50 protein-coding genes and 1 pseudogene are annotated in these 57,671 nt (G+C 43.2%); 31 read left to right on the top strand and 20 right to left on the bottom strand.

The annotated features are described in order from the left end of the window. Positions 1-836 precede the first annotated feature (836 nt). Positions 837-2,597, top strand: a complete 1,761-nt coding sequence (locus tag LYNGBM3L_RS12140; RefSeq protein WP_044492869.1) for a choice-of-anchor I family protein — start codon at positions 837-839, stop codon at positions 2,595-2,597. A gap of 466 nt (positions 2,598-3,063) precedes the next feature. Here the strand turns inward: LYNGBM3L_RS12140 and LYNGBM3L_RS12135 are convergent, their stop codons facing one another. Both LYNGBM3L_RS12135 and LYNGBM3L_RS12130 read right to left on the bottom strand, forming a co-directional pair. Next, positions 3,064-4,512: a hypothetical protein gene (locus LYNGBM3L_RS12135; protein ID WP_008183121.1), complete on the bottom strand. Its 1,449-nt coding sequence runs from the start codon at positions 4,510-4,512 to the stop codon at positions 3,064-3,066. A gap of 246 nt (positions 4,513-4,758) precedes the next feature. Further along, the gene (locus LYNGBM3L_RS12130; protein WP_008183118.1) at positions 4,759-5,199 is read right to left on the bottom strand and encodes a secondary thiamine-phosphate synthase enzyme YjbQ; all 441 of its coding nucleotides are present in this window, start codon (positions 5,197-5,199) and stop codon (positions 4,759-4,761) included. A 61-nt stretch (positions 5,200-5,260) separates the two neighbouring features. On the opposite strand from LYNGBM3L_RS12130, the gene LYNGBM3L_RS12125 reads away from it, so the two are divergent. Both LYNGBM3L_RS12125 and LYNGBM3L_RS12120 read left to right on the top strand, forming a co-directional pair. After that, positions 5,261-5,503: a DUF8620 family protein gene (locus LYNGBM3L_RS12125; RefSeq protein WP_008183116.1), complete on the top strand. Its 243-nt coding sequence runs from the start codon at positions 5,261-5,263 to the stop codon at positions 5,501-5,503. Between the two features lie 291 nt (positions 5,504-5,794). Beyond that, on the top strand, positions 5,795-6,628 hold the full coding sequence (locus LYNGBM3L_RS12120) for a cyclase family protein (RefSeq protein WP_008183115.1): 834 nt from the start codon (positions 5,795-5,797) through the stop codon (positions 6,626-6,628). A gap of 496 nt (positions 6,629-7,124) precedes the next feature. Here the strand turns inward: LYNGBM3L_RS12120 and LYNGBM3L_RS12115 are convergent, their stop codons facing one another. Further along, positions 7,125-8,306, bottom strand: a complete 1,182-nt coding sequence (locus tag LYNGBM3L_RS12115) for an ATP-grasp domain-containing protein (RefSeq protein WP_044492868.1) — start codon at positions 8,304-8,306, stop codon at positions 7,125-7,127. A 234-nt stretch (positions 8,307-8,540) separates the two neighbouring features. Here LYNGBM3L_RS12115 and LYNGBM3L_RS50355 point away from each other — a divergent pair. Then, positions 8,541-8,675, top strand: a pseudogene (locus tag LYNGBM3L_RS50355) (cyclase family protein); the annotation flags it as partial. 302 nt (positions 8,676-8,977) lie between these two features. Further along, entirely contained in the window at positions 8,978-9,370 is a 393-nt protein-coding gene (locus tag LYNGBM3L_RS12110; RefSeq protein ID WP_008183110.1) for a hypothetical protein, read from the top strand. 195 nt (positions 9,371-9,565) lie between these two features. Here LYNGBM3L_RS12110 and LYNGBM3L_RS12105 read toward each other — a convergent pair whose 3' ends face one another. Beyond that, positions 9,566-13,336 carry a hydantoinase B/oxoprolinase family protein gene (locus tag LYNGBM3L_RS12105; protein ID WP_008183108.1) on the bottom strand — a complete coding sequence of 1,257 codons (3,771 nt, stop codon included), beginning with the start codon at positions 13,334-13,336 and terminating at the stop codon, positions 9,566-9,568. A 41-nt stretch (positions 13,337-13,377) separates the two neighbouring features. Between LYNGBM3L_RS12105 and LYNGBM3L_RS43360 the strand changes: the two genes are divergently transcribed. Next, a complete protein-coding gene (locus LYNGBM3L_RS43360; RefSeq protein ID WP_154659763.1) occupies positions 13,378-13,554 on the top strand; it encodes a hypothetical protein in 177 nt (58 codons plus the stop codon). Positions 13,555-13,724: 170 nt separating this feature from the next. Here the strand turns inward: LYNGBM3L_RS43360 and LYNGBM3L_RS12100 are convergent, their stop codons facing one another. Then, the gene (locus tag LYNGBM3L_RS12100) at positions 13,725-14,315 is read right to left on the bottom strand and encodes a hypothetical protein (protein WP_044492853.1); all 591 of its coding nucleotides are present in this window, start codon (positions 14,313-14,315) and stop codon (positions 13,725-13,727) included. Positions 14,316-15,187: 872 nt separating this feature from the next. On the opposite strand from LYNGBM3L_RS12100, the gene LYNGBM3L_RS43355 reads away from it, so the two are divergent. The 3 genes from LYNGBM3L_RS43355 (at position 15,188) to LYNGBM3L_RS12080 (ending at position 17,658) form a co-directional block, all read left to right on the top strand. Next, entirely contained in the window at positions 15,188-15,583 is a 396-nt protein-coding gene (locus tag LYNGBM3L_RS43355) for a hypothetical protein (RefSeq protein ID WP_008183100.1), read from the top strand. A 408-nt stretch (positions 15,584-15,991) separates the two neighbouring features. Continuing rightward, positions 15,992-16,660: a Vps62-related protein gene (locus tag LYNGBM3L_RS12085; protein WP_008183097.1), complete on the top strand. Its 669-nt coding sequence runs from the start codon at positions 15,992-15,994 to the stop codon at positions 16,658-16,660. A gap of 665 nt (positions 16,661-17,325) precedes the next feature. After that, positions 17,326-17,658, top strand: coding sequence for a DUF433 domain-containing protein (locus LYNGBM3L_RS12080; protein ID WP_008183096.1), 333 nt, complete (start codon positions 17,326-17,328; stop codon positions 17,656-17,658). A 436-nt stretch (positions 17,659-18,094) separates the two neighbouring features. On the opposite strand, the gene LYNGBM3L_RS47290 is transcribed toward LYNGBM3L_RS12080, so the two are convergent. Further along, positions 18,095-18,355 (bottom strand): hypothetical protein, encoded by a 261-nt coding sequence (locus LYNGBM3L_RS47290; RefSeq protein WP_229414449.1) that lies wholly within the window; start codon positions 18,353-18,355, stop codon positions 18,095-18,097. Between the two features lie 25 nt (positions 18,356-18,380). Between LYNGBM3L_RS47290 and LYNGBM3L_RS12075 the strand changes: the two genes are divergently transcribed. Beyond that, positions 18,381-20,738, top strand: a complete 2,358-nt coding sequence (locus tag LYNGBM3L_RS12075) for an alpha/beta fold hydrolase (RefSeq protein ID WP_229414448.1) — start codon at positions 18,381-18,383, stop codon at positions 20,736-20,738. A gap of 28 nt (positions 20,739-20,766) precedes the next feature. On the opposite strand, the gene LYNGBM3L_RS12070 is transcribed toward LYNGBM3L_RS12075, so the two are convergent. Then, entirely contained in the window at positions 20,767-21,630 is an 864-nt protein-coding gene (locus LYNGBM3L_RS12070) for an SAM-dependent methyltransferase (RefSeq protein WP_008183089.1), read from the bottom strand. A gap of 29 nt (positions 21,631-21,659) precedes the next feature. Next, a complete protein-coding gene (locus LYNGBM3L_RS33900; protein ID WP_161603154.1) occupies positions 21,660-22,391 on the bottom strand; it encodes a pentapeptide repeat-containing protein in 732 nt (243 codons plus the stop codon). 346 nt (positions 22,392-22,737) lie between these two features. Between LYNGBM3L_RS33900 and LYNGBM3L_RS12060 the strand changes: the two genes are divergently transcribed. The 4 genes from LYNGBM3L_RS12060 to LYNGBM3L_RS45665 all read left to right on the top strand — a co-directional run bounded on the left by LYNGBM3L_RS12060 (position 22,738) and on the right by LYNGBM3L_RS45665 (position 25,812). Next, positions 22,738-23,334 carry a thermonuclease family protein gene (locus LYNGBM3L_RS12060; protein WP_008183086.1) on the top strand — a complete coding sequence of 199 codons (597 nt, stop codon included), beginning with the start codon at positions 22,738-22,740 and terminating at the stop codon, positions 23,332-23,334. A gap of 456 nt (positions 23,335-23,790) precedes the next feature. Continuing rightward, the gene (gene msrA / locus LYNGBM3L_RS12055; RefSeq protein ID WP_008183085.1) at positions 23,791-24,438 is read left to right on the top strand and encodes a peptide-methionine (S)-S-oxide reductase MsrA; all 648 of its coding nucleotides are present in this window, start codon (positions 23,791-23,793) and stop codon (positions 24,436-24,438) included. Between the two features lie 463 nt (positions 24,439-24,901). Further along, on the top strand, positions 24,902-25,564 hold the full coding sequence (locus LYNGBM3L_RS12050) for a potassium channel family protein (protein WP_008183083.1): 663 nt from the start codon (positions 24,902-24,904) through the stop codon (positions 25,562-25,564). Positions 25,565-25,647: 83 nt separating this feature from the next. Continuing rightward, entirely contained in the window at positions 25,648-25,812 is a 165-nt protein-coding gene (locus tag LYNGBM3L_RS45665; protein WP_154659762.1) for a hypothetical protein, read from the top strand. A 32-nt stretch (positions 25,813-25,844) separates the two neighbouring features. Here LYNGBM3L_RS45665 and LYNGBM3L_RS12040 read toward each other — a convergent pair whose 3' ends face one another. Further along, entirely contained in the window at positions 25,845-26,336 is a 492-nt protein-coding gene (locus LYNGBM3L_RS12040) for an acyl-CoA thioesterase (RefSeq protein WP_008183079.1), read from the bottom strand. A 14-nt stretch (positions 26,337-26,350) separates the two neighbouring features. On the opposite strand from LYNGBM3L_RS12040, the gene LYNGBM3L_RS43345 reads away from it, so the two are divergent. The 5 genes from LYNGBM3L_RS43345 to LYNGBM3L_RS12025 all read left to right on the top strand — a co-directional run bounded on the left by LYNGBM3L_RS43345 (position 26,351) and on the right by LYNGBM3L_RS12025 (position 28,554). Beyond that, positions 26,351-26,524 carry a hypothetical protein gene (locus LYNGBM3L_RS43345; RefSeq protein WP_154659761.1) on the top strand — a complete coding sequence of 58 codons (174 nt, stop codon included), beginning with the start codon at positions 26,351-26,353 and terminating at the stop codon, positions 26,522-26,524. Next, entirely contained in the window at positions 26,463-26,717 is a 255-nt protein-coding gene (locus LYNGBM3L_RS50830; RefSeq protein ID WP_499881084.1) for a ferredoxin-thioredoxin reductase variable chain, read from the top strand. Before LYNGBM3L_RS43345 ends, LYNGBM3L_RS50830 begins: the two co-directional genes overlap by 62 nt. After that, positions 26,702-26,872 carry a hypothetical protein gene (locus LYNGBM3L_RS43340; protein ID WP_154659760.1) on the top strand — a complete coding sequence of 57 codons (171 nt, stop codon included), beginning with the start codon at positions 26,702-26,704 and terminating at the stop codon, positions 26,870-26,872. The genes LYNGBM3L_RS50830 and LYNGBM3L_RS43340 overlap by 16 nt, the downstream gene beginning before the upstream one ends. 199 nt (positions 26,873-27,071) lie before the next feature. Beyond that, on the top strand, positions 27,072-27,524 hold the full coding sequence (locus tag LYNGBM3L_RS33895) for a hypothetical protein (RefSeq protein ID WP_008183077.1): 453 nt from the start codon (positions 27,072-27,074) through the stop codon (positions 27,522-27,524). Positions 27,525-28,086: 562 nt separating this feature from the next. Further along, positions 28,087-28,554 carry an FxLYD domain-containing protein gene (locus LYNGBM3L_RS12025; protein WP_008183073.1) on the top strand — a complete coding sequence of 156 codons (468 nt, stop codon included), beginning with the start codon at positions 28,087-28,089 and terminating at the stop codon, positions 28,552-28,554. A 599-nt stretch (positions 28,555-29,153) separates the two neighbouring features. On the opposite strand, the gene LYNGBM3L_RS12020 is transcribed toward LYNGBM3L_RS12025, so the two are convergent. After that, positions 29,154-30,473: a hypothetical protein gene (locus LYNGBM3L_RS12020; RefSeq protein ID WP_008183071.1), complete on the bottom strand. Its 1,320-nt coding sequence runs from the start codon at positions 30,471-30,473 to the stop codon at positions 29,154-29,156. Between the two features lie 1,454 nt (positions 30,474-31,927). Beyond that, a complete protein-coding gene (locus tag LYNGBM3L_RS12010) occupies positions 31,928-33,253 on the bottom strand; it encodes a hypothetical protein (RefSeq protein WP_008183068.1) in 1,326 nt (441 codons plus the stop codon). 1,321 nt (positions 33,254-34,574) lie between these two features. Here LYNGBM3L_RS12010 and LYNGBM3L_RS40465 point away from each other — a divergent pair. Continuing rightward, positions 34,575-34,880, top strand: coding sequence for a hypothetical protein (locus LYNGBM3L_RS40465; protein WP_131826939.1), 306 nt, complete (start codon positions 34,575-34,577; stop codon positions 34,878-34,880). Here LYNGBM3L_RS40465 and LYNGBM3L_RS12005 read toward each other — a convergent pair. Continuing rightward, positions 34,877-36,511 carry an alpha-D-glucose phosphate-specific phosphoglucomutase gene (locus LYNGBM3L_RS12005; protein WP_008183066.1) on the bottom strand — a complete coding sequence of 545 codons (1,635 nt, stop codon included), beginning with the start codon at positions 36,509-36,511 and terminating at the stop codon, positions 34,877-34,879. The two genes, LYNGBM3L_RS40465 and LYNGBM3L_RS12005, sit on opposite strands and share 4 nt — an antisense overlap. A gap of 304 nt (positions 36,512-36,815) precedes the next feature. Beyond that, a complete protein-coding gene (locus LYNGBM3L_RS12000) occupies positions 36,816-37,997 on the bottom strand; it encodes an RNA-guided endonuclease InsQ/TnpB family protein (protein ID WP_008183065.1) in 1,182 nt (393 codons plus the stop codon). A 77-nt stretch (positions 37,998-38,074) separates the two neighbouring features. On the opposite strand from LYNGBM3L_RS12000, the gene LYNGBM3L_RS50350 reads away from it, so the two are divergent. Continuing rightward, the gene (locus LYNGBM3L_RS50350; RefSeq protein ID WP_008183062.1) at positions 38,075-38,218 is read left to right on the top strand and encodes a plasmid mobilization protein; all 144 of its coding nucleotides are present in this window, start codon (positions 38,075-38,077) and stop codon (positions 38,216-38,218) included. Positions 38,219-38,464: 246 nt separating this feature from the next. On the opposite strand, the gene lysS is transcribed toward LYNGBM3L_RS50350, so the two are convergent. Next, the gene (gene lysS / locus LYNGBM3L_RS11990) at positions 38,465-40,183 is read right to left on the bottom strand and encodes a lysine--tRNA ligase (protein WP_008183060.1); all 1,719 of its coding nucleotides are present in this window, start codon (positions 40,181-40,183) and stop codon (positions 38,465-38,467) included. 509 nt (positions 40,184-40,692) lie between these two features. Between lysS and LYNGBM3L_RS11985 the strand changes: the two genes are divergently transcribed. The 6 genes from LYNGBM3L_RS11985 (at position 40,693) to atpC (ending at position 46,508) form a co-directional block, all read left to right on the top strand. Next, positions 40,693-42,015 (top strand): four-carbon acid sugar kinase family protein, encoded by a 1,323-nt coding sequence (locus LYNGBM3L_RS11985; protein ID WP_008183058.1) that lies wholly within the window; start codon positions 40,693-40,695, stop codon positions 42,013-42,015. Positions 42,016-42,204: 189 nt separating this feature from the next. After that, a complete protein-coding gene (gene minC / locus LYNGBM3L_RS11980; RefSeq protein ID WP_044492862.1) occupies positions 42,205-42,999 on the top strand; it encodes a septum site-determining protein MinC in 795 nt (264 codons plus the stop codon). Beyond that, positions 42,996-43,790, top strand: coding sequence for a septum site-determining protein MinD (gene minD, locus LYNGBM3L_RS11975; RefSeq protein WP_008183054.1), 795 nt, complete (start codon positions 42,996-42,998; stop codon positions 43,788-43,790). Before minC ends, minD begins: the two co-directional genes overlap by 4 nt. A gap of 91 nt (positions 43,791-43,881) precedes the next feature. Next, positions 43,882-44,199 (top strand): cell division topological specificity factor MinE, encoded by a 318-nt coding sequence (gene minE, locus LYNGBM3L_RS11970; protein ID WP_008183051.1) that lies wholly within the window; start codon positions 43,882-43,884, stop codon positions 44,197-44,199. A gap of 319 nt (positions 44,200-44,518) precedes the next feature. After that, positions 44,519-45,967, top strand: coding sequence for a F0F1 ATP synthase subunit beta (gene atpD, locus LYNGBM3L_RS11965; RefSeq protein WP_008183049.1), 1,449 nt, complete (start codon positions 44,519-44,521; stop codon positions 45,965-45,967). Between the two features lie 130 nt (positions 45,968-46,097). Continuing rightward, positions 46,098-46,508, top strand: coding sequence for an ATP synthase F1 subunit epsilon (gene atpC / locus LYNGBM3L_RS11960; RefSeq protein ID WP_008183048.1), 411 nt, complete (start codon positions 46,098-46,100; stop codon positions 46,506-46,508). A 280-nt stretch (positions 46,509-46,788) separates the two neighbouring features. Here the strand turns inward: atpC and LYNGBM3L_RS11955 are convergent, their stop codons facing one another. Next, positions 46,789-47,088 carry a 30S ribosomal protein PSRP-3 gene (locus LYNGBM3L_RS11955; RefSeq protein ID WP_008183046.1) on the bottom strand — a complete coding sequence of 100 codons (300 nt, stop codon included), beginning with the start codon at positions 47,086-47,088 and terminating at the stop codon, positions 46,789-46,791. A gap of 174 nt (positions 47,089-47,262) precedes the next feature. Here LYNGBM3L_RS11955 and LYNGBM3L_RS11950 point away from each other — a divergent pair, with 174 nt between their 5' ends. Beyond that, complete coding sequence (locus LYNGBM3L_RS11950) at positions 47,263-48,105, top strand: TIGR01548 family HAD-type hydrolase (protein ID WP_008183045.1); 843 nt, start codon at positions 47,263-47,265, stop codon at positions 48,103-48,105. Between the two features lie 184 nt (positions 48,106-48,289). Here the strand turns inward: LYNGBM3L_RS11950 and LYNGBM3L_RS11945 are convergent, their stop codons facing one another. From LYNGBM3L_RS11945 to LYNGBM3L_RS11935, 3 genes are all read right to left on the bottom strand, one after another. Continuing rightward, positions 48,290-49,117 carry a carbohydrate ABC transporter permease gene (locus tag LYNGBM3L_RS11945; RefSeq protein ID WP_008183042.1) on the bottom strand — a complete coding sequence of 276 codons (828 nt, stop codon included), beginning with the start codon at positions 49,115-49,117 and terminating at the stop codon, positions 48,290-48,292. A gap of 14 nt (positions 49,118-49,131) precedes the next feature. Continuing rightward, a complete protein-coding gene (locus tag LYNGBM3L_RS11940) occupies positions 49,132-49,971 on the bottom strand; it encodes a carbohydrate ABC transporter permease (RefSeq protein WP_438941759.1) in 840 nt (279 codons plus the stop codon). A 120-nt stretch (positions 49,972-50,091) separates the two neighbouring features. Beyond that, positions 50,092-51,348, bottom strand: coding sequence for an ABC transporter substrate-binding protein (locus LYNGBM3L_RS11935; RefSeq protein WP_008183038.1), 1,257 nt, complete (start codon positions 51,346-51,348; stop codon positions 50,092-50,094). A gap of 1,580 nt (positions 51,349-52,928) precedes the next feature. On the opposite strand from LYNGBM3L_RS11935, the gene LYNGBM3L_RS11930 reads away from it, so the two are divergent. Beyond that, complete coding sequence (locus LYNGBM3L_RS11930) at positions 52,929-54,383, top strand: MFS transporter (protein WP_044492840.1); 1,455 nt, start codon at positions 52,929-52,931, stop codon at positions 54,381-54,383. Between the two features lie 138 nt (positions 54,384-54,521). On the opposite strand, the gene LYNGBM3L_RS11925 is transcribed toward LYNGBM3L_RS11930, so the two are convergent. Continuing rightward, on the bottom strand, positions 54,522-55,343 hold the full coding sequence (locus LYNGBM3L_RS11925) for a tetratricopeptide repeat protein (RefSeq protein ID WP_008183034.1): 822 nt from the start codon (positions 55,341-55,343) through the stop codon (positions 54,522-54,524). 77 nt (positions 55,344-55,420) lie between these two features. After that, the gene (gene ruvB / locus LYNGBM3L_RS11920) at positions 55,421-56,512 is read right to left on the bottom strand and encodes a Holliday junction branch migration DNA helicase RuvB (protein WP_008183032.1); all 1,092 of its coding nucleotides are present in this window, start codon (positions 56,510-56,512) and stop codon (positions 55,421-55,423) included. A 41-nt stretch (positions 56,513-56,553) separates the two neighbouring features. Between ruvB and hisF the strand changes: the two genes are divergently transcribed. Further along, positions 56,554-57,324 (top strand): imidazole glycerol phosphate synthase subunit HisF, encoded by a 771-nt coding sequence (gene hisF / locus LYNGBM3L_RS11915; protein ID WP_008183030.1) that lies wholly within the window; start codon positions 56,554-56,556, stop codon positions 57,322-57,324. A 126-nt stretch (positions 57,325-57,450) separates the two neighbouring features. Then, complete coding sequence (locus LYNGBM3L_RS11910) at positions 57,451-57,663, top strand: hypothetical protein (protein WP_008183028.1); 213 nt, start codon at positions 57,451-57,453, stop codon at positions 57,661-57,663. The last annotated feature ends 8 nt before the right edge of the window (positions 57,664-57,671 follow it).

Genomic DNA, 57,671 nt, shown 5'->3' with positions numbered 1-57,671 from the left:
ATAGTTATGGGATCTTAATGTACACCTTATACTAGACTATATCGAATTGCATTATTGTAGTTTTTTATAGTTTATAATTGTATTTTTTTGTATATTTAGTGTTTTTTTTAAATATATGGAATATATTCCCATTAACAATAGTAAGCTAAATATCAAATAATAACGACATAATTAAATTAATGTTAAACAATTTTATATTAATTTAATTATTTTTCGTTCCAGGATTAAGTTATAATTGAAAATTATACTTGGTCGTATAACTAGCTCGACGCTCTAAATTTGGCGTAAAAAGGTTAACTACCCTAAATAATATTGATACGGCATTTTACACTCTGCTATACATAAATAATATTTAATATATTTGTTAAAAACAAATAACAATAGCTAGTTTTATATATAAAAAACTATAACAAAACAAATAGTAATTATGATTAATATTCAGAGTTATAATTAAGTTTTTAGATAAAAACTTAATCAGATATCCAAAACTATGCTAATATTTCTTAATCATATTCTGTAAATTACCGCCAAAGTGGCGTGAAACAAAGTTGGATTAGCTTTTAAATTAAAGTTATCCCATCAGGCTGTGGTGATTCCTTATTTAAAGATTGAGTAAAGAATTTGTGAAGTTTCAGTAAAGATTTGGTGAAGTCTCAGTGAATATTACTAGAACTACACGAAATTGATCACTGATATAAAAAATTGCTCATATAAATTGCATCATAAATTGGATCAGAGGCATTTCATTTACAGTATTAGCTAAGTATTACCTATACCTAGACACAGCCAGGAACACCATGGTAAAACATCAGAGTCCATCCATTTTTCCTAGAAAAATGCCTAAAATCATACAATCAACCTTATACTCAACATTGCTGTTGGGTATACTAACATCACCTGCCGCCGCCTTCTCCCTAAACATCAAACCGATTTCTACCTTTTCCACGGGAATCTTCGATGATGGAGCGGCGGAGATATCGACTTTCGATCCACTCAGCCAAAGGTTATTCGTTACCAATGCTAGTAGCAATCAAGTCGATGTCCTGGATTTTGTCGGAGGCAACCTCTCGTTATCCACCACCATCCCCCTGGCATCGTTTGGGGCAACACCAACCAGTATTGCCTCTAGCAATGGCTTACTAGCGGTTTCCGTAGCCAATGAAGTGGGAACTGATCCAGGAACAGTGGCTTTCTTTGACACCAACGGTAACTTCAAAACATCGGTCACAGTTGGTGCCTTGCCTGACGCGGTAACCTTTACCCCAAATGGCAGAAAGTTACTAGTTGCCAATGAAGGAGAGCCAGCCTTTTCAGAGACTTTAGGTCAGATCGTTAATCCAAAGGGGTCGGTTAGTATTATCGACCTTCTTGACCCGAAGCATCCTACTGTCAAGACTGCAGACTTTAGTTCGTTCTCAAAACAGGATCTGGAAAACCAGGGAGTGCAGCTGTTTGTCGATGCATTCGAAAAAATTGAGGCTTCATCCCAGGAGGAATTCGGCATTGAGGATTTATTCGAGTCTCCGATTACCCCTGATCGGGATATCGAACCGGAAAACATCACTGTCTCACACGATAGTAAAACTGCCTGGGTAGCACTTCAGGAAAACAATGCCATTGGTGTTCTCAATCTAGAAACTAATGAGTTCTCCAAGGTTGTGGGTCTCGGTGTCAAAGATCACAGTGAGCCTAATAATGGTTTAGATACTAGCGATAGAGACGATGCTATCAATATCGAAAACAGGCCAGTGTTTGGGTTATTCCAGCCAGACCAACTTGATGTCTATACCGTTGACGGCATAACTTACTTAGTTAGTGCTAACGAAGGCGATTTCCTCCGGATTGAGGGTGACTTAGACGGTGAAGAAGAAACGTTTTTCGAGGAAGATGAACGGATAAATGACTTAGTGTTAGACCCAACTGCCTTCCCTGATGCGATCGCTCTACAAGAAGATGATGTTCTAGGACGTTTGCAAGTTTCAACGATCAATGGTGACCCTGATGGAGACGGTGACTTTGACCAACTGTTTGCCTTTGGAGGACGCTCCTTCTCAATTTGGGAGGTAACACAGGATGGCTTAGAGCTAGTTTTTGACAGTGGCGATGCTTTTGAACAAATAACTGCTGACCTATTTCCGGATTTCTTCAACGCTGAGGGTGAGGAAAACAACTTTGATACCCGCAGCGACAATAGAGGTCCGGAACCCCAGGGCATCAGAGTGGTTGAGTTATTCGGTCGCACCTTTGCCTTCATCGGTTTTGAGCAGATTGGTGGCTTCATAGTCTATGACGTTACCGATCCTGAAAATGCATTCTTTGTCAATTACATCAACAACCGCGACTTCCTAGGAGATCCTGAGGCTGGTACAGCAGGGGATCTTGGTCCTGAAGGATTGCTTTTCATCTCAGCAGAGGATAGTCCTAACGACACACCGATGCTAGTTCTTAACAATGAGGTCAGTGGCACAACTACTGTCTACTCAATCGAACAAGTACCAGAACCAAGTTCTCTATTGGGTCTGTTACAGGTTATTGCTTTAGGGTGTATCGCTTGGAAGGGAAAGCTTTCAACAACATGTAAAGAGACTAGCCTTTAAAGGCAAGTAAGACTGGGGGAATAATATCTCCTCCAGTTTAATCACTGACTATGCAGGTAAATCGTTAATTGTTAATTGTTAATTGTTAATCGTTAATTGTCTATGTAATTATTTAGGTGTAGGGGTTGACAAACTCTGTAACGTGTAAATTTGGCAGCAAAAATCAGCAGATTTGGATTGTTTAATACAGTTTGAGTCAGGCCGCTGGCAAAATGCTCAAAAGAGCTTCTAAAGCCACCCCAAAACCTGAATAATTACATTGTAAATTTTAAATTTTAAATTTAAAATACACACCACAGCCTTTACTCTAATCAACTTAATCTAAATTTAATCTAAGTTTTATCGAAATTTAATCTAATCAATGTAATAAAACTGTTTTAATTTGGTATTAATCCATCTGCCCATTACTCCCTAAAATAATTTATGATTGAGGGTAAAAAATTAATTAATTGGGTTATGAATTTGGTCAAGGCCAAGGAATCTGGGGATTAGCGGCCAACTCGCTAGCCACTGCTGCTGCGCCGTATTGATTCAGATGACTCGGATCAGCAAAATACTGATTTTGGTTTAGCCACTGCCTCCCCATATCGATAAAGATAAATCCTTGATCAGTTTGTTTGAGCATCCACTGTTGCAATTTCTGTTCACGACTCAGACGCACTGGATCTAAATAGTCTTTGGTAAGGGGTAAGTTAACCACCACTAAGGGAATATTTTGTTTCTTCAAAAAGCTTTTAATAGCATTGACAGCAGTAGTCTGCTTACCGGCAAAACTGAAGGGCTGATAATCGGCATCATATCTCCCTGACACTCGTGGATGGCTCCGATAGTAAATTTTTGGGTTAAAGGTGCCATTCATAGGGAGAAAACCATTAGCATTGATGGCAAAAGTACTATAGCCAGTGTTGGCGGGAGTTGACTGTTTTGAAACCAGTTGCAGGTTGCAGGTTGCAGGGTCTAGGTTGCAGGGTCTAGGTTGCGGATTTGAAGTTAAGGTCGCTGTTGCCCAAAGTCTAGTTTCCGGTGCCCATTTTTGATAAATTTTACTAGTAACACTGGAAATAGTAGACTCAGAAATAGCTTGGCAAGTATTGGCTGATTCCTTTTGACTTTTAGGAAGTGTGGGGCGATCGCCTGCCAACAAACGTTTATATCCCTCAGAGGCGACAAGGGATTGATAGGTGCGGTCTACTCGTCCACTATTGAAGGCACGCACCCCATCAGCCCAGATCACTAACCGTGGCAATTGTTCTGGAGTCAGGAGCTGACGGAGTTGGAAGTCAACAAATTGAGCTGTGGCACCATTGACCCCAAAATTGAAAACCTTTAGCTCTCCTTTGCCTAATATCCCTAAGGATTTTTGGAGTTGCTGAGGATCAAGCCCTTGCAATGCCCGGGAACTACCTACAATGAGAATGTCAGGCCTACCAACGGCAGCAATATAGGATAGATAAAGCCGCAGCTGCTGATCAAATATTTCGTTATCAAAACTAGAGAAGGGCAAGGATGACGTGGTTGCTACTGCTTCTAGGTAAGCTAACTCTAGGTTCTTGATATATTCAGCAATTTTTTTTTGAGCAAAAATCCGTTTAGGACTGTCTGCTGGGATAGCTTGCAAATCCTCAATGGCTTGAATCCACTCATTGATCACAAAATTCCAATCTTCTGTTGATCGAGCCAATTGTGCCATACCAGTTGCTCTTCGTTCTTTTTTCATACCCTTGGTAATCGGATCAATAGAAGAGCAGGCTGGGGGAGAAACCTGATCGACTACTTGATTGCCAGGGGATACTGCTAGTGAGGGGAGTAGTGTGTTTCCTGCATGGTAGAGTGGCGTAGTCTTCCAAAAGCCAGCGGCAAGTAGAAGTGATACTATGGTAGCGCTACTGTAGAGTCTAAACCAGAATTTCGGCATAGTTTCGCTCTTGGTACCCTCAACTTACTTCAATCAGTTCAAACAGAACTATGTTGACACTCCACCTTCTGAGAAGGAAAAGGATTATTAGTGAGAGCGAGTCCAATATTATCTAGTTTAACACAACTTTGATACCAATGTATTAACAGAGTTTGCTCAGTTCATTCTATCTATAATTATCTATAATTAGGATAAGGAGGTTTAGTTAAACCGTTCTGCTTCAGCCAATTCGTAGTAAGACAGTTTTTAGGTTTCACCACATAGTTGAATTAAAACAGTTCTGTCTCTAGGTCCATCTAATTCAACGAATAAAACCGATTGCCAGGTGCCCAAAGCTAATTTGCCATCAATAATAGGAATATATTCGCTGTTGTTTAGCATCATTGCCATTAGGTGAGAGTGGGCATTGATCGGCTCATCAGGAGGTACAATCCTTAAGTGCAGGTCATTATGGAGATATTTACCATCTTTAGGGGCTAGCTTGTTTAGATGGACTTTGATATCTTCGAGTAATCGTTCTTCATATTCATTAATTGCTAACGCAGTAGTTGTATGTCTGGAAAAGACTAAAGCATGACCGTTTTTAACCCCAGTAACCTCTAGTAATTTGCTGATGTAATCGGTGATATTGTAGATGGCGATAGGTTCGTGGGTTTTAAGTTCGATTATTTCACTCTTGACCAGCATGACTGCACACCAATAAACTAATAACGTTGACAAGTAAACTAAAATTCCAGAAATTTTGAAGATGAAAGAGCAACTGCTCCGTTGGCTTAACCAAGTTTTAATGTTCGATGTTTTTCTAGTCTTATTGAGCTTTTTTTGGTTTGCGATCGCATTGGTTGGTCGTTCGGTTGGTATTCCCTTAGGACTGGAACTATGGTACAGCCTTTGGGAACCAGTATTTACTCCCGCCATTGGCGTGCTGATGGCTGGAGCCATAGTTAGTGGACTAATTAACCAGATTTCTAAGCGTTTGACGTCGAATTGAGTGAATAAGTGCGTCAGTACGTCAGTCCTGAGTAATGAATATAGGAAGTAACTGGTCTATAGCATTTTTGGTATGGGTAGAACATATGGATAAAGCATGGATACTGATTCGTAAGCATATGCGCTACGCGCACGCTACGGGAAAAGCAGTCAGCTGACTGCTGATAGCTGATGGCTGATAGCTGATGGCTAATAGCTGAATGCTTACACTGATTCATTCTTAATCCTTAATGCTTCATGGTTTATGCTGAATCCTTGATACTTCATTTCATACTTTTTATAGGCAAGAGCCATGTTGCGTAAAGCTTTGTTGGTCTTAACCATGATTGTCATAGTCGGTTTGGCAAACCCGAGCACTGCCCAAACCGCTGAGTACCCCAGTCTTTGGGATAAATTAGCAGAACTAAAGTCTCATGAGTTTGTGGATTTAACCCATACCTTTCATCCCCAGATTCCCCACTGGCCAGGCTTTGATCCTGAAACACGCACCACAACCTACTACTACGATGAGATGATTGGCACCAAGGGGTCTGGATTTTGGGCACAGCGCTATAATATTCCTGGTCAGTGGGGTACCCATGTTGATCCGCCAGCTCATTTCGTCAGGGGTAAACGGTTTCAGGATGAAATCCCGGTCACTGAAATGGTGCTACCCCTGGTGGTAATCGATGTCAGCGACAAGGTCAGTCACAACCCCGACTATCAAATTACCCTGGAAGATGTACAAGCTTGGGAACAGAAATATGGTTTGGTGCCAGAAGGGGCATTTGTAGCAATGCGTACGGATTGGTCTAAGGCTTGGCCAAGTATGACCAAAATGCGTAATGCTGACGCTAATGGTATTGCCCATTATCCTGGCTGGAGTGCTGAAGTACTGAAATATCTTTACGAAGAACGCTACATTACTGCTTCCGGTCATGAACCAACTGATACTGACCCTGGAATTGCCACTAGCCAAGGGGACTATTCCCTAGAAAACTATATTCTCAGCCAAGACAAGTATCAGATTGAGTTGCTGACTAACTTGAATCAGGTGCCGGAGTATGGTGCGATCGCAATAGTAACGTTTCCTAAGCCCCTGAAAGGTTCTGGTTTTCCAGCAAGGGTGTTCGCAATTATTCCCTAGTGCTGGAATTTACTGCTGCTGTTTAGTGCTGCAGTTTAAGTTAGCGATCGCATTGATCGATTCATGATTATCTCTAGCAGTAATAAATCACAAATCAATCGAATGGGTATATAGAGCTTAGCGCTATATATATTTAGGAACCTTTTGGAGATTCAGTTAGCTTCATCCGCGCTTATGCCCCACGTCAGCACCGTTCGCGTAGCGGCGACCTAGGATCAAGGTCGGCGTGGTTAGAAGTTACTGTAAGAATAGTGGTTAGAAGTTACCGTAAGGATAGGGTCGCCTTTCTAGTTGGCAGGCTATGCAGAAAAGGGTCAAAATTTATTGATTAAGGCCTCAGACTAAGCCTTTATTCTAAGGTTTCTTCTGAGGCCTTAATCAATGGAGGTGCGCTTTCCGTCGCCTACGGCGAACGGAAAGCGAACGGCTAATTTAATTCGCCAGGGGTCGCACCTAAATTTAACGACTGTGGGCGATAATTCTTGGCTCTTCGGTCTCAGGTTATAACAGTGGTGGATATAAACTCATTCAAGTCTGAATTTAGGATGTTTTTAAGCTCAAGAAAATTATCCTCTCTGGTTTCCGTGAACAAGAAACCAAAGACAGGGTACTCTTTGTAATCAGTTTTTCTTAGTTCTATTGGTTTTTCAAAATTTGAAACTAGCTGATCATAATCAAATGAGTTAATACTATCTACATCTATACCAGTGGAGTTATCTAAGATTACAATACTAAAAATTTTTCCTTCTTTTCCTTTAATAATCTCATTACAATCTGGTTTTTTTTGTAAGTAATAGTATAGGTAAGGATTAAATCCATAGGCAAAGAAAGACATATCTGGGGTAGTACACCAACCCCCAAACCGCATCGGATTGACTTCGATCGGTAATAAATTACCTTGATTGTCTCGTCTAAGCTCAATATGTACTGGAAAATTTTTTACTCCAGCAAATTTACCAATTTTATCTAAAAAATCGGTAAATTCTTCAAGATTACTTTCGATGATTGCTTTTGAAGAAATATAAAGCCGATCACTAACATCAGCATCTGAGGAAAATATGTGTTTAAGGATATTTAGAATAACCGGCTCACCAGTTGAATTATAATAGGCATCAACAGCGAATTCTTCACCAGTAATATATTGTTCAATTATAAATGAACTAGTGTCCAATACCTCCTTAGGGTATAAATCTTTCATTGGAGCAGTGTCTGCAATTATTGAATCAATGGTTTTAAACCACTGCTCCTGACTTGAAATCTGATAAACTCCCATGCTAAAAAAACCAACCTTTGGCTTGATGATACATGGGAGTGGAATTTCCTTAACCTGAATCTTTTTTAAATCGTCGGTGCGAACCTCTTTGAAGTAGAAGTTTGGATCTATTGTTTGGATTAGTTCTCGAAATTTAACCTTATTTTTAAATAACTGTATTTTTCGAGGAAGATTGCTAAAAGCTAAATATTTCGATATCCAACCAATCGCATTTTCAGATGTGGTATATATGATCGGATTATCTAACTCTCGAACCATTTCAATGGCTCGCTCTTCACTAATTAGGTTTGTCCCACTATAAAGCCCTAACTTCTTGGCTATATCTGTACCTACTACAGGGATACCATTGTCTTTGACAGTTCTTTTTAAAAATTCAGAGACATATGGCTTGTCTACAAAAAACATTTTATTCTCTCCGTAGTTAAATCTCAAGTGCATAACTGGAGGTTTCACCGGCACGCCCTTGCCCAAAATTTGAGGATGGCGAGAGGTTTCTCGGACCGTCTGCTCCAAACAGCTGTTAGACAACTGGCTAACATCGGAAGGATATCACGACTTTGCTAATTTCTTGCTCAACTTGATTACTGGACTTCAGGGTAATGGCATTTTCCAGCAACGCTCCAGAATTATACTATAAGTCAAGACAAGTATCAGATCGAGTTGCTGACTAACTTGAATCAGGTGCCGGAGTATGGTGCGATCGCAATAGTAACCTTTCCTAAGCCCCTGAAAGGTTCTGGTTTTCCAGCAAGGGTGTTCGCAATTATTCCCTAGTAAGGCAAGAGGCAAGAGGCAAGAGGCAAGAGGCAAGAAATTATAGAGGAATTTTTGGTAGCGATGCAGCGCGTTCATGCGGGGGTTTCCCCCACTCGCGCTTTGCATCAAGACAAGGTCAAAAACTCTAAGCCTTGTTTCCAATTCATTTGGAAATACTATATAGGGCTTAGCGGTATATATATTTAGGAACCTTTTGGAGATTCAGTCAGTCTAATAATCCTAATGGAAGAGGTTATCTCTCAAGAGACAGATCTAACCTAAGAGCAGTAGATCGATTGCTACATTTAGAGGACAAAAAGATGAAAGGGATTTTCGGTGCTCTACTACCAGGACTGATCACAACCGGTTTTGTAGGCGCAACACTACTACCCGCTGCACCGGCAGCTGCTGATGATTTATTAAGAGATATCGGTATTGGTGCGGCTGCTGGTGCAGTAATTGGAGAATTAACTGACAACGGCTCACTGATCGGTAATACTGCCAATGGCGCTGCCGCTGGTGCTGCTGTCAGTGCTAGTAAGCGGGATAGAACTAGAGCTCAGCGTAACAGTGCTGGGAGTCTAGTTCAAGATGTCGGGTTTGGTGCTGCTGCTAGTGTTGTCACTGGCGTAATCATTGACAATGGCTCAGTAGTAGATAATGCGGTTAAAGGTGCTGCTACTGGTCTAAGCATTAACCTACTAGACCGTTAAGACTTTTAAGTAGCCCATACTTTAGGATTCTTTAATCGTCGCTAACCCATGTTGATGGGTAATCTATCGACTTAGGTCTAAGCTAATGCTTAGTTAGCGTTGCCTAGGATAAATGCTGATCTTATTTATGCAGCATTTATCCTGTTGCCCTAGCCCAAAGGAAACACCAATGCGATCGCATTGGCCTGCTACCGATTAGGATTCACTATCACCACTATCGAAACCAAATCCCCCACCTCCAGGGGTCTCAATCACAAACACATCACCTGTATTCATTTCCACCACCGCAGTATTACCCAACTCCTCAACGGTTCCATCCTTCCGTTCCACATAATTTTTTCCCAAAGCACCCGCTTCACCACCATTTAACCCAAAAGGCTTCACCACTCGACGTCCAGATAGAATGCCTGCGGTCATAGGTTCTAGGAAACGAATCTGGCGAATTACGCCATTACCCCCACAATGAACGCCCTTACCGCCACTATCAGGGCGAATCCCAAACCTTTCCAAAAGTACTGGAAATCGCCATTCCAACACTTCTGGGTCAGTTAAGCGAGAATTGGTCATGTGAGTATGTACCGCATCTGTTCCATCAAAATCAACCCCTGCCCCAGAGCCTCCACAAATAGTTTCATAGTATTGATAGCGCTCATTGCCAAAGGTAAAATTATTCATAGTACCCTGAGAAGCCGCCATCACTCCTAAAGCACCATAGAGGGCATCGGTTATTGCTTGGGATGTTTCCACATTCCCCGCTACCACTGCTGCTGGATAACGGGGATTGAGCATAGAACCTTCCGGAATAATCACCTCCAAAGGCTTCAGACAACCAGCATTCAGGGGAATATCATCATCCACTAGGGTGCGGAAAACGTATAGCACTGCTGCTTTGCATACCGCTGACGGTGCATTAAAATTACTATCTAACTGAGCAGACGTACCCGTAAAATCAATTTTGGCACTACGGTTGTCCCGGTCAATAGTAATCGTGACCTGAATCTTAGCACCCCCATCTAACTGATAGCTGAAACTGCCATCTGTCAGCACATCAATCACTCGGCGCACCGACTCCTCAGCATTATCTTGGACATAACCCATATAGGCTTGCACTGTCTCTAATCCATAGTGGGCTACCATCTGCCGTAACTCTTGGACACCCTTTTCATTGGCAGCAATCTGTGCCTGTAAATCAGCTATATTCTGAGTCAGATTCCGGACTGGGTATTGACCCCCTAACAGAAGTTGGGTTATTTCATTTTCTCGGAATTTACCATTCTCAACCAGCAGGAAATTATCAATTAATACCCCTTCTTCCTTCACGCTCGTACTATTAGGAGGCATGGAACCGGGAGTGATACCACCGATGTCAGCATGGTGTCCTCGGGAAGCGACAAAGAATAGAGGGGAGAGGGGAGAAGGTTCCTTTAGCCCTAGGGAAGAGTTGAGGAAAACTGGGGTAACAAGGGTGACATCTGGGAGATGAGTGCCACCGTTATAGGGATTGTTGAGAATATAGACATCTCCAGGTTTGAGAGTATCACCATGGGCATCAATCAAGCTGCGGACACTTTCACTCATTGACCCCAAATGCACTGGAATATGGGGCGCATTGGCCACCAATTGCCCTTGTTGGTCGAAAATCGCACAGGAAAAGTCTAGCCGTTCCTTGATATTGACTGAATAACTGGTATTTTGGAGAGTTGTCCCCATTTGCTCTGCTATGGAACGGAATAGATTGTTAAAGATTTCCAGCATGACAGGGTCAGGATGGGGTGAAGCTTCGACGGTATTTGCTTGCAGGTTATCTATAGTGCTATTTGTCAACATTTCCAGGTTATCTTCCTGCTCCCCCAAACCAGATTTAACTAAAATCAAATGATTCCGTTCAGTCACCTCTGCTTTCCAACCAGGCTCAATCACATTGGTTCCGGTTGCCTCAATAATTAATGCCGGACCAAACACCGAATCCCCTGGCTGCCAATCCTCTCGCCTAAACACAGGGGTATCCCACCACCGATTAGCCGTATACATCTGCACTGTGGCAACGGGAGCACACATTTCCCCACTCTGACGAGACCGTATGGGTTCTGTTGGGATAGCCATCCGCTGAACTAACTCTACCGACACCGCTTCGACCATCAACTTTTTCCCTGGCACGATAAATCCATAGCGCTGTTGATGCAATCCCTCAAACTCTTCCGTGATCTGATCAATCCCACCAAACCCAACAACCAAGGCTGAATCGGTGCCTTCATAGCGCAAATGGACTCGCCGAATGACTTCAACCTCATTACTATTCCGATCCTGGGTATGGTTGTGGTTCAACTCTTCTATTCCCTGAGCCACCAACTTGGCCAAAATTCCCTCTAACTCCAACCCCTCTACTAACTCAGCTTCAACTGACTGTTCTTTCAATACCCTGATATCGGCTAAACCCATGCCATAAGCGGACAATACTCCAGCAAAGGGATGAATGAACACTCGCTTGATCCCTAAGGCTTCGGCAATTAAACACCCATGCTGGCCACCAGCACCCCCAAAGCAACATAGGGTATACTCGGAAACGTCATAGCCCCGTTGTAGAGAAATCTGTTTAATGGCATTGGCCATCTTCTCGACTGCGATCGCTAAAAATCCTGCTGCTACTTCCTCTGGTTTGCGGTTATCCCCAATCTCTTCTACCAATCCTTCAAACCTCTGGCTGACCACCTCAGCATCCAACGGCAAGTTACCATCCGCTCCAAACACCTTGGGAAAAAATCCTGGCTGCAACTTCCCTACCATCACATTGCAATCGGTCACCGTCAACGGACCCCCCTTACCGTAGGAAGCAGGACCTGGATTTGCCCCAGCCGACTCTGGTCCTACCCGATAACGGGCACCATCAAACTGGACAATGGAGCCACCACCGGCAGCTACTGTATTAATTGCCATCATTGGCGTGCGCAGCCGCACCCCAGCAATCTTAGTTTCAAAGGTACGCTCATATTCCCCGTTGTAATGGGCCACATCTGTAGAGGTGCCACCCATATCAAAGGTAATGATCTTTTCAAAACCAGCAATTCGACTAGTCTGTACTGCTCCGACAATACCCCCAGCAGGTCCTGATAAAATACTATCCTTCCCTTGAAACTGTTGCGCGTCCGCCAGTCCTCCGTTTGACTGCATGAACATCAATAGTCCAGAAGTTTTTCCCTGTAAGCCTTCAGACCGGGTAGCTTCAAGGTTATTTTCCAAACCTTCATTGGTCAAGCCGCCAAGCTGCAACTGTTGTTCTACCTGATCTACATAGCGACGCAGAATCGGTGATAAATAAGCATCAACCACTGTGGTATCCCCCCGACTGACTAATTTCATCAAAGGGGTGACTTGATGAGATACTGATATTTGGGTAAAACCAATCTCTAATGCGATAGTGGCTATCTCTTGTTCATGAGTGGGATAGCGATAGCCGTGCATCAAGACAATGGCGCAGCTACGAATACCTTCATCATAAGCAGCTTGCAAGGATTGGCGGGTTTCAAGCAGATTGATGGGGATTAGCTCTTCACCCAGGGCACTGTACCGTTCTTCTATCTCAATCACCCGTTCATAGAGCATTTCAGGGAGCACAATTTCACGGGCAAAGATATTGGGGCGATTTTGATAACCAATGCGCAAGGCATCTTGGAAGCCCTTGGTAATCACTAGGACAGTGCGATCGCCTTTCCGTTCCAATAAGGCATTGGTGGCTACTGTCGTTCCCATCTTGATCGCTTCAATGGCATCACTTGGTATCGGCCTATCAACAGGAATATCTAAAATCTCTCGAATTCCCTGTACTCCAGCATCTTGGTACCGTTCAGGATTTTCCGAAAGCAGCTTATGAATTATCAACTGCCCATCCGGGCGTTTTGCCACAATGTCCGTAAAGGTACCACCTCGATCAATCCAGAATTGCCAGGGTCCAGTGGAAGTAGTAGTCATATTTGCCCGATTTTTAATACAACACTAAAGAGATGGGGAAGATGGCGGAGAATTTCCCAATAGTTTCCTGTCTCCATCAGCAACGTCCCAGCAAACTATATTTTCCCTTAAGACAGAGTAACTTAGCATTCCAGAGCCACCAAGCCGAGGTATCACCCGATCGGGGAGTGGTCATTCAATGGGAGCCAGGAATTATTTCTGAGATTGAGCAAACATAGCCCAAGTTGACTCTACAAGTTGACTCCAATTTAGACTAAAATTAGCGGCGTTGCTGAATCAACGAATGAATAGAAGTAGGGTGGGCATCCTGCCCGCCCGAAAAAATAAGGAATGGGCATCTAGCCCATTCCACAAAACTCTTAAAATTATTCCATTATTAAGCAACGCCCTAAAATAAGCCATTCAGAGCAGACGATATTTCATTTGATAATTCTTGTGCTGATTTAATTAGACGAACACGATTTTCCGGATGTTGATATCCTTGTTTTTTAATATTTGCGTATGTATTCATTATACTTCCTTTGGCATTATTGATATCCCTTTCAGCCATATTAAATAACGTCGCATTCCACTCTGCATCTCCAATTTTAGGTAGTAGCAGGTAGAGAGTCCAATCATTGGGGGGTGATTCACAGCCATAGGGATAGTCTCCAATCAGGATGTAGCCGGACTTAAGTGCAGCATTATAGGTGAATCCATTGGCATTGTCTTCAGTAGCCAATTTTATCATATCTTTTTTACTGACTCCGGACTGTAGCCTACCCCACTCGACATTACATTCGTTGAATCCAAATTCCATCTTTTTATATAATTCAAGGATAATTCCAGGAATTTTATTTTGATCTGACAGGGAATTGTTGTCATCATTTATCCTAAAAAAAATATAATCTAAAGATTTGAAAAATTTACCATTACTTTGGTCGGGAGCACCTGCTAACTCTAGGTTGTTCCTTGGATTATCTAAAAATTGATTTGCCATCGCGGGTTGTATAACGATAGCGAACATCAACACCTGTGTAATTATAAAAACCTGAAAGCTTATCAGTAGTATTTTTTTCACAAAGTTATCCTTATTAAATAATTGGACGTTCTTGCTGGGGCGCAACAGGCAAGCTGAAATCCTTATTGGCTAATAATTTCAGCCATAATTTACAAAAAGATACATGCTGTTTTGGGATGACATTGGACTATGTTATAAGGGTTTGAGCTTCCAGAAAATGAAAGGAAGGTCAATTTGGGTCTGTATCTTACCTAAGATCTTTGATCTCAAAGCCTTATATAGTAAGTTTTTCAAGGCTCATGTCACCCCATCAGCGTTTTTGCTTCCAGCTATTATCTTCTTAATTTTATGGGAGAGGCAGAACAAAATTATCAAATTACCCCAAAATCAAAAATCTAAATTCCTATTTTTATAGACTAGAGCACGTGATTTAGATTTAACAGTACCTTTTAGGATACCTTTTAGGGTACCTTTTAGGGTACCTTTAGCTGAAATCATTACTGGGTAGTCGTTTTAGCCCATAAGTTCCAAAAATCTACATGCTGTTTTGGGTGCGACCTTACACGTAGTTATAAGGGTTTAAGCTTCCATAAAAGGAATTGAGGGTTAATTTCCGACTGTATCTTCCCTGAGCTCATTGGCATCAAAGCCTTATCTACTAAGCTTTTTAGGGCTCATGTCACCCCCTCAGGTTTTTACCCAGATTTTAAAAGGTACCCATAAGGGTACTATCCAACCCGAGTCAGATTCAATATGATTTGAATAGTTGAATTAACTCTAGTGAGGAAAAAATGACTAAACTACACACCTCTGAAAACTTGACAATAGAGGCGGATGAATTTTAAAAAGTATTGAAAGATATGGAAACCCATTCTATATCAACAATTAAAGGCGAGACTACAAGTCCTCTTCCACGGTACATATCCGTATATTTAGTAGAACCCGAAATACCACAAGCTATCCCGAACGATTTTCAGGACAACCTTAAAAGTTCTTACCAACAAGACGTGCTTTCATGGAATGATACCCGTCAAAATGAACTAACCATGGTCACCGATCAGAAATTAAATAACAATATTAGTGATTCTGATTGGACTCAGACATTAAAAACTATGGAAGAAACTGATATCGCTAATGGGACAGCACGGATACAAACTTCATACGCTCAGATTCGTGAACAGGGTAATAAACATCCGGAACAACGTTCAAGTGGGAGCATCCCAATTTGGCACGTTAGCTCTTTTTAGGGGGCTGAAACCCTTGAAATATCGTTGCTTTGGGTAATATTGTTTCCAAAATGGGATGCTCCCGTTCAAGTTTGATTAAATTTGCCCAAACACTATCTAATTTCCAATCAACGATATTGAATTACATGGTGGATTTTATGCGAACAATAGCCCTTAAGATATTTGAGTGGGCTTCAAAAGCTTTTACGTTTATCAAAAATGCGGCAAACAGTGTCGTTAATTTTGTAAAAAGCTGGTTTTAACTTATTTTTCCACGGTAAACACCAGCATCCAAGGTAAACCCCTATAATTTTTTATTCCTACCTATAGTGTTAATTTAATTCAATGAACACTATATCTAGAAAATCCCTTGTTAATAAGCACAATAAGCTCTGGTTTATTGAGGACTACCCCTAGTTTATTGACAAGATGGGTTTACCCTTCACAACAATCAATAAAGGAAACTTAAAAACAATGAAACGTTTTTTGGCAATTTTTGTGCTTCTTTTGGCTTTCGCAACGGTTAACGTACAGTCAGCTAAGGCTTTATCTTTATTTGACTTAAACATTCAAAAATGTGATAAATTTGATCTTGTCTGGTATGATCGTGGTTCTGGAGCTGAGCGAGATGGTGCATTTTACAGGCCAGTCCCCACCCCTGGTTTCTTCGTTGTTGGAGATTATGGACAAGGTAACTATGGTCAGCCTAATGGTGATGTATTGTGTTTCAACCCATTAAAAAAAAGCGCATTAGCTAATCCTATAGACTTTGCGCTAATATGGAAAGATACAGGGAGTGGAGCACATCGTGATGGCTCTTTTTGGCGACCAATTCCACCACAAGGTTATAGTTGTATTGGAGATGTTGTTCAAGAAGGTTATGCAAAGCCATACCGTCCTGATTACAAATGTCTACATAATGATTTAATATCACCATGGTCTCCTGAACAGACATCATTTGTTTGGAATGATCGTGGCTCTGGGGCAGATGCGGATGTATCTGTTTACTCTGTTCCCTTTAGTAAGGTTATACACGTTCAGGGTAACTATTCTCCCCCACATGGGCCAATCTATGATCTTAATTTAAACAGCTTCTGATTTATATAGCGGTTTTTCTCCTAATGAGGTACACATAATTTTTTACCTCTTCCCTCTTCTGACTTTACTGGTTACTGCTCCTTAAAAAATGTACCTCACCTAATTAAAAACCGCTATAAATTTTTACTTAGGAAGAAAACGAAGGACAGCAGATCCAATCGAAAAAAAAAGCGATCGCCCCTTTATAGGCGATCGCTTTTTTACTATTTAGTTGGTTGAAACTATTGTGGCTCTACCGTACTTGTTTCGAAAATAAAGCTGGAAGCGTGTATTCAAGGGGTTTTCAGCATTTTTAATCTCAATCGCTACCATTTCGCTATTCAGCAACGCCAAATAAATTAGTTACCCTATGGCAATCCAAAACCTGCCCTCTTAGTCGCCATATCGGTTTCATTATGATCAACTATAGATGATAATATGGATATACGGCGGTTTGCATAACTATCAGGTACACAGGATTGTTTTCCGACTTCCGACTTCCGACTTCCGACTTCTGACTTACCTGTTCCCTATTCCCTGTTCCCTGTTCCCTAAAATCCATAAATTTGTACCTAACTAAATGGCAAACCGCTGTAATTATCGACAATAGATGCATCGCTAGTTACTGTTGCAATCAATCTTATGTGTAAATCTAATTTAAACACGCGATTGCCATTACAATTATTATGCAAATAGAAGACTATTTCAACTTTCTGGCTCCTGATGACATTCGGATTAAAGGTCATCGAATTGGCATTGAAACAGTATTGTATGAGTATCTCTTTAAAGAGCGTACTGCTGAAGAAATTGCCAAAATTTACTCAACTCTCACCTTAGAAGAGGTCTATGCCACAATCCTATATTATCTACAGAACAAAGACACAGTCAGTAAATACATTGCTGACTGGCTAGATTGGGGACATCAACAGCGTAAAGCTCAAGCCTTGAATCCTCATCCGGCAGTGGCTCGACTCCGGAAAATCAAAGCAGAAAGACAAGCCCAGTTGAAAGCCAATTGAAAAGTTAATTATAATTGCACAATGTTCTTATGATCAGGAATATCAAGACCAAATTATGTAAGCATTCAGCGTTCAGCCTTCAGTGGTCAGTAGTAAGCGGTCAGCTTATTTTATTCAAAAGCACATCAAGTAGGGTTCATATAGCGCATCAACTGATGACTGATGACTGATAGCTGATAGCTGATAGCTGATAGCTGATAGCTGATAGCTGATAACTGATAGCTAACCAAATTATTCACTTGCCGATGACTTGAATTAATGAATTATTATAACTAGAAGTCTCAACAATACATTGCTGTTTGTTTGTATTATAATGCTCCTCATCGTAAGCATTCAGCCGTCAGCTATCAGCTATAAGCTTAAGCGGATCACAGGCTAGAAGCCTGTGCCACGGTACTTGAGGTGCTAGCAGGCGCTTTAACTGTACGGGGTCGGATCAGTAAAACGAGCAGGGATTTTCAACCAGCCGTTCCAGCACCTTAAACTTGTTTACTACCTCCCGTTGATTAGCTGACGGCTGACGGCTGATAGCTGAATGCTTACTCCTCAACAAGCCTAAGACTGAGAAGACTAGACTCGTGAAAGCAAAAGCCAAACCCAAGAAACTACTAGGTTTTTTATATACTTGCTTATTCCTTGGTTTAGGAATACTCCCCACAGTAGTCAAACCAAAGCCAGCCCTTAGTGCAGAATACATTTACTTTAACTATGGTCCGTTAAAATTGTCCCTTTCCCGGGAATCTCTGGAAATTTTCGCCAATGAGGGCAGAATTACTAAGGAATTTGAGTTCTACGCCCAAATGCTGAACCCAGAAGCCTTGGAACAGTTGCGGATGCTACTCCAAAAGCGGATTAAAATCAGTCCTGTGGCCATCTCCCGCTTAGGTAAATCCCCCATGGGAGAAGCCTTTCTGGAAGGTTTGGGAAAGATGATCAAAACCCACCCTGGTCGCAATGGTTTACATAGTCTTCGGGGGGCGCTGGTTTTGGCAGCAGCTGACTCCGAAGGTCTAACTCTAATGAATATAGTGCGCCAGTTTCCCACCGAGGGGATGTTGATTGATACTGACTATATCTTTGATGTCCGAAAAGAGCTAGCTACCCTATTTCGATATCGAGATGCAGCGGTGAATGCGATCGCAAACCAAGCCACCCGAGAAGCCGCTGCTGAGAATACCGTTGATGTCTCCCAGTTAACAGACTTACAACAACCAGGTCCTTATCAATTCACAGACCAAGTCATCACCCTTTCCGGTCGCCGCCGTCAATCCCCTCTAGGGTTATCCGGAGAAACCAAGTTTGAGGTTGCTTTGTACTTACCCAAAGGCAATCCAAAACCAGCCCCCTTAGTAGTCATGTCCCATGGCTTTGCCTCAGATCGCAACCATTTCACCTATTTAGCAGAACACTTAGCATCCCATGGCATTGCTGTAGCCGTTCCTGAACACGTCGGGAGTAATGTTGAATACTCTCAAGCTGTACTACAGGGACTAGCGAATGGAATCAATCCGGTAGAGTTTATTGAACGACCCTTAGATATTAGATATGTGCTCGATGAGCTGGAAGACCTCTCTAAATCTGACCCTAATTTTGCTAATAAGCTGAATCTGGAACAGGTTGGTGTGATTGGTCATTCCTTCGGGGGTTACACAGCGTTAGCCGTAGCAGGTGCAGAAATTAATGATTTAAGACTGCGCCAAGTGTGTCCTGATCAAGACCCAACCTTCAATCTCTCTGTACTGCTCCAATGCCTTGCCAATCGCTTACCCCCGTTTAATTATGACTTGCAGGATCCACGGGTCAAAGCTGTAATCGCTGTTAATCCTATTACCAGCACAGCCCTTGGTCCAGCTAGCTTGGGTAACATTCAAGTGCCAGTCATGATTATGGCAGGTAGCCACGACATCGTAGCACCAACTGTCCCAGAACAGATTCACCCCTTCATTTGGCTCAATACCCCAGAAAAATATCTGGCAATGATTGTTGATGGCAACCACTTCTCCACTAGTGGTGCATCCGGCGACGATTTTGCCCTGTTTCCTAAAGAATTACTTGGTTCCAATCCTCAGGTCGGACTTTCTTACCTAAAAGCCTTAAGCTTAGCTTTTGTTAATACTCATATTCGGGATTTGCCAAACTATCGACCTTACCTCAGTGTTAGCTATGCCAAATTCCTCTCTGAGAATTCCCTAGAGCTACATTTAGTCAAGTCTTTAACGCCAGAACAACTAGAGGAATCCTTTGGTAGTGAACCTCCCCAAAGTATCATACCACAAATCGCAATTGAGCCAATACCGAAGCGTTCAGAAACGGTTTTAGACCAAATTAAACGAACTGGTACCATCAAAGTTGGTATTAGAAAAGATGCTGCTCCCTTTGGCTACATTGATACCAACGGAGATTGGAAAGGGTATTGCTTTGAGCTACTAAATTCCTTAAAAGACAAGGTTGCCGAAGAACTCAATAAACCTATAGAACTAAAAGTTGTTGCCATTCAATCAACCTTGGAAAATCGCTTTGCTATTGTCCGAGACGAAACCGTACATTTGGAGTGTGGCCCTAATACTATTAGGAGTGATATTGCAGGGGTAAAATTCTCAACACCATTTTTTATTACTGGCACACACTTTTTAGTAGATTCTCAACAACCGAGAGTCTTCAATCGTTACCAAAGCCTTGACAGTTTAAAAATTGGAGTGCTTCCCAGTAGCCTCACAGAAACATTTATTGAGCAAACCTATCCTAATGCTCAGAAAATAGTTTTTCCTGGAGACATAGGTAGGTCTCAAGGAGTCAAAGCATTAGTCAATAGCGATATTGATGCCTTTGCCAGCGATGGCATTTTATTAATTGGAGAAGTCACCAGACAAGGACTTTCCTCATCCCAGTACACCTTATCTCCAGATCAACCACTGACCTGTGATTTCTATGGCATGATTCTCCCTAAGAGTGATCCGCCATGGCAACGTATTGTCAACTCCTTTATTGAAGGCGAAAAAGCTAAAGAAATTTGGGGGGGATGGTTTACAAATTTGTTTCCCTATGTCTTATTAAATCTAGAGTATTGTATTGATAAATAAGATGTAAGTCAGTCTAGGATATTCATCATTATTTTTTAGCAGTCACCATAAACGAACGTCGCCTTCCAGGTACTGAACGGGGTGCGATTTGGACAGAGTAACGTCCATAATTTGCTCTTATTTCTCCCGGTTGGATAACTGACGCATTCCACCCATGAGCAGTAAATAATTCTTCTGGTGCGTCTGTGCCAAAACGCCAATTTTTACTAATTAATCCCTTCTGAGTTTTGGAGCCTATCTGCCACGACTTTACACTTATTAAATCTGCACCCAAATAACTCCCTTTGACACTGACATCAGAAATTGTTTGCAGTAATGTATTTATCTCTTTTTTATCCATATACATCAATAAACCTTCCATCAACCAAACTGTAGGTTGATTAGATTGATATCCATGATTTTTTAATAAATGCACCCAAGGTTTTTGCAAATCTGTAGCGATGGACTGGCGATGACATTTAGATGGAATATCCTTAAGAATTGCTTCTTTGCGAGACATGATTTCTGGTAAATCAATCTCGTATATACATATTTCAGGTGGTAAGGGTAGGCGATATGCCCTAGTATCGTACCCCACCCCTAGAATTACAATTTGACGTACCTCTGGTATTACAGATATCAGAAAATCATCGAAAAATTTAGTTCGCACTGCCACAAACTGGATGCGAAGGGTATTTGATTTCGGGTCTTTACCGTCTTGTTTTTCCCAAGAATCCATCAAAGACTGTATTTCCTTAGACCCAACTAACTGAGCAGCAAAAGGATCTTCAAAAAGTCGGTCTGCCCTTTTGGATTCAATAGCACGTTTGGCCGCCATTACTACTGCGGTACGACAGACATCATTTTTGATTTCTGGTATTTTTTCGGCTTTTGCTGCCAGTTCGTTTTCCATAATTTACAATTTACTGCTTGATCATGAAATTAAGGACAACCTTGCTGAGATACTGTACCATCGGGCATAGTGGCATTACACAAATTAGCGCCAGTCAAATTAGCCCCAGTCAAATTAGCCCCCGTTAAGTTAGCCTCGGTCAAATTAGCCTCGGTCAAATTAGCCCCACTTAGATTAGCATTTTGTAAGTCAGCATAGCTTAATTTGGTTCTATACAAATAGGTATTACTTAAATCAGAGCTAGCCATGCTCGCACCGGTTAAATCCCCCAAACTTAATGTGGCTCCTTTTAAATTAGCCTCATATAAGATTACCACAGGAGCAAAAACCTTATCTAATTTAGCATTTTCCAATGTAGCCGATGTTAAATCAGCATCAAATAAACGAGCAGCTACTAAATTAGCATTTGTCAGGATGGCTCGTTCTAAATTAGCGAGAGTTAAATCTGCTCCCTGGAGATTGGCATTGGTCAGATCCGAACTTACTTCTTCGGTGGCCCGTCGTTGGTAAGATTGAAGTTTAGGATTCAGTAGAATACTATTTAGATAAGCCCCTGATAAATTAGCCCCTCTTAAATTAACACTTCTCCAATTACAGTTACTAAAATTACCAAAGCTCAAATCACGACCACTTAAATCACTTCCTAGATCGCAATTAGAAAAAGTGTTGGATTGGGCTTGAGCTGGCAACCCTATAAAACTGAGACATAAGAGAGAAGAAACTAGAGTTGAAGACACTAGAGTTATCGTTTTAAGCACCATAGTCATATTGAGTAGTTAGGAGTGAAGATTTAGAGCATGAATTAATACAGAGTCAAATCTAGAGCCATCCCTGTAGCAGTTGTGATAGTGTTCAGTTGGAGCAACGGATGGTTAACGGATGTAACCAATGGAAGTATGGAAAAATCTAGAAGTATCGCAAGATGGTGAAGAGGCTACCCATAGTAGCATGGATTTCTTTCACCTTTGACTTCGGATTGCTATAATAGTATATAGTATTTTGCTGTGAGATGTGACAGTAGGATTGCTCGGAACGTCGAAGCACGGAATAAGGCACCAGTAGAGTTTTTGAGCTAAACTGTTGTACACTCGTCAACAGTAATAGACCATGAATCCAACTCGCCAACTAATCCCAAACATTTTCAAATGGATAGTAGCCTCTGTGCTAATCCTGAGTCTCTTTGGATGTGCCGCCCTTCTAGACCAGTTAGGAATCGGGAATTACACTGTCAAACGGGTATCTGACGGGGATACCATTCTCGTCGCTGACAGGTTTGGCAAGGATGTCAAAGTTCGGTTTGCCTGTATCGACGCTCCAGAAATTGCCCATTCCAAAAAAGAGAAGCAAAGCCGCAAATTGGTAGACAAAAGTCAATTCAAATGGGGAAATAAAGCCAAGGAGCGACTTCAGGAACTGGTTAAACAAAGCGATAATCAGGTAGTTTTGACTGTAACTGATACTGACCGCTATGGGCGCAGCGTCAGTGAAGTACGCTTAACCGATGGCACCTTTGTCCAGGAAGTGCTAGTAAAAGAAGGACTAGCACAGGTATATCGCCCCTATCTGAAAGATTGCCCCAGTGCGGAAATGGTCGATAGTGCTGAAGCCAATGCCAAACGATATCGGCGAGGGTTGTGGCGAGACCCTAAGTTTGTTCCAGCTTGGGAATATCGTAGTTTAGCAAAAACTAAATCCTCCTCCTGAGTCGGAGAGTGTTTAGTCCTCTGAGTCTTTAGTCCTTAGAGAATGTTTGTTAAACTTTGCTTAAATCCTTGCCTAGGGTGGGTTAGGCGGCGATATCTGTCAAAGCTCACCTTTTAAGAGAGCTGTCCGCCGTAACCCACCAATATTCAAGACTATAGCTGTCTTAAGATTTACTTTATAAACCGTCTCTTAGTAGCTAGCCAATAGCCAGCCAAAAGTCTATTGGTAGTTACCACTAATGAATGAGTAATTTACTCATATAGGGTTTGTAAATCAGATGTAAACCTAAGAGGTATTTTTTTCTTATCCAATAAAACTCCGGAGCTCTTTCCCCTCTTGCCTTTTGCCTCTTGCATGCATGCCTTTTCCTGCAATTGGTGTGTTTACAACCCATATACAAACGCTATAAATGTTGCAAAATGTTAAGTAAGTGATCAAAACTAAGATTCAAAACTGATGGTACTCTTCGGATTTAAGAAAAAGCTGACCGTGCCTACTCCTGAGGAAGCCTTACCCGGACGCTCAGAACTCATGCCAGTACCCGAGCGTCACTACGTCAACGGCAATCCTCTCAAACCCCCTTATCCTGATGGATTGGAAATGGCGATGTTTGGCATGGGATGTTTTTGGGGAGCAGAACGCCGATTCTGGCAACAAGAGGGAGTGTTCACTACCGCAGTAGGTTACGCTGCTGGCATTACCCCTAACCCTACTTATCAAGAGGTCTGTACAGCCATGACCGGTCACAATGAAGTGGTGCTGGTGGTATTTGATCCAAAGGTAATCAGTTACGAAGCACTATTGAAAGTCTTCTGGGAAAGCCACAATCCCACCCAAGGCATGCGCCAAGGCAATGATACTGGTACTCAGTACCGTTCAGGAATTTATACCTATTCCGAAGACCAAAAGAAGCTAGCGGAAGCCTCACAAAACGCTTATCAGCAAGCTCTGAAGGTCGCCGGTTATGGTAATATTACCACAGAGATTCTAGATGCTCCTGAGTTTTATTACGCAGAGGGCTATCACCAGCAGTACCTGGCTAAAAATCCTAATGGGTATTGTGGTTTAGGTGGGACGAATGTGAATTGCCCTGCAATTTCATAAGTCATCACTTCTGTGGTTAACACTCATCAGTAATTAGTCATTTGTAAGTACCAAGAGACTTTGGTGGATTACAAATGACTAATGACTAAATGCAGCAATTCAGTTGACTAGGAAAGGGTGGGTTTTGTAACGTTTGTAACAAGGTTGTTTGTCTTGGGCTGATACATAAGCTAAACCCACCCCTACAGAGTGAGTGGAGTTTACACTAGTTCCTGGTGCGAAACTAAAGTTGCTAAACCGACATAATTACTGTCAATAGCGCTAAGTTTCTGGGAATCTTCTTAAATTGATATAACAGCTCTAAATTGCTTTAAGTACTTTCGTCCTGGGTTTTAATGATCTTCGGACCAGAGAACAGCTAGTGGGGTGCTCCGGCGCGGGGAGGGGGGAGTTGGAAAAAATCCTGTGTACCTAACTTGTGATGAGAATTGCTATATATCCTTTTTCAAGGAGCAAGAGAGTGATGAGACTCAAACAGTTACAGAGTTCAGCCAAGAATAAATATACTCAGCTTTTGTTAGTGCTGCTTTTGGCTTTTGTCGCCTATGCTTTTTTCTCGCAAGCAATAATTGCCGACTTAATTCTATCCCTAATTTTATTAGGAGCAATAGTTGTAATAATTACAACATTTTATTTACATAAAAGGTTTTTTTATTGTTATCTGTTCATTTCATTGCTCGCTTTTGTAGTCGATTTTATCGAGTTTATTTATCAATACTCTAACTTAAAGCTAGCTGTGGCTACAAATATTATTTATGGTGGTTTTTTTCTCTTAGCTATTGTGTTGATGATTGAGAAGATTTTTAGCGGTCACAAAGTCACGATCGATACCATAGTTGGCGGTATTAACGTCTTTCTTTTAATTGGTACTCTGTGGGTTTTGTTTTTTGAAACTATCTATTTATTAAACCCAAAATCTTTTACTTATTCAGCAGAAACAATTAATTCTTTTGACCTGCTTTATTTCAGTTTTACCACCTTAACTACCGTTGGCTATGGGGATATTACTCCTGTCAGTCCTCTAGCGAAAGCTCTGACTAATTTAGAAGGAATTTGTGGGGTGATGTATCCCGCCGTATTAATTGGCAGATTGGTCGGAATTTATAACCCAGAAGCAGAGCATTAGAGGGAGCAGGGGAAGCAGATAAGTCAGAGGGAGGAGACTTTCAAGGGTATGTTTTTAAGATTGTGAAGTTAGGACAGGTACAATTGCTGTATAGGGTTTATCATAATGATTTAGATATTTATCCGGAAAATGGTTGGTCATTACATGGTTTAGCACAAAGCTTGCAAGCACAAGGAAAAACAGCAGAAGCAGAAACTGTACAACAGCAATATCAACAAGCGTGGCAATATGCTGATATTGCTTTGTGAAATAACCGTAAAATAACCTCAGTTCGATTGGCTCAACTAGAAAGCTTATCTAATAAATCCTTTAGCACTGGTGGTAATTTGCGCATAATCTTACCCTGCTCTCGGTCAACGGCTACTAGAATCACACGACCGGTTAGGTAAAGTTCTTTGCCATCATGGGATTGAATTTTATAATCCCACTTCATACGGAAACCTTTCATTTCGGCGATGGCTGTCTTGACAACTGCTGCTGTGCCCATTGGCATTGCCCGGTGATAGCGTAAAGAAAGTTCTACTACTGGTAAATCGCATCCTAGCCTGACAAAATCACTATAATCCATACCCATTGAGCGCAAGTACTCCACCCTCGCTTCCTCCATCCAGCCAATGTAGGTACCATGCCAGACTATACCAGCATAGTCAGTGTGGTGGGGATGGACTCGCACTGGATAGTCAAACCATTTGGCTGTGGTGGCAGTTAGCTCATGACTTGCCATGGTACTGTCCAGCTGTCCTTGAGTTGAGGTTTGGGGTGTTTCTGACATGGATCAACTTAATCGTGACTGGTATGATGATCGTATATGGTGATCGTATTCTGTTAGAGCTAGATCAGATCAGCGCTAAGTTTTTGCTGATTTGGGATCTAGTTCGGGCAAGTCTAATCCTGACAGATCAAAGTAAGCGATCGCGTCCGTCTCAAAAAGTCAATCACTGTTTACCATCATCCTACTGATCGTAATCAGAACCTATCCTTATATCATGTCGGGATAATTACCCTTAATCAAAATCTCCCCCATCTCCCCATCTCCCCATCTCCCCATCTCCCCACACTTCCCACACTTCCCACACTTCCCACCCTCCCCACTCTCTCCTTAATTATGGGTATTCAACCAGACTTGATATTAGCCCTGTGTTGGGAGGGTTAGGAGTAATCTGGTCACGATTTGGTAACCAAGCTGATCACCTGCTGAAAGCGATCGCATGCGATCGCTTTCAGGGTATCTGCTCACAGGTCGCCATGGTTTCTTCTAATGGGTTTCTTCTGATGCTACCAGTAGGGTGCGTTACTGAAGCATCCTAGGTTTTAGGGAATTTTCCGGCTTTTTATGCCAGGTTTGACCAGAGCTTTTTTTTAAGTTTTGTAAAGATTAAACAATCCACTGCGTAAATCCTGGATCGGCTTCAGAAATGTAAGTAGAGGTTGAATTCGAGTCAGCCAATGACCGAAACACCTCAGTATTAACATTACAAACTTCAAGGTTCAAACCAGGAAATTTATCATGTTTCGTAGTAAAGTAGCCATTGCGTCTGTAGTTCTATCTTTGGGTGTAATCAGCCTCGGTATTCCTCAAGGCAAAGCCTTAGCACAAGATACTAACGCGCCTCGTCCCACCCCTCCGAGCAACCAACAATTTACTTTAACCACTACCCCCACCCCCAGTGCAAAAACCGTATTTGCTGTAGTCACCAGGAACGGCGCACTCAGTCGCGGATTCGGTGCCAGCCGAGCCCGAAAAGTTCTGAACGGTCGGTACGAAGTCTTTTTCAACCGGGATGTCCGTCGGTGTGCTTACACTGCTACTTTAGGTACTACAGGCTTTGGCACTGAACGATCTGGTGAAGTTACTGTAGCCACACGCGCTGGCACCACCAATGGGGTTTGGGTTGCTACTAACAATTCTAGTGGAAATGCCGTAGATCGTAACTTCCACCTTGCTGTACATTGCCCGTAGGCTGCTTAGAAGCTATCCAAAAATTTGTCTTGGGGGGTTGTGGAGCCTACTTTAGACCACAAGCCGTCTAAAGGATTACTGAAGTGAGTTACCAGTAATTTCTCCACTCTCACCCAACCATTAAATAATTTTTCGGATAACTTCTGAGTAGTTTCTACAATATGCTAGTCTATTAGGCCTTTTTTGCCCCACTGTGTCAACCGTGGGGCTACACAAACCCAGCCGAACTAGAGTTCATGTAGGGTGGGCAGTGCACCAGACAGATAATCAAGCTTGCAAAGGGCGTTGGTAGGCACTGCCCACCCTAGGATTAATCACTGGATTTACGATCCGTATCAACCTAGGTTGATGTAGGGTGGGCAGTGCACCAGACAGATAATCAAGCTTGCAAACCGCGTTGGTAGGCACTGCCCACGCTACGATTAATAACTGGATTTACGATCCGTATCAACCTAGCTGAACTAGTAATCACCCTCAACCACCAAGGTTCCCCACTTGGAGAACTTGGGCTGAGGGCTCCCACCCTGACCATTTATCCTGTAATCAGTTTGAGAAGGTGACCATGATGGTGAAATTTTGGTCTTTGTCCCTTGCTTTAGAAGCTGCCTCAATCCTGCTAATTGTTCCCAAGGCGTTTAGCCTGCCACTGACGCTTGCCTCTGGCTTCTCCCCTGTACCGAGCACAGAGATTGAGCTACCAGTGTGCTACATGCAAACCGATAATGGCACCCTTGTAGATCTTAGTAGTCTATGTGGCATCTCAGACTCCAAAGTAGTCATTAGCGAAGTGAGTTTCCAAAATGACCGTCTTATCGGTCGTGTAGTCAACAAAACCGACAAAACTGTCTACTCGACCCGAGTAAACTATGAAATTCTCGATGATGACGGCAGTGTAATTGGCACCAGTTCCATGTACACCAATCCCCCTAACCTCAGTGCTGGAGAAAGTGCTACTTTCGAGACGGAAATGTGGGGTGGTCGGGAATTAAAAACCACATCCGTTGACTGGGATCGTAAACCGACTCCATGATTTCGATATCAATTCACGCTTTTGAGGCATAAATTGCTGAGCAACTGAACCTAAGTATTTGGTCTTTAGGTGAATGCTTACCACTGAATCCCACATAATAATGTCATCAATAAATTTAAAATTGACAGTTTTCAATTAATAACTAATAATTCACTATAACGGTTCTCATATTAATCAGGTACACAGGATTTTTTTATTGTTTCCTACTCCCTACTCCCTGTGCCCTGTGCCCTGTGCCCTGTTTCCTGTGCCCTGTGCCCTGTTCCATAAAAACCCAGAACTATGTACTTAAAAAATCGCAAACCGCTATAACAATTAACGTACCTGACTACGAAGTGATTAACAGTCGGAGATATTAGATTCAGATTTGAGTGAACAATCAACCCACCCCTTGAGCTTAAGCAGAAGGGGTGGGTTTTCATTCACTCTAATGACAAGAGTAAGGGAGTAGCCAAAAAATCAAATACCAGTTTTTAGCTTGTAGGGTGGGCAAAAACAGTTTGTTTCTTTTGATTATTCTAAATTATATTACTTTGCCCACCCTACTTTAATTGGTATTTTTTTTACACGCAAGTCCCTAAAGCTAGCTGCTGACTATCCTAAACGTAGAAGGAGAAGTTGAGATCCTCAACCGTATCGATAACGACAATATTACTAAGTGAGTTATTCTCGATTATCCACATGCCATTCTGTCCAGTAACGGAATTACGGAAGAAGAAATCATTAATACCATCTCGGTTAGCGTCATAGGCCCCACGGAATTCCCAAGGACCGTCTGCTGGTCGGGAATCGATCAGCACTGCCTCCTGGAAAACAGTACCATCGAGCTTCCAGTAGGCAAACTCTTGGGTATTCATATTTTCCCAGATAGCATCTGCGTCACCATCGTCATCCATGTCTCCAGCCGCAACTAACTGCCAGGGATCATTAGGTGATATGGTCAACCTGTCACCATTGGTATTCGTAATAAACGTAGCATTCTGAAACCCGTTTTCATCTATTTCCCAAACAGCAATTTCTCCGCTGGATGTGTTGTACCAGAAAATTTCTTCTGCACTATCACCGTTAACATCTCCCGTGCCACGGATTTCCCAGTTGAGGTCTGATCCCGGTTGACCTGCTGGTGCCTGAGTAATTATTGCTTCCTGGAACTCGGAGCGTTCCATCTTCCAAACCGCAACACCGCCGGTTAGGGTATCACGCCACAGAGGATTCCTGATACCATCGCCTAAATCCACAACACCACGAGCTTCAAATCCAGTGTTGTCTGGTACCGACACCTCCTGACCACTTTGATCGGTAATAAACGCTGTCGTCTCGACGCTAGTCCCCTGGCCATTTAGAGTCCACAAACCAACTTTTGCACTGACAGGATTATGCCAGAACAGATCCACACTGGGGATTCGGGTAATTTCAATGGCATCAAGTCGCCCTCGCTCGAAATTCAAATCAGAATTATTGCTATCTGCCAGTACCGAGATTTCTATTTCATCCCCTGGAGCAAGGTCTATGTTTTGAAAAAGGGGTTTATTTGGATTAGCCTCAGCACTTAGGGTGCCACTTGAATTGCCACCCCTCAGAGGGACATAATTCCTTGGCTCAGCTGTTGGCCGAGGTCTATTAGCAGGTAAGTTTAGATTATAAACATAGGTACCAACTACCTCTCCATTGACACTAAATGTCAGGGGAGATTCCCCATCCTCTTCGTCAAAGTAGGCAATACGAATATCGTACTTACCAGCTGGTCCATCCTGTGCTGTCCATTGAAAGGTAAGCACACCGGGAACTGGAACCGGGTTATCAAAGTCTGTGATCTCGACGGCTCGACCCCCTGAAGCAACGAGATTAATATTGTTGAAACCGGTTATGCCGTAGTTTACTCGCGTTACGCGAGTACCTTCTGCTTCAATCAGAACCATAAGATAGTTTTTTCCCAAAAGTTATCTGTGTTTACATTGGTTGGCTTTTCTTTTCCGTCCTGATGCACCAAAAAATTTCTAATTACTCCATCCCAATTCAGTCCCAACTCACTAATTGACGGGATGTGTAACTTACAAAAGCGATGCAGCTTCGGAACAGGGGAGGCAGTGCGGTCTTGGGGGTTCCCACGGGGCAAACAGCGGTGCGGACGCAGGTTCCGCACACAGCCCCTCCCCACTCGCGGTCTGCCGTGGTTTCCCCCACTCGCGCTTTGCATCAATACACTGGCATTACTCAAGGTCCCTTGCCTGAAATGGGATAAGAGTCTGTGAACTTTGTCTGTGAACTTTTGGGGAAAATTTAATTATGCTTATCGATGTATCTAGGGTACAATACCTTTCTAGATACCTATTTCTAGATATATCGATAAGGGTAAAACACCCCCTTTAATAGTTCAAAGATGCCCTGCTGAAATTTATCCAGTGAAACTGGATAAATTTTTTGAAGCCTTTTATATTATTTTACTGGCTAACGATACCCTGATAAAATTCCACCCCTAACAGATGATCTACTCAAAAAAATATTTTTGTTCCAGGCTTCAGATTTTTTTGGCGTTTTGACTGAAAAAAAACCTACCACTAGTATAAATGCCATAAAAATCCGTAAATGTCACTATCAAATTAGGTATATTCATTAAATTTTCATAAAAATTTATAAAATTTTTACTGAGTTGGCACTGAGCAAAAACTAATTATTATATAACATCAAGTCAGCTAATAATTATGAATGATAAATTTTCCCCTGCCTCAGGGCAGTTAGTGGGTAAGCTATCAGCTATCAGCTAATGCCCTACAGAGGGTGCTACTTGAGGTGCTTTTGAATAAAAGAGGTAAGCATTCGTTTAATCTTTTTTGGATCACAGCGTCGAAGCCTGTGCCACAAAGGACTTCAAGTAGCGTGGCCATAGGCCAAGGACTTTTCTGTTGACTTTCAATTCTCATTAATCTATCAATATTAAATTATCCCGTTTGCCCATTGCACATTGCGCATCGGCGCACGCTACGAAAACGGCGCACGCTACGGGAACGGCGCACGCTACGCTGGGTTTATTTTAAGCATGATAGCTGACAGCATTAGCCTGAATGCTGACAGTTTTATATCCTGGTGGTCGTACCTATTAATTAGTGAAAATCATAGTGGCGCTAAAGATAAGCCAAATAAATAATATACCAGTTTAATTCATCCCCGTCAAAATTTTTGGGTCAGCAATAAATTTTTGGGTCAGCCAAATGCCAATAAGATCTGGTTTGTGACGATTAGATGCGTTTGCCCTAAAACTCGGAGATATTAGATTCAGATTTAAGTGAACAATCAACCCACCCCTTGAGCGTAAGCAGAAGGGGTGGGTTTTTCTCAACTTTAATTACAACAGAAAAGCTAGCTGCTGACTATCCTAGACGTAGAAGGAGAAGTTGAGATCCTCAACCCTATCGATCTCGACAATCTGACCCAGTGAGTTATTGTGGATCATCCACATGCCATTCTGTCCAGTAACGGAATTACGGAAGAAGAAATCATCAGTACCATCGTTGTTAGCGTCATAGGAACCACGGAATTCCCAAGCACCGTTTGCTGGTCGGGAATCGATCAGCACTGCGTTTTGGAAAACAGTACCATCAAGCTTCCAGTAGGCAAACTCTTGGGTATTCATATTTTCCCAGATAGCATCTGCGTTACCATCGCCATCCATGTCTCCAGCCGCAACTAACTGCCAGGGATCATTAGGTGATATGGTCAACCTGTCACCATTGGTATCCGTAATAAACGTAGCATTCTGAAACCCGGTTTGATCTATCTCCCAAACAGCAATTTCTCCAGTAGATGTGTTGTACCAGAAGATTTCTTCTGCACCACCACCGTTAACATCTCCGGTGCCACGGATTTCCCAGTTGAGGTCTGATCCTGGTTGACCTGCTGGTGCCTGAGTAGTTATTGCCTCCTGGAACTCGGAGCCTTCCATCTTCCAAATCGCAACACCCCCGGTTTCGGTATTACGCCACAGAGGACTCCTGTTACCATCGCCTAAATCCACAACACCACGGGCGTCAAATGGACTGTCGTCTGGTACCAATACCTCCTTACCACTTTGATCTTTAATGAACGCTGCCGTCTCGACGCTAGTGCCTTCGTCATTTAGAGTCCACACACCAAGTTGTCCAGTGACAGGATTACGCCAGAACAGATCCAAACTGGGGATAATATCTTCAGCTGGGGTAATTTCAATGGCATCAAGTCGCCCTAGCTCGAAATTAGCATCATTATTAATGCTATCTGCCAGTACCGAGATTTCTATTTCATCCCCTGGAGCAAGGTCTACGCCCTGAAAAATGGCATTTGGATTATCCTCAGCACTTAGAGGGCGAGGGCCACGTGGATTGCCACCGCTCAGAGGGACATAATTCCTTGGCTCAGCTGTAATCCCAGGTAAGTTTAGATTATAAACATATGTACCAACTACATTGTCGTTGACACTAAATGTCAGTGGAGATTCCCCATCCTCTTCGTCAAAGTAGGCAATACTAATATCGTACTTACCAGCCGGTCCATCATCTGCTGTCCATTGAAATCTAAGCACACCAGGGTTTTCTTCAACCGGGTCATTAAAGCTTGAGATCTGGACGGCTCGACCGCCTGAAGCAACGGTATCAATATTGTTTGCACTGGTTGTCTCATAGTTGACTCGCGTTACGCGATCGCTTTCTGCTTCAATCAGAACCATAAGATGGTTTTCTCCCAAAAGTTATCTGTGTTTACACTGGTGGGCTTTTCTTTTCAGTCCTGATGCACCAAAAATTTCTAATTACTCCATCCCAATTCAGTAACTCACGGGATGTGTAACTTACAAAACTGGCATTACTCAACGTCCCTGGCCTGAAATGGGATAAGAGTCTGTGAACTTTTTATGTGAACTTTGTATGTGAACTTTTGGGGCAAATTTAATCATGCTTATCGATGTATCTAGGGTACAGTACCTTTCTAGATACATGTTTCTAGAAACATCGGTAAGGGTAAAACACCCCCTTTAATAGTTCAAAGATGCCCTCCTCAAATCTATCCAGTGAAACTGGATAGATTTTTTGAAGCCTTTTCTATAGTTTGACTCCCTAACGATTCCCTGATCAAATTCCACCCCTAACAGATGACCTAGTCAAAAAAGTAGTTTGGTTCTAGGCTTCATATTTTTTTTTTGCGTTTTGACTGACAAAAAAAAATCCTACCATTAGTATAAATGGCATAAATTTCAGTAAATGTCACTATCAAAATAGGGATTTTCATCAAAAATTCATAAAAATTTATGAAAAATTTACTGAGTTAGTCCTGAGCAAAAACTAATTATTATATAACATCATTCAGCTAAGAATTATGAATGAGTAATTTTACCCTCCCTCAGAGCAGTTAGGGGTTATACCAAATCTGGGTTAAAGAATAATCTTTTTCATTCAGTCCCTCTTTGATTCAGTCATTGAGGTGTGCAAGCAAGCTTTTGCCCCAATCAATTTACTGTGTGGCAAAAAGGGTTAACAGCAGGTGATTTGAGATTATTCATAAAATTAACTAATTGACAATAAATAATGTTGAAATGTAGCCAGATATCTCTTGACTTGACGAAATATCCAAGAACCATCTATGGAGATGAGCTAAATTAAACAATGATGAAAATTTTTATAGGTGCGCGCCTCCTAGGGCGAGTAAATCGCCCTTGGGTCGCACCTCTAGGAATAAAAATCTGTTGCTATTGAAATCTAGGCTATCCACTATTACCGAGACAGTTACTCATTTTGGTAACGGCTAATGGGTAATAGGTAACTGGTCGGGGTTGTATAGCGCTACGGGCAAGTCAGAAGTGAGAAGTCAGAAGTCAAAAGTAAGCTAGGACTAGGTTTCGGAGTTTAGAAGCGATGCAGAGGTGCGACCCGTGGCGAATTTAATTCGACGACTGTAAGCGCACCATTACGGTCTTGGGGAGGCAGCGCGGTCTTGGGGGTCCCCCCCATGAGCGACTGCCGTGGTTTCCCCCACTCGCGCTTTGCATCAAGACAATGTCAAACATCTTAATGGGTAGTGCTATACCAAGTAAGCATATGCGCTACAGATGGTGCTACTTGAGGTGCCGTCAGCCGTCAGCCGTCAGCCGTCAGCCTTGGCCGTTGGCCACGCTACGGGAATGGCTGGCTGATACGCGACACGCTGATACGCGACACGCTGAATGCTTACCTAATTACCTATTACCTATTACCTATTACCTATTACCTATTACCTATTACCTATTACCTATTACCTATTACCTATTACCTATTACCCATGTTCCTTTCATTAACAGGGAAACTAACCCATCAAAACCTTAGGTAATTACAGTGGGAACCTCCCGCTCTGTAAACTTGCGAATCTGGGCAATCTCATGGGCAAGGGAAATCAGTGGTTCCAATGCTTGTTGAGTATCCACGTCATGCTTAGTGGAATCTGGCTCATAGCTCTCTAAATAGAGGCGTAGGGTTGCCCCTTTTGTGCCAGTACCAGATAGGCGGAATACAATCCGAGAGCCATCAGTAAAGCCAATCCGAATCCCCTGCTTCTGGCTGACGCTCCCATCTACTGGGTCTGTGTAACTAAAGTCATCACCATACTCTACCTGGTAAGAGCCAAATTGCTGTCCTTTCAGGTCTGGCACACTTGAACGCAGACGCTCCATCAGTTCCTGAGCTCGTGCCCCATCTACCTCTTCATAGTCATGGCGGGAATAGAAATTACGACCATAGGTTTGCCAGTGGCTACGGACAATCTGCTCCACTGATTCACCCCGCACTGCCAGGATATTGAGCCAGAATAGCACTGCCCAAAGTCCATCTTTTTCCCGTACATGGTTAGAACCAGTGCCGAAACTTTCTTCACCGCACAAAGTGGCTTTACCTGCATCCAATAAATTGCCAAAAAACTTCCAACCTGTTGGGGTCTCATAGCAATCAATACCCAACTGAGCCGCCACTCGGTCTACAGCAGCACTGGTTGGCATGGAACGAGCGACCCCTGCTAAACCTTGACTATAACCAGGTACCAGATGGGCATTGGCGGTTAACACAGCGATGCTATCACTGGGGGTAACGAAGAACGAGCTTCCCAGGATCATATTGCGATCGCCATCCCCATCGGAAGCAGCCCCAAAGTCCGGTGCATTATCACCATAGAGAATATCCACCAAGTCCTTAGCATAGACTAAATTGGGGTCAGGATGACCACCACCAAAATCTTCTAACGGTATACCATTAAGTACTGTACCTTCTGGTGCCCCTAGGCGTTGTTCAAAAATAGCATGGGCATAGGGACCAGTTACCGCATGTAATGAGTCCATACACATGCGGAATTTCCCAGAGGTTAGTAGCTGGTGAATGCGGTCAAAATCAAACAGGGACTCCATCAATTGAGTATAAGGCTCAACTGGGTCAATCACCTCAACGCTCAAGGTTCCCAGGGTAAATGCACCTGGTCGGTCTAGATTCACATCCGCAGCCTCCAGGATTTTGTAACTATCAATGACTTTACTCCGAGCATAGATAGCTTCCGTCACCTTTTCCGGTGCTGGTCCACCATTACTGGTGTTATACTTGACACCGAAGTCACCCTTTGGACCCCCAGGATTGTGGCTAGCCGAGAGGATAATGCCACCTAATGCCTTATGCTTGCGAATAACACAAGATGCTGCTGGGGTAGACAGAATACCACCACAACCGACTAACAACCGACCTAACCCATTGGCGGCTGCCATTTTGAGAATGGTCTGAATTGCTTGCCGATTGTAGTAGCGACCATCACCCCCTACAACTAGGGTTTGACCTTCACAGCCTTCTAGGGAGTCAAAGATAGACTGGATAAAGTTTTCCAGGTAATGGGGCTCTTGAAAAACGGTGACCGACTTACGGAGTCCGGAAGTACCGGGCTTTTGGTCTGTAAAGGGCTTAGTAGAGACAGTGCGTATGTTCATTACAAGCTAGCTACAGGTTTTACTGCTAATTCTTTATTGTTAACTGTTACCTGTTAATTGTTAATGAAAAATTCAAAAGTCTTTGATAAATGACTGATGACTTTAGTGAGCCCTGGTCTAGAAAAGCGCGAACGCACGATCAATCCTTACCTACGCATATTTTTGTTTATTTGTCAATGCTTCACTTTAATCTATCTAAGCTACAAGCGATTAGCTTTGCACAAGGTTAGCTAATCGCTCATTAAGAAGTGACAGCTCCTACACTGACCCGTTGGGTTCAGTGTAGGCTTCCCAGCCAATCCGGCTATTGCGCGCGGAGGCGCTGGGCTTTAAGAACGGACTGCCCTTCCGCTCTGTTTTTGATGTTTATAGCTGCATTGTGATCGCGATCTAGACTACATCCACAATGGGGACAGTCATGCCATCTTACATGCAGCTTCTTTGGGACTTTTTTTCCGCAATTGGAGCAATTCTGTGAAGTGTTTTGAGCGCTTACTGGGACAGCCAACAAACCAGCATTTTCGGCTTTGTTCGTCAGTATCGTCAGAAAGCTTGACCACCCAGCATCTAGCACAGATTTAGCCAATCGGGATTTAGCCATCCCTTTGACGTTTAACTTTTCGTGAGCAACTACGTCGTAGTTTGACAATAAGTAATTAGCGGTCTTGAAATGAAAGTCTTTCCGTTTATCCGCTACTTTTTTATGCTGTTTCCCGAGCTGTTTGATAGCCTTAAGTCTATTACTTCCTCCCTTCTTCCTTCTAGATACCCGCTTTTGGACAACCTTTAAGCGCTTTTGAGCTTTCCGATAGTATTGAGGAATCTCTATGGCTTCCCCTTCGGAGGTTGTCAAAAAATCCTTTAGACCAACATCAATCCCAATTATTGAATCTGGATTTATGTCTGGCTTAACTTCGGGAACTGTCTTGTCTTCCAGGGACAAGACCAGATAGTATCCATCGCACTTTTTTGTAATGGAAGCTGTCTTAATCTTGAAGCCGGAAGGAATGGGGCGATGAAGTACTACCTTTACTCTGCCTATTTTTGGGAGATTTATTAAGTCTCCATCTAGGCACCCTTCCTTTACTTGAGGGTAAGTAAAAGTGCGATAACGGTGTGGTTTTTTGAACCTAGGCCGACCACTTCGTCTTCCATTACTATCCCCTTTAATGAACCTATCAAAAGCTAACTTTACCCTCTTGACAACATCCTGAAGTACCTGAGAGTGAACCTGCTTGTACCAAGGATGGGTTTTCTTTAGTCCTGGTAATCTTTTCTTTTGACTGTAGTAGTCAGGATTAACTCTTAATTTTGGAAGATGACAGACAAGTGGGCAGGCATTAATGGGACAGCGGTTAGCTTCGTACCAGTTAAATCGATCAGCCAACAAGTAATTGTATTGAGCACAAAGCATTGACAACCAATTGTCTATTACAACTTTCTGCTCTCTCGTTGGACGTAATCGGTACTGGTAAGCTAGTCTCATTTTTTGTATCCTGTTTTTCGACCTATAACTAGGTTAGCATGTGGGTAGCCAAATAACAACCCACAACATCAAAAAAAATGAAAGATAAAAAATTGATAGTTAGAGTAACTGAGTTTGAGAAAAAGCAGTTAAAGCAGGAGGCTGACAGGAGGGGTATGACTCCATCTGAGTTGGTCAGAAGTTTTATAGCTCGTCTCCCAATCCCAGGAGACTCTGTGTAAAATTCATCCCTGGAAACGAAACCTTAGAATAAGGCAGTCTTAATCATACAGTTTTAACCTTTGTCTCATAGCCGACCAACCATAAAGACTGCCTTATTCTTACGGTAACTTTGAACACTCATCCTTGCGGATTGAGATGTGGGGCTTCTTTTACCGGACAGCTAAATTTTCATCTGACCTCTCAACTTATAATCCAACAGCAAGTTACTAGATTATGGCTGATGATCCTTGGGCTGAATCCTTACACTAAATTTCTCGGTCGAAGCCATATTTTTCGCGGATATGGGTATTAAAATACTGACCGATAGAAGGATTATCTTTTAAACCCTTGTAGATCTCCTCTGGTACATCCCGATACTTGTAGATACTACCATTATTGAATTGAACCCGAAGAATTTTTTTTTCTACATCGTAGTCGAAGGATTTAATCACAGCGCTGGTACTTTTCAGCAATGGGAAAGCAATCACATCTCGAATACTAGCTGAATCAGTGAGTAGCATCACTAAACGGTCAATACCAATACCTAAACCACCAGTGGGAGGCATACCGTACTCCAGAGCAGCGAGAAAGTCTTCATCAACATCTTGAGCTTCCAAATCTCCTGCTGCTTTCCTGGCTGCTTGAGCTTCTAGTCGTTGCCGTTGATCTATAGGATCAGTTAACTCAGAATAACTGTTTGCTGTTTCTCTTCCCACTATAAACAATTCAAACCGTTCTACTAAACCAGATTTTGAGCGATGGGGCTTAGTGAGGGGAGAGATTTCCACAGGATAATCCAGAACGAAAGTCGGTTGGATTAACGTTTCTTCTACCTTCTGCTCAAAAGCTTCATTGAGCAATTTACCAATAGAATAGCAATCATTGGGAACCTCCACACCAGCATCTTTTGCTGCTGCTTTTGCCTGCTCAATGTTGGTAAACTTATCAAAATCTAAACCAATTTGGTCTTTGACTAACTCTTGCATCGTTACTTTACGCCAAGGGGGAGTTAGATCAATTACTTCACCTTGGTAGTTAATGGTTAGTGTACCTAACACTTCCTTAGCAGCATTACTAATCAGATTTTCCGTCAACACCATCATCTGATTATAATCGGCGTAAGCCTGATAGATTTCAATCATGGTGAATTCCGGATTGTGACGAGTCGAAATTCCTTCATTGCGGAAAACACGCCCCAACTCATACACCTTTTCAAAACCACCAACAATTAGTCGCTTCAGATGTAACTCGGTAGCAATACGCAGATACAAGTCCATTTGTAAGGTATTGTGGTAGGTGATAAAAGGACGCGCATCTGCACCACCAGCCTCACTCTGAAGTACCGGAGTTTCAATTTCAATAAAATCCTGTTGGTTTAAATAGTGCCGAATAGAAGCAGTTATTTTGGCACGACGACGAAAGGTTTCCCGGACATCAGGATTAACAATTAGGTCAACATAACGTTGACGATAGCGCTTTTCTGTATCCGTCAAACCATGCCATTTATCTGGTAAAGGCAACAAAGATTTAGTCAGGATATCATACTCCTTGACATAGATCGATAGTTCCCCTTTCTCCGTGCGCTTGATGGTTCCTTTTGCCCCAATAATATCTCCAGTATCAGTGAGTTTTTTGAGAATATTGAAAGCATTGGGAAGGTCTGCCATTTTAGCAGTGATTCTCTTTTTATCCAGGTAAAGCTGAATTGTACCAGTCTCATCCTGAATGTTGAAGAAAGCTAATTTACCAAAGACACGACGAGCTATAATCCGACCAGCAACAGCCACTTCCACATCTACTTCTTCGCCATTGCCTAGGTCAGCATAGTTTTGCTGCAATTCGGCAGCCTGAGCTGTAGATTCCCAATTATAGGCATAGGGAATTAATCCTTCTGCTTTCAGTTGTTCAACTTTTTCAAGCCGTGTGGTGCGAATTTCTTCTAGAGTTGAAGTGCTTTGTGCTTCTGGACGGGATTGGTCTGACATAATTTATAGCGACAATCTAGTGGACACATAGTGGATCAACTGTGAGTTAGTGCTGCCTGGTGATCCCTTAGTATATAGCAATTATAAGTTAAACGTTAACATCCTGGTTAAAATAGGTAACGGGTAACATAAGGGAAGTATAACTTCTTATTAATAATCAGTTAGCACTGCTCTATAACTATAATTATAGCTGATTTTTAAAAGCTTATCAACTATAACTAAGTTTATAGATATTTTTAATAATTGCTAATTCGTGGTAAGGGATGTTCAGTAATTTATTACAAATATTATTACAGTATTTTTACGTAGTAAATGCTCGAAATTGACCTTTTTTTTTGTTTAATTGTTGATGTAATTGTGCTAGATTATCTGCTATATTTTTATCGATAATTTTAGCTTTATGTCCTAATCATTATAACCATTACTATCACAATCAGCAATTACCCATTCCCGATTACCCATTCCCGATTACCATGGTAAATAACTGACTTTAATGACAGGCTTGGGAAATGAGCAAAAAACCAAAAATTATTGTACTTGATGATGACCCGACTGGCTCCCAGACAGTTCACAGCTGCTTGTTGCTGATGCACTGGGATGTGGATACATTGCGGCTGGGACTAAGGGATAACTCCCCAATCTTTTTTATTCTTACTAATACCAGAGCTCTTAACCCAGAGCAAGCAGCAACTGTGACTCGGGAAGTTTGCCATAACCTCAAAATGGCCATAGACGCTGAAGGAATTAAAGATTTTATGGTAGTCAGTCGCTCTGACTCCACCTTGCGGGGGCATTATCCTGTCGAAATTGATGTAATCGCCCAAGAAGTCGGACCATTTGATGCCCATTTCTTAGTCCCCGCATTCTTTGAGGGCGGACGAGTCACTCTCGATAGTGTCCATTACCTAATCATTGATGGTATTAGAACGCCAGTGCATGAAACCGAGTTTGCCCGTGACTCGGTATTTGGATATCGCCATAGTTATTTACCCGATTATGTCCAAGAAAAGACCAAAGGTCAGATCAAGGCTGATGCAGTAGAGCGGTTTTTACTAGCAGATATTCGTAACAGTAGCTTGGAGCGTCTTCTCAAACTTACCAATAACCAGTGTGGCGTTGTGGATGGGGAAACCCAAGGGGATTTAGATCAATTTGCGGCAGATGTCCTAAGGGCTGCTGCCCAAGGGAAACGCTTTCTGTTTCGTTCTGCTGCTAGTATTTTAACCTCCCTTGCTAGTCTTGGCTTCCAACCGGTAGCCCCTATGAATATGGCTCAGTATGTCCGACAGGGGAAACCAGGAGTTGTGATTGTGGGTTCCCACGTTAAAAAGACTACTCAACAGCTGGAGCAGCTATTGGGAGCATCTGGGATTGAGGGGATTGAGGTAAATGTAGCCAATTTACTGGATGAATCCGAACAGCAACGGGCAAAACTTTTGGCAAGTATTCTCGAGCGCGTTCAGGAAATTCACAGTACTGGTAAAACACCGGTGGTTTATACCTCTCGTCAGGAATTGGTTTTTGAGGATGTGCAGAAACGGCTGGCGTTTGGAGCAGTAGTTTCAGGCTTATTGATGGATATCGTGAGGGGATTGCCTAAAGATATGGGGTTTTTAATCAGTAAAGGGGGTATTACCTCCAATGATGTCTTAAGTACTGGCCTGGCTTTGAGGTCAGCACGACTATTGGGTCAGATCCTTCCTGGATGCTCAATGGTACTAACCTCTGCTGACCATCCCCAGTTTCATAATTTACCTGTAGTGCTATTTCCTGGCAATGTGGGAGATGTGAATGGCTTGGTGACCGTTTACCGTCGATTGAGTGCAGAGTAAGAATGTTTGACAGGATATCGGTTGTGGGTGTGGGGTAACAGAGCAATAGTATTCTTAAGTATCTTGCCCTTTTGCTCCCTACCACCATTAGCTACAATTCTCAACAGTTATCCACCAGAACTTGCTGAAGAAGGTATGATCACGGAAGAATCTATCTTCGGTGCGTTAACCAATCTGGCTCCTTGTTGCATGACTTCTGATTCTGCCCAACCATCACCAGTTTCAACGGTTTCCAACGACCGCAACTCGGTAGTTAACTGCCTTGGGCAAGTTCGCTTAAAAAGTGAGGGGAAACGGCTGTTGTTGATCTTGCCACCAGCCACTAAAAACCCTAGTACTGTCAATTGGTCGGACCTATGGGAACAATTCAAGCATCGCCTCAATGCTGGAGAGCGCTTTTGGCAGCCTGAATCCAGTGTCCATCTGATGGCTGGGGATCAATTGCTGGATGGGATGAAGCTACAAGCGATCGCTGATGCCCTTGGGGCAGTCCAGTTAAGGCTAAAGCGAGTTTACACCACGCGCCGACAAACCGCTGTGGCTGCAGCAGCTGCTGGGTACTCAGTAGAACAAGAAACTCCTAAGTACTCTTTGAATCAAAAGATTGATCAACCTACTGAATTACTCGCAGAACCTCTGTACTTACAAATGACAGTACGTTCGGGTATAGAGATTCGTCACCCTGGCACTATTGTTATAATAGGGGACTTGAACCCTGGTGGTGCATTGATTGCAGCTGGGGATATCTTCGTTTGGGGGCATCTACGAGGCATTGCCCACGCCGGTGCGAATGGTAATCGAAAATGTCGGATTATGGCATTAAAAATGGAACCCACCCAGTTGCGGATTGCTGATGCTGTAGCTAGGGCACCGGAGACACCGCCACTTCAGTACTATCCTGAAGTAGCTTACGTGACATCCGTTGGGATTCGTATTGCTAGAGCTGCTGATGTTGCTAAAACCCACTTGTCGTTGAATTCATGAGTCGAATTATTGTTGTCACCTCTGGCAAAGGAGGGGTGGGGAAAACTACCATTACCGCCAATCTAGGTTTAGCCCTAGCTCGTTTGGGTCGTCGAGTTGCTTTAGTGGATGCAGATTTTGGTTTGAGAAACTTAGACCTGCTGTTGGGACTAGAAAATCGGGTAGTCTACACGGCTATTGAAGTCTTAACAGGTCAGTGCCGCTTAGACCAGGCTTTGGTCAAAGACAAACGGCAGGAAGGACTAGTCCTGTTACCTGCAGCCCAAAGTCGTAACAAAGAAGCCGTTAACCCCAACCAAATGAAAAAGTTGTTGGGGGTGTTAGCCAAGAATTACGAGTACATCTTGGTGGACTCTCCAGCAGGAATCGAAAGCGGGTTTAAAAATGCGGTTACGGCAGCTACTGAAGCCCTAATCGTTGCTACACCAGAGATTACCTCAGTGCGGGATGCTGACCGAGTTATTGGCTTACTGGAAGCGGAAGGAATCAAGCAGACCCGCCTAATTGTCAACCGCCTGAAAGCGACAATGGTAAAAGCGGATCAGATGATGTCAGTTCAAGATGTCCAAGAAATTCTTGCTATTCCCCTAATTGGTGTTATCCCCGAAGACGAACGGGTGATTGTCTCCAGTAATCAGGGTGAACCCTTGATCTTATCAGAAAAGAAAACTCTGCCTGGAATTGCCATTGAAAACATTGCTGCACGCTTAGAAGGTGCAAATATTTCCTTCCTCGACCTGATGGCAGAACACGACAACCTAATCAGCCGCTTACGCCGCCTGTTCCAATAAGGTTTTACATTGTGAATTGCCAACAACTAGTCTTGCCAAAGAGCCTCTTCCTTCTCCCCCTGTGTGATTATTCACTACTCCAAAAAGCCCCATGATTATCGAAATTCTAGAACAACTTTTTTCCTGGAGGAGTGTTCAAAGCAGCCGTGAGGAGGCTAAGCGCCGCCTCCAACTGGTAATTGCCCACGATCGCTCTGACCTGAGTCCTAAAATGGTGGAGTCGATGCGGCAAGACATCCTGGAGGTGGTCTCTCGCTACGTTGAGATTGATTCGGAAGGGTCAGAGTTTTCCTTAGAAAGCAACCAACGGACAACAGCACTAATTGCTAATCTACCCATCCGACGAGTTAAGGAAAAGCTACGAGAGGAAGAATACCAACGCTTCACTCAAGACGAAGAAGAAGAGTAAGTGTCTAGTAGCTGAAGGGGTGACAAGCTACGTGAAACGTAGGTCAGTTGACGGGGCGAACGGGTGTGGGGTGTATAGCTAAATTGAGCCTATTACTTGGCTGAACAATTATCGGATCACCTTTGAAGGTGATTATGAACCAAGGGATGCTTGCCTGGTCACCCCTAAGGGATGGGACCTATAGTCCTGTTTATATTTAATTTGGGATCAAGTTCTGATACGGTTGAACCCTAACAATGGTAATCTTGAGAGTGGCATTACTAAATGTTAAGACTGTTTTCCAAAATCTGTAACAATAGCTTGACTAAATAAGCGCAATATGGTAGGCACCGCAGAACAAACAAACACGGGCGCTATTGCCCAAATTATCGGTCCGGTTGTTGACGTAGAGTTTCCCAGCGGCAAAATGCCGCAGATTTACAATGCCTTGAGAATTGAAGGCAAAAATGAAGCTGGACAAGATGTTGCTGTGACCTGCGAAGTGCAGCAGCTTCTCGGGGATAACCAAGTGCGCTCTGTTGCCATGAGTGGTACAGACGGTCTGGTGCGGGGTATGGAAGTTATTGATACTGGTGCCCCCATTAGTGTACCCGTCGGCAAGGCTACCTTAGGACGGATTTTCAATGTCTTGGGTGAACCAGTAGATAACAGAGGACCGGCAGAATCTGAGGAGCGCTTCCCAATTCACCGCCCTGCTCCCAAGTTAACTGAGCTGGAAACCAAGCCCTCAGTATTCGAGACCGGTATTAAAGTAATCGACCTGCTGACTCCCTATCGACGTGGTGGTAAGATTGGTCTTTTTGGCGGCGCTGGAGTCGGCAAAACTGTGATCATGATGGAGTTGATCAACAACATCGCCACGAAACACGGTGGAGTATCAGTATTTGGCGGTGTGGGAGAGCGTACCCGTGAAGGGAACGACCTCTACAACGAAATGATGGAATCCAAGGTGATCAACCCGGATGATCTAAACGAGTCGAAAATTGCCCTAGTTTATGGTCAGATGAATGAACCCCCCGGTGCGAGGATGCGGGTGGGTCTGTCAGCGTTGACCATGGCTGAGTACTTCCGGGATGTGAACAAGCAGGACGTGTTGCTGTTTATCGATAACATCTTCCGATTTGTACAAGCCGGTTCGGAAGTGTCTGCTCTTTTGGGAAGAATGCCTTCTGCGGTAGGATATCAACCTACTTTGGGAACAGATGTAGGTGCTCTGCAAGAACGGATTACCTCCACTAACGAGGGTTCAATTACCTCCATTCAGGCAGTCTATGTGCCAGCTGACGACTTGACTGACCCAGCCCCAGCAACTACATTTGCTCACCTAGATGGTACAACGGTGTTGTCCCGTGGCCTAGCATCTAAGGGAATTTACCCGGCTGTTGACCCCCTCGATTCTAATTCAACCATGCTGCAACCGAGCATTGTGGGGGAAGACCACTACGGAACAGCTCGTGCTGTGCAGGCAACTCTACAGCGTTACAAGGAACTCCAAGACATTATCGCGATTTTAGGCTTGGATGAATTGTCCGAGGATGACAGACTAACAGTGGCTCGCGCCCGCAAGATTGAGCGCTTCTTGTCTCAGCCGTTTTTTGTAGCGGAGGTCTTCACTGGTTCTCCTGGTCAGTATGTTAGCTTGGACGATACTATCAAAGGCTTCCAAATGATTCTGAAGGGGGAATTGGATGACCTTCCTGAGCAAGCCTTCTACATGGTGGGCAGTATTGATCAAGCGATGGCTAAAGCTGAAAAACTAAAGAGTTAAGTCAGGTTTGATGCTAATAAGGTTATCAAGGTTGAAGGTTAACCTAGTTAACCTGTAACCTTCAACCTGTAACCTTCAACTTTCAAGCTGCTAAACTGCCAACGTCCAACAAACACAATTCATTCTGCTGATGGCTTTAACTGTTCGTATTATTGCTCCCGACAAAACCGTCTGGGATGACCAAGCACAAGAAATAATTTTACCCAGCACTACCGGTCAGCTAGGTATATTGAGTGATCATGCTCCTCTGTTATCAGCGCTGGATACTGGTGTGATGCGAATTCGTTCAGAAAAAGAGTGGATACCAATTGCTCTTATGGGTGGATTTGTGGAAGTTGAAGATAATGAAGTGACGATTCTTGTCAATGGTGCTGAGTCCGCAGATGAAATTGACAAGGATGCTGCAGGTGTTGACTTCAACGAAGCAAAAGCTCGTCTAGAAGAACTTCAAAGCGACGAGAATACCCAAGAAAAAATCCAAGCAACTCAAGCCTATAAGAAAGCCCGTGCTCGCTTTCAAGCTGCTGGTGGCATGGTTTAGTCACGCAACGGTAAATTCCAACCCCATAAACGAAGTAAGGAGGGGATGTAAACCCTATAAGCTCAGCGCTCTCCACACCCCCCGAAACAGGGGGGTAGGGGAACGTCTGGAGTTGGTTACCGTCAGTCTTTTACTTGGATTAAGGTAATTTGATTAAGGGCGTTGGATTAAGGGCGTTGTTGAACTAAGGAATCATCTCAAGTATGGTCGGATGATTGGTCAGTTACCAATTCCCAATTCCCAATTACCCTCAATCATTAGATTAATCAGCAAGGCTGGATTAAGCACTACCAGTAAAAGCGACTTCCGGGAACTTAGCCTGAGCCTCAGACATAGGTCTACGCCTACCTTCCTCTTGCCAGTAGTTAATCACTTCAGTGGCTTTGTTGAGGATTTCAATGCGATCAGCTTCAGTAATCCAGTGTTTGGCTTCCATCTCATCCTTGAGCTGTTCCCAGGCATCGTTCCGGGGCCAGAAAAAGTAACAAGTTAATGGGCTGGTGCCTTTGCCGACAATTTGATCAACTGCCAGGGCTACATTCTCATCTAGCCAGAGAACTTTTAATAGAAATTTTGACAATCAGGCCTCCCTCAGATATCCCACGTTATCTATAACTATAATCTATTGTACAATTGATGATTCTAGCGCAATAAGACTGTTCCTGATCAAGATTCAGGGATAGGTTTTTGGTTAAATTGTTGGTACTATTGGTGTTTATCGGCAATATTGGCGAGCCTAGCCCAAGCGTGCATGATGCCTAGTTCAGAAACATTCATTCCTAACTTGAATGCCATAGTGGTGTTCGACATTGACGGCGTGGTGCGTGACGTTAGTGGTTCTTACCGTAGAGCGATCGCAGATACAGTAGACCATTACACTGGTGGTGCCTATCGACCCACTATGGTAGAGATTGACCAACTTAAATCAGAAGGGCTATGGAATAACGACTGGGATGCATCGCAAGAATTAGTTTATCGATACTTTGAGGCTCAAGGGAAAACGCGTTCGCGTAGCGGCTCTTCCAGAGCATCGCATTTTTCTCTCGACTATGAAGCCCTTGTTGATTTTTTCAATTCTCGCTACCGAGGAAAAGATCCCAACCATTGGACTGGATACATTTGCGACGAACCGTTATTGTTACAACCGAGTTATTTAGAGAGTTTGACAACAGCAGGGATTCCTTGGGGGTTTTTCAGTGGGGCAACACGACAGGAAGCGAACTATGCCCTAGAAGGACGACTCGGTCTCGAACGGCCTGTTTTAATTGCGATGGAGGATGCTCCTGGTAAGCCTGACCCGACAGGACTGTTTGCCGTAGTTCTACAGCTAGAACAGGAGCATCAAGTTAAGGTGAAATTGCCAGTTATCTACGTTGGTGACACAGTTGCTGACATGTACACTGTTGAAAAAGCCAGAGACTCTCATCCAGAACGAGTTTGGGTTGGGGTAGGGATTTTACCCCCTCATGTGCAGCAGATACCAGAACAGCGGGAGGCTTATGGAGATAGGCTAAAAGCTGCTGGTGCAACAGTGGTTTTTGATAATGTTGAGCAGCTGACTCCTGAACAGATTGAGAAAATCGTACATCAGGGTTAGTGGACAGTTAATACTTGAAGCTTTAGATTCCTTGAGGTTAAAGCTCAATAGTCAATAGTTAAACAATTCACAGGTTCACGAAAACAAAAAGGACAAGGTCAAGAGCTTCCCTGTCTTGACCTTGTCCTTTTTGTATTTATTTCTGTGTGTGTAGTGGGACTTGACCCTTTACCGTTTCAACAGCTCATCCTTTAGAGCCAGTAAATGTTACCCCAGAGATAAAGTAACGATTGAAGAAGGCGTAAATCCCCAAAGCCGGTATAGTAAAGACCATTGAGGCTGCCATGATGTAGTTCCAATAACTAATGTATTGCCCCTTAAAGGTATTTAAACCTAAGGGAAGGGTAAACATTCCTGGATCTGAGGTAATCATTAGGGGCATTAAGAAATTATTCCAAGACCCCATAAAAATAAAGATAGCTTGTGCTGCCAAAGCTGGCTTGGCTAAAGGCAGGACAACCTGCCAAAAGGTTTCCCAGCGACTTAATCCATCCAAGGCAGCAGCTTCTTCAAGTTCCTTAGGAAAATTGATAAAGAACTGCCGCATCATAAAAATAAAGGTGGCATTCACTGCACTCGGTACAATCAATCCTTGGTAGGTATTGAGCCATCCCAAAGACTTTAAGATTAAATAACCAGGAATTAGGGTGACTTGTCCAGGAATCATCAAAACTGCCAAGATTATTCCCAACAATAATGAATTACCTGGAAACTTAACTCTGGCTAAGGCATAACCTGCCATTGAGTTAAATATAATATTCAACCCTGTTACACAAACACCAACCAAGACACTGTTTAAAAACCAGCGCCCAAACAAAGGGGATTCAATGAAAATATTGCGGTAGTTATCGACGGTAAAATCATGGGGGATAAAATTCAAACCGCCAGCGATAATTTCCTCAAGGGGTTTAAATGAGGCTGATAAAGCCCAAGCAAAAGGTAAAAAAGTAATAATGGCATAGAGGATAAGAATGCTATAAAATATCCCTCTGAACCAACGAAAATTATTCACTCTTATTTGATCTCCTAATTCACTTTTTCTTCTCTAAAGAAGCCGCGTTGAATCAGTGTTGTTACTAGAATTACACCAGCTAACATTAATGCCAGTGCAGCGGCATAACCCATATCCAGACTTCTAAACGCATACTGGTAGATCAGAAGCACAACCGTCAGGGTTGAGTTGTTTGGACCACCGGTGCCACCCGAGAAGATGTAAGACTGGTCGAATAACTGAAATGTACCGATGACACCCATAACCATAACGAAAAATGTAACTGGCTTGAGTAAAGGCACAGTAATATTTATGAATTGATCGAACTCATTGGCACCATCAAGTTTTGCCGCCTCATAAACGGACCTAGGTATATCTTGCAGCGCTGCCAGGTAAATCACCATGAAAAACGGTGCTGTAGACCAAATATTCATAATCATAATGGATTTGAGCGCCACACTTGGGTCTCCTAGCCAGTTATAGGTCGGTAAACCGAAGAAGTCTAGTAATCCATTAAGTAGACCATTAGAATTATAAATCCAGATAAATATCAGGGTTAAAACCGCTGAGGAAGTGACAGTCGGTAGAAAGAAAATAATCCTGAACCATTTTTTTCCTTTAATTTCTTTATTGAGGACTAGAGCTAAAACCAGAGCCAGGATTGTTTGACAAGGAACAACAATAATGACATACTCAATTGTATTTTTGAGCGCAATCCAAACTCGCTCATCCTCAAAGGTACGAAGGAAATTTTTTAACTCAACAAATCGGTAACTCAGCCCTCCTAAAATCTCAACTTTATGGAAGGAAAGGAAGATTGCATAGATAATTGGTGCAATCAAAAAGGTTCCTAAAACTAGAATAGTAGGAGCCATGAAGAGGTAGCCAGATATAGCTTCCCTAACTTTGGCTTTCTGCCAAAATCCCTTCAATTTGACATCCCTCGATTTGACGTTTTGGTCAACTCCAAGTTTAGCTTTAGCTAGTGACATTTTTTAGTAGTTACTCGCTTGAATTTCTTTGTTAGCAGTTTGTTGTGCTTTTTTCATGGCTGACTTCAAGGATTGCTCACCCAGTAAAGCACTAAGAAACTGATTGTCGAAATGGGTCATAAATATTGGCAATTTTTCATCCCCTTGCCAAATCGTGGCGTACTCAGCACCCTTGATAAAGGGGGTGTACAGAGGATTCTGTTCATAGCCAAGTTCTGATATGACCGATTTCCGAGCCGGGATTGCCAGTCCTCCCTTCGCCCAAGCTTTCATCCCTTCCTTGCCAGTCAAATAGGAAATCAGTTCCCAGGCAGCCTCTTTATTTTTAGCTTGCTTGTTCATGACATAAGCAACGGTATAAACCATGCTTCCTTTGTGGTTACCGATACTGGGAACTTCCGCAGTGGCAAACTCAATCTTGGGAAATGTCTGTTGTAGGTAAGGAATCGCATAGCTACCTTCAATAACCATTGCTGCCTTCCCTTGGCCAAACATTTCGCTCCCAGAACTAGCTCCAACGTCTGAGGCTAGGGCAGCAGAGTGGTTTTGTCGATACATATCCATCAAAGGCGTTAGACCTGATAGGCTTTGGCGAGTCGCGAAGACAGCCTTGCCCTTCTGGTCAACTAACTCACCACCAAAGGCTTTGATCATGAAGTAGTGACGAGAGAGTTCTGGGGTGATGCCCAACCCATATAGGTCAACCCTGCCATTGTGAGTTCTATCCCTGGTCAATTTATTGGCATAGTCCTCTAACTCTTCCCAGGTTTGGGGAGGGTCGGTTATACTGAGTTGAGCGAAATATTTTTTATTGTAGAAAAGGGCAAGGGTTGTAAAATCCTTAGGCAATCCGTAGGTTTTGCCTAAGGATTGGAAGGCTTCCGAGAGATGGGGAGCAAAGTCATCTAAATCTAGGTCCTCGGTGATGTAATCATCAAGAGGCTCCAAGACTCCATGAGTCATGAGTAAGGGAGCATCTAGGGCGTCTACATAGAAGACATCAGGAGCAGCATCACCAATCAACCGAGTCTTAATGACATCCATATATTGGTCAGTGATGACTTCAAACTTGACTTTTATGCCAGGATGTGATGCTTCAAACTCCCTCAGTACCTGCTCAAGGAGCTGTTTTTCCTCCGGGCTGCTCTGCCAGCCGCTGAGGGTCACAGTGGAAATGTCACTGGCGATACTGCGGCTACAGCCAGTTAGGAACAGAATTAGAGATACTAAAATTAGACATCTCGAAAGGATTTGCTTCATGATGATAAGTAAGGACGGCAAGCACACCTCCCCTGGAAAACTTGTTTCCCGTCTGAGGAGGTGGCTATGCACCTAGAAATAATTAGTCAATACAGATGATATGGTTCTTGAGATAACTCGACATCCAAGATGGCTTTCTACAGCTTATTTCTTAAGGTATCCAAGATGGCTTTCTACAGCTTATTTCTTAAGGTGTCCGATCCTTTTTAGCTACCAAAATCTACCAAGGTAGACTTTAGCCCGCCAAGGCAAGATGCTTTCGCATCCAGGGGGTATCTCCGCGCTTCTCTGACGGAATATCCCGCGAGCGCCATAAAAATGTCAAAAAAGTTCGTTCCACCGGGATTTAAGCGCAACTATTTTTACCTTGGTTTTCGGCTTTAATTTAAGTTACATAATAATCCCTGTCGGTGTTCCCCTAATTTAAGTCTAACAAATAATCAGAGTTTTTGGTAGACTCTGGGACATTTTATCTAGCTGTTTACTCACCTTATTTCTTAAGGTGTAAAGCTGTTAGTAGCCATATTTATTCGGGTAAAGCTAGCTGTTAGTAGCCAACTTTAATTATTGCTTATCTTTATTATACCACCACTTATCTTTAGCTTTAATTATGATTAACCATGCTCCCCATCGTGGCTACGCTCTTAACTGACTCAACTACGTAAGCCGGAGATCAAGACTATGAAGGCGATCCCGCCTTTTTTTTTCGGTAGCCAGGTAGTGGGAGCTCTTGCGCAGGATCGGTCAGATGAAAGATTTCAGTGAATATACTTAAGTGTATTTTTGTTGCAATATTTTACTTTTTTTGAGATAGTATTTTTAAGGTACCCTGTTGCCCCACGGATAAAAAAGGCAACAGCTGTACTTAGGTCAGTATTGATATGTAGATATTGATATGTAGATATTGATATGTAGATATCGACTCTGACTACATCGGGATTCCTAAACAAGGGAATAGGGCATTGGCGTGATTTTTCCTCATGATCCATGTCTAGCCCCCTTGCTCCCCCGTTAATTGAATAGCGTAGCCTCCGCTGCTATACCCCGTCATGACCATAGCTCTCCCCGTAGGGCATAGCCCTTAGGAAGTAACCCTTAGGGATTATAGAAAAGTACTACTTTTCGTATTTCTAAGGGGTTGGGTGAAGGCTAGAGAATAAGTGTTATTGAAAAGTAGCCCTTCTCGAAAAGTAAGGGTTACCGGAGTGTATAGCAGATGTCGCAGGAGCTAGACCTTACCGGACTCTACCAGGAGTACGGAAGCCTATGGTAGGTCTTCTGCGAGAGTAAGCAAGTCTTACTTCCCTAGTGATGTAAATGGCATAGACTCCTCTTGTAAAACCCCTTTTAGCCGAAGGAGGTTTTACAAGAGGGTATAGGGGGGATTTAAGAGCAAGCCAAGAGGGTTACGCTATGGGCACGCTACGCCCATCAAGAAGGGGGATGCTATAGGGAGGATATGGCATAGGAGTTTCGACCTGCCTGCCGATCCAGTACAGGTGCTACCTGAACCAATACGATTTACTCGTCTCCATCAAATTCGCCATTTAAGTCCTCTCTATCTAGCTACCTGAACCGCTATGCTCAGACTCATATCCGATGTCGCCCCAGAAGCTCCGTCTTTGCCGCGATTGCCAAAGTTGCTCAAGCCCCTAAACAAGGAAGCACGACCGCCGCTTAGCCCTACTGAAAAAATTCCCAAGGGAGAGATTCGCTCTAGCCTGAGGGCTGCCACCCTTGACGGCGTGTTTTCCACCTTCTTCTCCTGTATCACAGCTGAGGTTTTCCTCACTAACTTCTTGCTGCAACTGGGTGCTAGCAACTTTGAAATCGGTATTCTTTCAGGGATACCTCTACTGGCGAATTTTCTACAGCCTATTGGTGCTTATTTATCTGACCGATCCTACAGTCGCCACTGGTTTATCATCAAAACCTTCATTCCTTCGCGACTACTATGGTTATTTGTCCTAGTAGGCATTGGGATGTTCTGCACTGGTCTGGCTCCAGCTCATCATCTAGTGTTGTGCACACTGGCGATTAACCTGATCACTCACATTTTTGGAGCTTTGGGTAGTCCCTCTTGGTCTAGCTGGATGGCGGTGTTAGTTCCTGTTCGCCTGCGAGGGCGCTATTTTGGACTGCGCAATAGCTTTACTAATTTAACCAACCTACTTTGTGTTCCCCTACTGGGATACATTGTTTCTAGCTGGGACGGTGGGCAAGTTCAAGGCTATGGCGTAATCTTGATTTTGGCTATCGTAGCTGGAATACTCAGTCTACTCTTTCAGTTCTTCATGGTAGATATCACTCCTCAGATACCCTCAAAGAAGACTGCCAAGACTGATGAGACTACTGATGAGACTACTGATGAAACCTTAGAGTCTGAGGAGCCGACGCCCTCTGATTATGCTGCCCTATTGAAAGACTCAAACTTCCTAATCTTTGTACTCTACTTTGGATTGTGGATGTTTGCCTTCACCCTCAGCAATCCGTTTTTCAATGTTTATCTGCTCGACAATTTGGGCTTAGATGTGGGTTGGGTAACTCTCTATACTAGTCTGATGGCTGGGGCAAGTTTATTGACGCTGATCTACTGGGGTAAGTTGTCTGACCTGATCGGAAATCGTCCAGTACTAGTGATGGTTGGGATTCTCCTATCCGTGATTCCCTTACTTTGGCTTGGGATCGGCAGTCCAACAACTCTCGCTCTTTGGGTTTGGCTACCCCTTTTATTCTTCGGGACAGGTTCAGCTGCAGCAGCCATTGACCTGTGTGCCAATAACATCCAAATCGAGATATCACCAGCTCATAAACCCTCCACCTATTTTGCAGCAGCTGCAGCATCAGCCGGATTAGGGGGTGCTATAGGTAGTATGTTTGGTGGCTTTTTAGCCGAGTTGCCTCACTTCGGTGGTTTGCCAACATTATTTGCCCTATCAGCAGTGGTGCGATTGGCTACCCTTTTACCTTTGGCATTTGTCCGGGAGCCACGGGGTCGGAACCTCAAACAACTGCTGCTTCGCAAGGGTGCTTGATAATCAATAGTTTAGTCAAGAGTTATGAGTTTAGGGTGCGTTAATAACACACCCTAAAATTATCCTTAAGACCTAAAATTATTGCGTAAGTCCTGAAGTAATGACTCTTGAGAAAAGCTAAGGTGGATCAGGTTAATTTCATTTGAGGTTGAAGAAATTTGCTAACGCCTCAACCATCATTGGTGGCCAACGGCGGACATGCTCTACCCAGTCCAAGTCTTGGTAGCGCTTGTCGAGACCAACGGCTGCCACCCAATTACTCTCAGCTTCCCCCCGTTTTCCGTCAGCCCACAACACAGCTGTTAAAGCAGCTCGCAGATCGGCAAATTGGGGGTATTTTCTGATAGTATTGCGCATAATGCCCATGGCTTCTTTGGTTTCACCAATTTGATAGAGAGCCAGAGCATAGTTAGCATAGGCAAAGGCAAAATTGGGCGCTAGCTCGATGGATTTTTGGTAATTTGCGATCGCTTCTGTCCATTGGCCTAGTCCTGCCTTCCCATTCCCCAAGTTGTTGTAAGCCATGGCATCATTGGGATCAAGTTTTAGCAATCGCTCATAGTCAGCAATGGCATCTTGCCATCGCCCTTGTGCTTCATAGGCGGCACCGCGATTTAGATAAGGGTCAGTGGCTTCTGGTGCTAACTCAATGGCGTGAGTAAAGTCTGCGATCGCATCCTCTAATTTATATTGGCTGACTCTAAGGTTACCCCGATTACTCCAACCGACGGGATTATCTGGTAACAGCTCAATTAGCTGAGTCCAGTAATTTTCAGCAGTTGGGAATTTCCCCTGATTCGTAGCAGCAAATGCCTTTTTCCTTAACTGGTTAATTTGTTTTATCTGAGCCTTAGTCAATTCTGGGAATTGGGTTTGCGCCATTGCTGGGGGTGTGATTATCGTAGCAGCCGATAAAACGACAAGCAGTAAAATCAGTAAAATCCTAATCAAGCGTTTCATATATTATTTCAAGTGAGACCGCAATCTTGATATTCCTTACTACTGACCATTAACTACTAATTACTAACTACTAACTACTACTCATAACCCAAATGTTTCCGAGCTGCTGAGGTGGCGACGCGACCCCGAGGTGTGCGGTGCAGGAAACCAATTTGTAACAGATAGGGTTCATAAACTTCTTCAATGGTTTGAGCATCTTCTCCAGTAGAGGCTGCCACTGCTTCTAAACCAACTGGTCCGCCATTAAATTGTTCAATCATTACCTTGAGTACCAGTCGGTCTGTCCAATCTAACCCCATCGGGTCTACATTAAAGATTTCCATGGCTTGAGCTGCTACATCCTGGTTAATTTGCTCAATGCCTTTGACTTGAGCATAGTCTCGCACTCGCCTCAGAAGTCGGTTAGCAATTCGAGGTGTGCCACGAGACCGACGGGCAATTTCTTCAGCACCGTCTTCCGTTACTGCTGCCTTTAGCAGTTGGGCTGTCCTTGTTACAATTAAACTCAATTCATCGATCTCATAGAAGCGTAAGCGTTGGATCATACCAAAGCGATCGCGTAGGGGTGAGGTTAAGGAACCTACTCGTGTGGTTGCCCCCACTAAGGTAAACTGCGGCAGAGGAATACTGCGGGTCTTGGCACTCTGACCCTTACCAATAGTGATATCCAATCGATAGTCTTCCATGGCTGGATATAGCAATTCCTCTGTCATGCGTGACAAACGATGGATTTCGTCTATAAATAAGATATCCCCAGGTTTGAGATTAACCAGAAGCCCCACAATATCTCGTGGACGCTCTAAGGCAGGTGCAGCAGTAATTTTACAATTCACCTCCATCTCAGTTGCCAAAATTAGGGACATGGTTGTCTTCCCTAATCCTGGTGGTCCATACAACAGCAGGTGATCCATGGCCTCATTTCTGGCTTTGGCGGCTTGAATGCCAATTTCCAAAACTCCTTTGAGTTCTTTTTGTCCGATGTAGTCGGCTAAGCGCTGTGGTCTAATACTCTCTTCCTGATGACCAATTTCCTCAGCGGTAGCCGTTGCTAGTAGTAGGTCACCATCGCTTTGCCTCTGACGGGGTAACCCGCGACCTTTTCGTTTCTTGCTAGATTTGGGTTCTCTATCTGGGTTTTGGTACTTTTGTCTAAAAGACGTTATGGCCATGGGTCATACTTCATCCTTCATACTTCATACTTAGTTTACTTATGCTGGCTAAGAGAATCTTACCGTGCCTGGATGTAAAAGCTGGGCGAGTTGTTAAAGGGGTCAACTTTGTTAATCTTAAGGACGCTGGTGATCCAGTGGAATTAGCACAAGTTTACAATGATGCTGGTGCAGATGAGCTGGTGTTTTTGGATATAACTGCTACCCATGAAGACCGAGACATTATTATTGATGTAGTCTACCGTACAGCCGAACAAGTGTTTATTCCCTTGACCGTGGGGGGTGGCATCCAGTCTTTGGAAAATATTAAATTATTATTAAGAGCAGGAGCCGATAAAGTTAGTATAAATTCGGCTGCTGTACGCAATCCAGACTTTATTAATCAAGCCAGCGATCGCTTTGGTAATCAGTGCATTGTAGTTGCTATTGATGCTCGTCGTCGGGAAGATCCCGATAATCCTGGTTGGAATGTTTATGTGCGAGGAGGACGTGAGAACACTGGTATTGATGCGATCGCATGGGCAAAAGAGGTGGCACAACGGGGAGCTGGGGAACTTCTGGTTACTAGTATGGATGCGGATGGAACCCAGGCTGGGTATGACTTAGAGCTAACGCGCACTATGGCTGAACAGGTGGAAATTCCAGTGATTGCCTCCGGTGGTGCTGGCAACTGCGATCATATTTATCAGGCCCTGACTGAGGGCAAAGCCGAAGCCGCGTTACTAGCTTCCCTGTTGCATTACGGGCAACTGAGTGTATCTGAAATTAAAACCTATTTGAACCAACACCAAATTCCGGTGCGATTGCCATAGTAAACTAATGGATTATTCTTCCGAAAGATTTAAGTTTTGTTGTGTAGTATTAAGTAGTTTAATGGTTTGCAGTGATTTTTATAGCTGCTAAACTAAATATGGATCCAATATTAATTTTTGTAAAAAATGCTGGTGATAATTCTAATATTTGATGTCGCCTTGGTGGCTTGGTCACTGCACCTGATGCAGGAAGCCTTTGATACCCAAGAGTTCTCTCTGATGCTGGCTGGTACCTTAGTAGCCATGTCAGCGGCAGCTATGTTAGTGGTTTATTTTCTGATGAACAGCTGCATGGGGTATATTACCCAAATGGCTCAGTCTCCCAGCGTATTCTACTGATCGAGATA

The sequence above is a fragment of the Moorena producens 3L genome (assembly GCF_000211815.1).
Classification (GTDB): domain Bacteria; phylum Cyanobacteriota; class Cyanobacteriia; order Cyanobacteriales; family Coleofasciculaceae; genus Moorena; species Moorena producens.
The sequence above is the reverse complement of the archived record's forward strand: the minus strand, read 5'-3'. Positions and strand labels throughout refer to the sequence as shown.

What these genes read in the sequence shown, in the direction of transcription:
- LYNGBM3L_RS12140 (WP_044492869.1), top strand. Translation starts at nt 837, where the DNA reads ATGCCTAAAATCATACAATCAACCTTATACTCAACATTGCTGTTGGGT.
- LYNGBM3L_RS12135 (WP_008183121.1), bottom strand. Translation starts at nt 4,512, where the DNA reads ATGCCGAAATTCTGGTTTAGACTCTACAGTAGCGCTACCATAGTATCA.
- LYNGBM3L_RS12130 (WP_008183118.1), bottom strand. Translation starts at nt 5,199, where the DNA reads ATGCTGGTCAAGAGTGAAATAATCGAACTTAAAACCCACGAACCTATC.
- LYNGBM3L_RS12125 (WP_008183116.1), top strand. Translation starts at nt 5,261, where the DNA reads ATGAAAGAGCAACTGCTCCGTTGGCTTAACCAAGTTTTAATGTTCGAT.
- LYNGBM3L_RS12120 (WP_008183115.1), top strand. Translation starts at nt 5,795, where the DNA reads ATGTTGCGTAAAGCTTTGTTGGTCTTAACCATGATTGTCATAGTCGGT.
- LYNGBM3L_RS12115 (WP_044492868.1), bottom strand. Translation starts at nt 8,306, where the DNA reads ATGTTTTTTGTAGACAAGCCATATGTCTCTGAATTTTTAAAAAGAACT.
- LYNGBM3L_RS12110 (WP_008183110.1), top strand. Translation starts at nt 8,978, where the DNA reads ATGAAAGGGATTTTCGGTGCTCTACTACCAGGACTGATCACAACCGGT.
- LYNGBM3L_RS12105 (WP_008183108.1), bottom strand. Translation starts at nt 13,336, where the DNA reads ATGACTACTACTTCCACTGGACCCTGGCAATTCTGGATTGATCGAGGT.
- LYNGBM3L_RS43360 (WP_154659763.1), top strand. Translation starts at nt 13,378, where the DNA reads ATGGCGGAGAATTTCCCAATAGTTTCCTGTCTCCATCAGCAACGTCCC.
- LYNGBM3L_RS12100 (WP_044492853.1), bottom strand. Translation starts at nt 14,315, where the DNA reads ATGGCAAATCAATTTTTAGATAATCCAAGGAACAACCTAGAGTTAGCA.
- LYNGBM3L_RS12085 (WP_008183097.1), top strand. Translation starts at nt 15,992, where the DNA reads ATGGGTTTACCCTTCACAACAATCAATAAAGGAAACTTAAAAACAATG.
- LYNGBM3L_RS12080 (WP_008183096.1), top strand. Translation starts at nt 17,326, where the DNA reads ATGCAAATAGAAGACTATTTCAACTTTCTGGCTCCTGATGACATTCGG.
- LYNGBM3L_RS47290 (WP_229414449.1), bottom strand. Translation starts at nt 18,355, where the DNA reads ATGTATTCTGCACTAAGGGCTGGCTTTGGTTTGACTACTGTGGGGAGT.
- LYNGBM3L_RS12070 (WP_008183089.1), bottom strand. Translation starts at nt 21,630, where the DNA reads ATGGAAAACGAACTGGCAGCAAAAGCCGAAAAAATACCAGAAATCAAA.
- LYNGBM3L_RS33900 (WP_161603154.1), bottom strand. Translation starts at nt 22,391, where the DNA reads ATGGTGCTTAAAACGATAACTCTAGTGTCTTCAACTCTAGTTTCTTCT.
- LYNGBM3L_RS12060 (WP_008183086.1), top strand. Translation starts at nt 22,738, where the DNA reads ATGAATCCAACTCGCCAACTAATCCCAAACATTTTCAAATGGATAGTA.
- msrA (WP_008183085.1), top strand. Translation starts at nt 23,791, where the DNA reads ATGGTACTCTTCGGATTTAAGAAAAAGCTGACCGTGCCTACTCCTGAG.
- LYNGBM3L_RS12050 (WP_008183083.1), top strand. Translation starts at nt 24,902, where the DNA reads ATGAGACTCAAACAGTTACAGAGTTCAGCCAAGAATAAATATACTCAG.
- LYNGBM3L_RS12040 (WP_008183079.1), bottom strand. Translation starts at nt 26,336, where the DNA reads ATGTCAGAAACACCCCAAACCTCAACTCAAGGACAGCTGGACAGTACC.
- LYNGBM3L_RS33895 (WP_008183077.1), top strand. Translation starts at nt 27,072, where the DNA reads ATGTTTCGTAGTAAAGTAGCCATTGCGTCTGTAGTTCTATCTTTGGGT.
- LYNGBM3L_RS12025 (WP_008183073.1), top strand. Translation starts at nt 28,087, where the DNA reads ATGATGGTGAAATTTTGGTCTTTGTCCCTTGCTTTAGAAGCTGCCTCA.
- LYNGBM3L_RS12020 (WP_008183071.1), bottom strand. Translation starts at nt 30,473, where the DNA reads ATGGTTCTGATTGAAGCAGAAGGTACTCGCGTAACGCGAGTAAACTAC.
- LYNGBM3L_RS12010 (WP_008183068.1), bottom strand. Translation starts at nt 33,253, where the DNA reads ATGGTTCTGATTGAAGCAGAAAGCGATCGCGTAACGCGAGTCAACTAT.
- LYNGBM3L_RS40465 (WP_131826939.1), top strand. Translation starts at nt 34,575, where the DNA reads ATGTCAAACATCTTAATGGGTAGTGCTATACCAAGTAAGCATATGCGC.
- LYNGBM3L_RS12005 (WP_008183066.1), bottom strand. Translation starts at nt 36,511, where the DNA reads ATGAACATACGCACTGTCTCTACTAAGCCCTTTACAGACCAAAAGCCC.
- LYNGBM3L_RS12000 (WP_008183065.1), bottom strand. Translation starts at nt 37,997, where the DNA reads ATGAGACTAGCTTACCAGTACCGATTACGTCCAACGAGAGAGCAGAAA.
- LYNGBM3L_RS50350 (WP_008183062.1), top strand. Translation starts at nt 38,075, where the DNA reads ATGAAAGATAAAAAATTGATAGTTAGAGTAACTGAGTTTGAGAAAAAG.
- lysS (WP_008183060.1), bottom strand. Translation starts at nt 40,183, where the DNA reads ATGTCAGACCAATCCCGTCCAGAAGCACAAAGCACTTCAACTCTAGAA.
- LYNGBM3L_RS11985 (WP_008183058.1), top strand. Translation starts at nt 40,693, where the DNA reads ATGAGCAAAAAACCAAAAATTATTGTACTTGATGATGACCCGACTGGC.
- minC (WP_044492862.1), top strand. Translation starts at nt 42,205, where the DNA reads ATGACTTCTGATTCTGCCCAACCATCACCAGTTTCAACGGTTTCCAAC.
- minD (WP_008183054.1), top strand. Translation starts at nt 42,996, where the DNA reads ATGAGTCGAATTATTGTTGTCACCTCTGGCAAAGGAGGGGTGGGGAAA.
- minE (WP_008183051.1), top strand. Translation starts at nt 43,882, where the DNA reads ATGATTATCGAAATTCTAGAACAACTTTTTTCCTGGAGGAGTGTTCAA.
- atpD (WP_008183049.1), top strand. Translation starts at nt 44,519, where the DNA reads ATGGTAGGCACCGCAGAACAAACAAACACGGGCGCTATTGCCCAAATT.
- atpC (WP_008183048.1), top strand. Translation starts at nt 46,098, where the DNA reads ATGGCTTTAACTGTTCGTATTATTGCTCCCGACAAAACCGTCTGGGAT.
- LYNGBM3L_RS11950 (WP_008183045.1), top strand. Translation starts at nt 47,263, where the DNA reads ATGCCTAGTTCAGAAACATTCATTCCTAACTTGAATGCCATAGTGGTG.
- LYNGBM3L_RS11940 (WP_438941759.1), bottom strand. Translation starts at nt 49,971, where the DNA reads ATGGCTCCTACTATTCTAGTTTTAGGAACCTTTTTGATTGCACCAATT.
- LYNGBM3L_RS11935 (WP_008183038.1), bottom strand. Translation starts at nt 51,348, where the DNA reads ATGAAGCAAATCCTTTCGAGATGTCTAATTTTAGTATCTCTAATTCTG.
- LYNGBM3L_RS11930 (WP_044492840.1), top strand. Translation starts at nt 52,929, where the DNA reads ATGCTCAGACTCATATCCGATGTCGCCCCAGAAGCTCCGTCTTTGCCG.
- LYNGBM3L_RS11925 (WP_008183034.1), bottom strand. Translation starts at nt 55,343, where the DNA reads ATGAAACGCTTGATTAGGATTTTACTGATTTTACTGCTTGTCGTTTTA.
- ruvB (WP_008183032.1), bottom strand. Translation starts at nt 56,512, where the DNA reads ATGGCCATAACGTCTTTTAGACAAAAGTACCAAAACCCAGATAGAGAA.
- hisF (WP_008183030.1), top strand. Translation starts at nt 56,554, where the DNA reads ATGCTGGCTAAGAGAATCTTACCGTGCCTGGATGTAAAAGCTGGGCGA.
- LYNGBM3L_RS11910 (WP_008183028.1), top strand. Translation starts at nt 57,451, where the DNA reads ATGCTGGTGATAATTCTAATATTTGATGTCGCCTTGGTGGCTTGGTCA.